This window comes from Psychrobacter urativorans (assembly GCF_904846675.1).
Classification (GTDB): Bacteria; Pseudomonadota; Gammaproteobacteria; order Pseudomonadales; family Moraxellaceae; genus Psychrobacter; species Psychrobacter urativorans_B.
The window spans coordinates 1-47,197 of the sequence record NZ_CAJHBT010000022.1 but is presented as its reverse complement, the minus strand read 5'-3'; the positions used below and the strand labels follow the sequence as shown (position 1 = coordinate 47,197).

Genomic DNA, 47,197 nt, shown 5'->3' with positions numbered 1-47,197 from the left:
CTTTGACTCTTTGACTCTTTGACTCTTTGACTCTTTGACTCTTTGACTCTTTGACTCTTTGACTCTTTGACTCTTTGACTCTTTGACTCAAATTTTTTAAGCCATAACACAAAAGCACGCAACTTGAAATAACACGAGCTTTCAAATAACTGGCTTTTGAACAATAAGTATTTAAATAAAAATAGGAATGATTATGACTACTAATAATACAGACTCTAACGCTTACAGTAATTTCGATTTGCAATATATCGCTGGTGAGTGGCAAAAGGGTGAAGACGATAGTGTCAATACTAATACCAATCCTTATAATGGTGATACGCTCGTAGAGATTAAACAAGCTACAAAAACGCAGCTTGATGAGGCTTATCAGGCCGCAACGGTAGCGCAGGCTGAGTGGGCACAAAAAACGCCAGCAGAGCGTGCTGGTGTACTATATAAAGTAGTCGATATCTTCGATCAGCGTCAAGATGAAATTGTTGACTGGTTGATTAAAGAGTCAGGCAGTACCCGCATTAAGGCGATGGTAGAATTCGGTAGTGCGCGTGCGATTACACTTGAGTCGGCAACGTTTCCTAGTCGCGTCCATGGTGAAATTCGTCCCTCTAATACCCCTGGTAAAGAAAACTTCATTTATCGTGAGCCGATGGGTGTGATTGCGGTCATCAGTCCATGGAACTTTCCGCTACATTTGACTCAGCGTTCTATCGCGCCAGCTTTAGCGCTTGGTAATGCGGTCGTACTTAAGCCCGCTAGTGATACACCGATTACTGGTGGTCTATTACTGGCAAAAATATTTGAAGAGGCGGGCCTACCAAAAGGATTGCTAAGTGTGGTTATTGGTGCCGGTAGTGATATAGGGGATGCCATCGTTACTCATGATATACCTTCACTGGTATCCTTCACCGGCTCGACTGCTGTAGGTAAGCATATTGGTGAGTTGGCCAACGGCGGCGATTGTGTCAAGCAAGTGGCATTAGAGCTGGGTGGTAACAGTCCGTTTGTCGTGTTAAAAGATGCCGATATTGAGCAAGCGGTAAAAGCGGCGGCCTTTGGTAAGTTTTTACACCAAGGTCAGATTTGCATCGCTATCAATCGAATCATTGTTGAAGATGACATTTATGATGATTTTGTAGAGCGTTTCCTTGACCACGTTAAGACTTTAAACGTAGGTGATCCCAATAAGCAGGACACGGCGGTCGGTCCCATTATTAATAAAAAACAACTCAAGTCGCTAAAAGACAAAATCGCTACCGCGCAAGAAGAGGGTGCGAAAATTATTTTAAGTGGGGATATTAAAGGTCAATTAGTACCACCGCATATCTTCACGGAAGTAACGCGCGATATGGAATTGGCACGCGACGAGGTATTTGGACCCTTGGTCGGTATTATTCGCGCCAAAGATGAAGAGGATGCCTTGACGATTGCCAATGACACTATGTATGGACTGTCTAGTGCGGTATTCACTAAAGATATGGAAAAAGGTCTACGCTTTGCTCGGGGCATCAGAGCTGGCATGACTCATATTAATGACATTACTGTGAATGATGATAGTAACGCTCCCTTTGGCGGGGAGAAAAATTCCGGTATCGGTCGCTTCAATGGCGAGTGGGTACTTGAAGAGTTCACGACCGTGCATTGGATTTCAGTACAGCATACGCCGCGTGACTATCCTTTCTAAGTTCTGACTTTTCTAAACTCTGCCCTTTCTAAATTCTGATGTGTTGATTGTAATACTAATAAAAAAAGACTGCCGTGAAGGCAGTCTTTTTTTATTTATAGAAGAGATATTGTGCTAATTTCTGGTGTTTCTGAAGGACGCTATTATTTAAGGTGAAAGCCTAACATATCCTGTATTTCATCGATGGTCATATGCTTGACGAGCGCTTGATCTTCTACCGACAAGCGGTTGGTGTGCTCCTTTATCATAGTATGAATACTGCGAGCGACTTCAGATGTCGTAGCATAATACATTTGCGGTTCTTCTTTCGTAAGTTTCATCAAAAATCTATCGATGATTCTACGCTTTTGAATTGAAGCGTGTTCTTCAGTCATGGCATTCTCCTAAGTGTAAAACCATTTAAGCAGTCAGAGTGACGAGAGTCAATGCTCGTGGCTAGAAAGAGCATGATAAATGTCAGGGTCTAATGTTTAACCCGCTCTATACAGTATGTGATATTTTAGAGCGTCACCGTTGAACTTAATCGTTAATTGAGTGCGTTACCACTCTATATCAAGTTAGACAGGCCTACATAATGAACATATGGTTGCCCAAGCTCTCATTCTCAACTCGTCAGATTGGCTTAGATTACCTGATCTTTTTTACTGCAGTATTCTTAGTCATCACGGCCAACCTTAGATTTTTTCAGCAAGTTCTAAGTATCTATGACTTAACAAGTAATCTAGGATTCATCATCTCATTAACCGGTATGGTGCTCGGCCTGTTGTGGTTGATCCTACAGCTGCTCTGCTACCGTATCAGCTACCGTTTTGTCTTAATGTTCATAGTGATAATAGCAGCAATGTGTGCTTATTTTACCGATGCTTACGGCACAATTTTCGATCGTAACATGCTGTTAAATGGCATGCAAACTGACGAGGCAGAGGCACTTGACCTATTAGCACCGGCTTTTATCATTAGAGTTTTACTATTAGGCGTGTTGCCCGCGTTGTTGATTTTTAAAGCACGAGTGCCACGTTTGTCGTGGAAAAAGGCGACTCAACATAAAGCGGTGACGCTCCTCATGGCTGTCGCGTTAATCGCCATCAGTGTGCTGCCTTTCGGGGATCAATATGCCAGCTTTTTTCGACAGCACAAGCAAGTCCGCTACTACACCAATCCGATTATTCCTATATATTCGGCGTTTAAGCTGGTAAAAGTTTATTATGACGACATGACACGGCCGACATCGATGATTACGCATGCGACTGATGCCAAGAGGATAATTACTACAAGTATCTCACCCCCGACTAAACCTAAGTTAATGGTGCTTGTGGTTGGTGAGACGGTGCGTGGTGACCATATCAGTTTGAATGATTATCCACGCGACACCATGCCGCTACTGGGCAAACAAGAAAATATTTATAGTTTTAAAGACGCGACAGCTTGTGGTACGTCTACCGCCTATTCAGTGCCTTGTATGTTCAGCTATCTCGATCAAAAAGATTATGACGTTGATGAGGCACAGTATCATGAAAACGTGCTTGACACGCTAAGCCGACTTGGCGTAAAGGTCATCTGGCGTGATAATAATTCTAGCTCAAAAGGGGTTGCAGATAGAGTTACTTATGAAGACTTTGAAACGGCAACGCTGAACCCCATCTGTGATGAAGAATGCCGAGATATTGGCATGTTAAATGGCTTTGATAAGATAGTGACGGCATCAGGAAAACCGCGAGATACTTTGCTTGTTTTACATCAGATGGGCAATCACGGACCCGCTTACTATAAGCGCTATCCAAAAGAGTTTGAGGTGTTTAAACCCGTTTGTATGAGTAATGAGTTATCCGAGTGTGACCCAAGTAGCCTAATTAATGGTTATGATAATGCCATTCGCTATACTGACTTCTTTTTGAATGCCACGATTGAAAAACTCAAGCAATATCAGAACTCCTATGATGTCGCGATGATATATATGAGCGATCACGGGGAGAGTTTGGGTGAAAACAATATCTATCTACACGGCCTGCCTTATCAGATTGCTCCTAAAGCCCAAAAACATGTGCCTCTGATCGTCTGGTTTCCTGAAAATAACGATATTGATTCTGATAGCCTACACTCTTTGGTGATAAAGCCAGTCTCACATGACGTTATCACTCCGTCCTTGCTGGGATTTTATGGCATTCACACCCAAGAAACTGCTGATAAGATGACGTTGTTTAAACCGTAATAGCGATACTATTTTAACGTTAAAGCTTAGTAAATATAGACTATCAATAATTCACGCTGATAGTGACTATGTCGGAATAATTGCCAGGCTTGAAGTCGGCGCTGGGCACAGTGACATAGACAGTATGGCTTTTAGGTGCACCGCTACCCGTTCCCGCTACCCCGTTACCTACGTTGTCAGAAGTGGCAGTATTGCCCCATATCGTTCCACCAACGCCTGAAGTGGAACGCAATTGATAGGGGACTCCGTAGCTATCGCTGGGGGTTTCTGTCATAACGCCTTCACCATCCGCATTGTCGTTAGAAGGGGATAAGCCGATATTATAAAGCGCGTCATTGGTACAGGTTACATTGATGACACTATTGTAACCGGTGATATTGGTCAGATTTGCCGGCTGGCTTCCCAAGTCGATATTAGAGGCAGAATTGATTAAACAGCTTGAGACGACGGTGGCTTGAACAGTAAACGGGAATTGAATTGCTTCTTGATCACCGTTTCTGTAATTCAAGCGCGCGGTATTGTCGGTAGCGCTGTCATACTTTAACGTAATATAGCTGTTATTGACGTGAACTCCCTCTGTGGCGTAAGCGTTATGGTATCCAAATAACAATGTGGTTTTGATGACTACGCTACGGGTAATCATTTCGCTTGGAGAAATAAGGAATGGGTCAGGGTGGTATTCAGAGCCACTACCATTACCATTGCCCCAAAGCGCACCGTTCGGCAATGTCATGGTGAATGCTAATTTGGAGCTATTGGGCCCAGACATATAATGCGGGTTAAGAGTAGCACTGTCGCCACCATCAATCCCGAGATGGACTGACGCATAAGCTGGCGATGTGCCGTTATTAGTGCAGCTGTAGTTTAAGTTGCCTGTAATGGCTTTATTATCGGCGTTGACGGGAGTAATAGCATTATTAATGTTTACAGTGCCACTATTCATGCTTGCGGTGCAGGTAATATCAGCCTGCGCGCTATTTACCGGGGACCACAACACCACTGGCAGCAAAAACAGGCCATAACGCCATTGAAACAGCTTTACTTTAAATGGTTTCATTATTTCTGTACCTTCTGACAGATGAGCGGACCGATGAGCGGAATTTCATCACCTTGCTTGGAATAATCAAAGCTAACCGTGCAAATATCATCAGAAGGGGTAGTCACTTCCAGCACATTTTTCTCATCCAGCGTGTCCAAATATACCTCACCATCAAAACCGACGACTGTCGACGGCGCTTCTTTGTTCGTGAGCAACTGTACCTGACTGCCCAGCTCTATTGGTTGGTTGTCACTGTCTGTTAGTATAATAGAAGCAGAGCGCACGGGTGTGATACCAAAGGCGACTAATATACCAGCGCGGTCAGTAGGCGTGGCTTCAATATTTACCTTATCAATACGGAGGTCAGCGGGCAACTGCATAGGGTCAATGCCAATCTTGTTGTCTTGGTAAGCGTTCAGCGGTGACACTAGCAACAGGCCACGGCTATTGGTCGTACCAATAGGACTATTTTGCAGTAGCACGGGCACATTGGCGATACCGCCTGTGGAGACCACGGCAAAACCGCTATTGATTTGGCGGGCAGCAAAGATCCCTCCGCCCATTTTGACTAGCGCGCCTGTGGCGCTGGCATAGGTAGCGTAGTTACCATCGTTGCCACTGATGCCAGCTTGTGCTTGACCGTAGCGACCGAGGTAACTTAATTCCGCAAGTCCACCTGTGCTGTTCCTGCTATTCGCGTAATTACTTGAGCTATCTGCGCTATTATCCAAACTATGCCGCGCTTGCGCCCGCCAGCCAATGCCGCCCGCACTCGGAGCGGATCGCGACACATCCGCTACAAGGACGTTGCGCTCGTTGGTGTGCTGAACACTACTGTTAACTGAGGTATTACCGCTCAGTGATAGGGAGGCGCCAAGAGAGACAGTATTATTAGCAGAGTTATTAATATCGTGATTATAATTAGCGTTTAGGCGCAGACGCCGACCAAAAGATTTAGACCAATAGGCATTGGCAAACTGTGTGGTCTCCTGCTGCCCAAGTGCCACTTGATTATAACTCACACCAAAACTGCCCAGAGATTGAGTACTGTAACCTGTTGATATCTGCTCACTTCGGCGGGCGGGGGCTGATCCGTACTGCGAGCCCACATCACGGTAGTCACCGTTAGTACCCAGGGCACTGAGACCAATATTGAAGCGTCTGTTATTCCATGAATAGCTGGTGCTGTATTGCATGCCGCCTTGACCTTGGCTCTCGCTACCCGCTAGTGATGCGAACAAGATACCGCCTGCACTGCCGAGCAGCCACGTACCACCGACCCCCGCATTACTGAGGCCATTGGTTACCTCGGCGTGGGTTTCTGCGGTAAAGCGGTCACTCACCCCATAACGCCAAGTGCCACTGGCGGCAATGTTGCTGCCGTAATCAAAAGAATGAATGCCATAGTTTTCACGCACCGTGCCAAGCTCTACCGACCAGTCAGAAAGTCCCGGTTGCAGCAAACGATGAGCATCGTATAAAGAGAAATTAAGCGTCGTACTTTGGCCTAGTGCATCGGTCACCACCAGCTGGGCAGTGCCCGCGCCACTGAAGCTGGGAGCCGTATTGAGCTCGAATGGGCCGGCTGGTACATCACCGCTGTATTGCTTAAGGCCATTCACATAGAGCTCTACCGCTGAAGGTAGGGTGGCAGAGCCAAAAAATGCTGGTAATGGGGTGGTCGACATATAAGGTTGCAGGTCAAAATTGGTGCCAATTTGCAGCCCGCCTAAACGTGTAGGCCGTGTCCATGACAGCGCGCCTGTGAGGATGTCGCCTGCACGAACGGTGATCAGTTTATCGGGGAATGACTTGCTCCAGCTGGTATCTAAACGTACGGTACGACCTTCCCAGTCACTGCTGTTATTGTCGCTGTCAGCAAGGCGGTTGGCGGTGGTTAGGGCAGTGGAGCTTACTACGCCAAGGGCATTGAACGCGCGCAGTTCGGTATAAGCACTCAGATTTTTGGCGCTATTCTGAGTTTGGGTGCCATAGAGGTTGTAATTTAATAACATACCGGGCGATGCGTTGGGTTGCGGGCGCTTGTTAGTGCGAGTATTAAGGACGGTGGCGTCCAAACTGAGCATGCTAAGAGGAGCAATAAGACTAACGGTTTGCTGCCGTGCGTCATAATTGATCTTGAGGTCGGGCAGGCTAGTGAGTGGTATTGGTTCTATAAGGTTGGGCGGTACTATAAAGCCAAGCTGTTGCAGGATGGTAGCACTTGCCCAGAGTTGATCGTCACGGAAGGTGAAGTGAACCAAGCCTGCACTGGCGCCATTTAGGGTGACGTCCAGATACAAGTCAAGGCCAGCTTCATCATCGTCAGAGTTGTAGCTGTTCAGGTCGAGCCGAGCCAATCCATCATCGGCACTGCTCGTAGAATTAACAATTGGAGAAGCAGCATCTGTAGCAGTACTGTTTGTAAGAACTCTGTTTGTAGGAGCAATGTCATTCAGTTCCACCGCATGGCTGACGGATACCGCCACACACTGCAGCAAAAATGCTTTAGCGAGTGGACGTGTCCATCGTGACATTCGGTGTCGTCTGAGTGCCATTAAGCATAACCTTGAATTTACCACCTGCCGTTAGTGTAGAGGGCGGTATTTTCAGCGTCCAGTTCATGGTAGCACCAGGTAACACATAACCTAGCAAACCCTGATTAAGATCCGTACTATTGCCAGCCGTATCCGTAAAGCTCAACCCAGCCAATTGGGCATGACCATTACCAGTATTACTGACACGTAATTTTATCTGCTTGCCGTCTGGTTGCAGATGCGTACTCCACTGCAATTGTGGACTGGTTTTGCCCACCCCAACAGGCTGCACAAATACCGGTAAAGAATAACTCAACGCAAATTGTAATCCCGTCTTTTGAGTAGCAGATTTGATTGGCAGCTCATTGACCAAAATCCGGTAAGCATCTTCTACAGCGCCGGTGCCTTGCGGCGGAGCCTTAGCACGAATGATTCGGATGAGTTGTTTTTCACCCGCTTTCAGCTCAATCATCGGCGGACTGGCTAGCAATCCCCGTGACGGGGTAAGCTGATCGCCTTTTTCATCCTGCAACCACTGATACACGCGCACTTGCGCGTGTATCGGATTGTCACCGGCGTTACTGAGCGTCAGGCCACTGGCATTCTCTCGAGCTTGTAAGCTTAAAGAAATGGGCGAGACCTGAAGGCCACTTGCCACTGCCAAACTAGACGACAGTAGCAAGCTAGAAATAACAGCCGGCCTTACGATATGGCGTAACCAGAAACTTAACATGAGTATTAGTAAGTGACTGAAGCAGTGATGGTGTCCGAATACGTATCTTCCTTAACATCGGTGATGCCCGTTATTGTGGCAAACACAGAGTGTGTGATAGGAGTAGCTACGCCTTCTCCTGTGCCAGCAACACCATTACCAACCGTGCCAAGTTCTCCAGTACTTCCCCAAACGGTATCGCCTGCTACCGTGGAGTTCAATTGATAAGTAATAGAGTCTTCGTTGTCTCCAGTTCCGATCATGACGCCTTCACCAGTAGTACTATCTGGGTTACCAAGCGTTGTTAGATTGATGACATAAGGCGCGCCATTAGAGCACTGTACTGAGATATCTCCAGCAGATTTTTGATTTGAAATCGACCCATCTTCCAATGCAGTACCGGCAGCAATGTCTGAAAAACTAATAGCAGCAGCAGCAGCGTCTATGGAGCAAACTGAGGTAATCGTCGTTGAGATGCCAAATTCGGATGATTGTGTGCCAGCAGCATTCGCACTAGAAATAGCGGTGAAACCACCAACAGTAAGTAGCGCAGCGGTAAGTAGGGTTTTGTTAAATGTCATGGTCATTCTCCAGTGATTGTGAATCTCTTAGTGTTTCGGTGACGGAAAGCGTAGTAATCAACTAAATAATGTAAACTATGTTTAATGTTTGTTAATTTATTCTAACATGACATGCATACAATTGCACGTTGAATGTATGAATATCGTAATATTTTTAGCACGTTATTTTTAGTTAGGTGACTCAAGCTTATACAACTACAAAAGAGTGATCACTCTCAGCGTTGACGTATGCTGTCAATTCCGTAGACATCGCCTTGTAATATTCTAACCAAGCCATTATCGTTGCGGCACATACTGGCCTTATGTAAGCTTTTATTAAGTTAAAAAGCGTTGAGCCTCCTTCAGACCGCTAAGCTTATGATAAAATTCTCGACAGCGTTTTGTGTCATTAATGGATTTGACTCCTAATGTTCAGTATCTATCTGAATTGAATTGTCATCTCATGTCATTGAGTAAGACACGCATAAAGAGTTGCGCTACCTTAAACAGCACGATAAAGCACGCGTAGCGATAAAAGATATTATTGAAATGCCGAATGATTATGCAGATAGAATCATTCGTAGTATTGCGAAGAACAAAGGTAGGAGTAACAAACTTCTAAGTTATTATTACTTTTTGCATTTGATTTAAAGAGTGTACCTAAACAGAAGACAGTAAAAATCCAGTGTTAGACGCTGAATTTAAACGGCTAACACTGGATTAATGACACTATGACACTATGACACTATGACACTTATTAGTTGAATGACTAATTAGCTTTCTAGTTGGTTGATCATACCTTGATATTTGTCTTTCTTATCAATAATCTTACTGCGTTCTGCTTCTGCATTATCGACCAATTCTTTAGAGTCTTCTACTTTCTTATCGAAGGCTTCTAGTTCAGCGTCTATACCGTCTAAAAGCTTACTAAGTATCATAGAAGCCGCTTTTTCAGAAACTTCATGCGTCATGTTAGATGCTTCAGACTTAAACTCGTCTTTAAGCTTAGACGCCCATTGATAGATATTACCTATAGCCAAACCATACTTATCTTCTTTATCGGACTTATCTTCTTTATCGGACTTATCTTCTTTATCGGACTTATCTTCTTTATCGGACTTATCTTCTTTATTAGACTTATCTTCTTTATTAGACTTATCTTCTTTATTAGACTTATCTTCTTTATTAGACTTATCTTCTTTATCAGACTTATCTTCTTCAGATATCACTTCGTCGTTTTTTGTAACCTCTATAGACGTTACAGTATCATTTTTAGGGGATTCTACTGACTCATTTTCTATGTTGTTGTTATTAGAAGAATTATTTGACATGATTTATGGCCCTCTTTTTAATGTTATGTAAAAGATGTTGACACTTTATACTAAGCGAGTGTGCTTTTTTAGTCAACATATCAATATAGATATACACCTCAAAACCTCGGTCTATCAAAATATACAGGATATCCCATTATAGCGTCTACCCTTGTATAAACAGAATCCAAATTTTTTTATATATTTCACGAAATTTTGAACCCGTGAAGGCTGTAGGATATATGAGGTATCACTGATACTATATAGGAAGTAATAGGCTTTTGCTTTTTTAACATCAAAATTAAACATTGTTTTACATTAATTGATACAAAAATCTAAGTTGGATGACTGTTTACATCTAATATGAGGTGAATCGACTCGATTATATTGGAGATTGTTTTATTGGAGTCGGGCCGCTAAACATGACGGGATTAAACTTTTATAATACAGCGATTCAAACTCGAATGGCGGCACATAATCGATTGCACTGTGCAGACGCTTTTTATTGAACCAATCCGCCTAATTAAGGGTTAAAAGTCAGGGGTTGTAAGCGGGGCATCATTTAGACCCTGCCACTTATCTTTTAAACAATGAATCACTTCATTTTTATATAGTCCATCGACCGTTTCGGCTAGTGCATTATCGTATGATTTGCACACGCTGTAGTGACACTTGCTATCCTGCCATATATCAGGGATCTCACTAAGCAAATAGTCGTCATGCGGACAACGCTTTGAGCGCCTTAATAGCTAAACACATTGTATATTGTATAACATTCATTTAAAATAAATCTTTAAGACAAGACTGATGATATCGATTATAAGAAGCCTGCCATGCAATCTATCTCCTTACCCAGCAAGCCGCCAACCTCGCCGCATCCCATTCTTAACTTGAGCTTTCGCATATTTTTCAGTGCGGCAGCTGTATTTGCTATTGTAGTGATGACACTGTGGGCGTTTGTGTTTACGGGCCATACTAATATCGACGCGCAAACCCTGAATCCGCTGTATTGGCATGGTCATGAGATGGTTTATGGCTATGCATTAGCAGTGGTGGCGGGGTTCTTACTCACGGCAGTGAAGACATGGACAGGGGTGATGATGCCGCACGGCTATAAGCTGCTGGGTATCTTTGCTTGTTGGCTGCTGGCGCGTCTTGGTTGGGTCGGGTTTGGTTTAGGTATTAGTTTTGGATTCGGTCAGGGAGCTTGGTTACTATATGCGGCAGCAGTGTTTGATTTGTTGTTTATTGGATCAATGGCGTTTGTTGTTTTTCGGGCGGTGCTACAGGTCAAGCAATATCAGCAGATGGGTATTTTAGCGAAGCTTGCGCTGCTGACTGTCGGTAATGCATTGTGCTATTGGGGTATTATTAGTGCGAATATGAGCCTCACTAAGATTGGCATGTATTTGGGGTTTTATTTAATTATTGGTTTGATATTAACCATCGGCCGACGCGTCGTACCGTTTTTTATTGAGCGTGGTCTCAGTACGACTGGTGCAGAAACTATTACGGTGCGAAATAGTAAAGTGCAAGATATCGCCAGCTTACTGTTTTTCTTAGCATTTTTTATCGTTGATTTATTTTATCCTAATAAGTATTTGCTGACCATTACCGCGCTTGGCGTAGCGGTGGTTAATATTGTCCGTTTGATGGGTTGGTATCATCGCGGCATTTGGCAAAAGCCACTGTTATGGTCACTGTTCGTAGCATTTTTGGGAATGTGTCTGAGCTTTGTGTTGTACGCGCTGCAACCGTGGTTGGGTTATAACCATAGTATTGCGGTACATGGGTTGTCGATTGCGGGTGTTGGAATGATGACGTTAGCGATGATGGCGCGCGTATCGCTTGGTCATACCGGACGAAGTATTCATACGCCTCCTAAAACTGTCAATATCATGTTCGGATTGATGGTATTGGTATTTGTCAGCCGTGTGCTGTTGCCATTGGTTGATATCAGTCATTATCTATTGTGGATTATGATTGCTCAAGGGGCGTGGATAGCTTGCTTCGTGCTATTTTGCATCAGTTATTTGCGTATCCTAGCAAGCCCCAGACCAGATGGTTTATTTGGTTAATTGATTGTTTATAGATTTTATTTTTAAGAATATAAGAGATAGGAATACGGTAATATGCGATTAACCAACTATAGCGATTATGCGCTGCGCTCCTTGATTTATCTGGCGGTCAAGCCTGAGCCGCAAACGCTTGCCAATATCAGCGACATTGCGCGAAGCTACAATATTTCTAAAAGTCATTTAACGAAAATTATTCATCAGCTGGGTCAACTTGGTTATATAGATAGTGTCCGTGGTAAAAATGGTGGTATTCGGCTGGCACGTGCGCCAAAAGATATTAATTTAGGCGTATTGATTAAGCAAATTGAGCCGGATTTTAATTTGGTAGAATGTTTTGTTACTCAGCCCTCAAATAGCGCTGGCATCAATGATGATGACAATTATAAAGAAGCAAAGTCGCCAAGATTGCCATTGACCCTTATTGATGAGTCAGCAGTAACAGAAAATAATGCTCAATCGGGCTGCGTTATCAGTCCGGTATGCCAACTAAAAGGCATATTTTTTGAAGCAATCACCGCTTTTATTAACGTACTTGAAGGTTATACGCTGGCAGATATTATCAATAATGAGGCGGAGCTTGCAGGGTTGTTGTCGCAAACTTAATCAGCACTACAAAAAAGGCTACCATCTTGGTAGCCTTTTTTATGATATGTTTGAAGGATTACGCTTTTTCAAGCTTAGGACGGGCTTTATCAATAGCAGCCACTAACGCTTTCTCGAAGCCGCCGACCTCAAATTTAACTAAGCCTGAATGCGCCGCACAAAAGTTACGAGTATCACGCCATTGATGGGCAAGCTCTGTCGCCCAGTCGCAATAGATTTTACCGGCATCAGGCTCATCTTTTAGCGCTTGCTTGGTCGTGGGGTGTAGCATCACTTCAGGTAGCACCGCTTTCAGGATTTTTGTGGGCGGACTCATGAAAGTATCATCAACGTGCACGCTTTGGCTGGCAAGATGGCGTACTAATAGCGAGCCTGCATGAACCTTCTCATTAGGTGAGATGTAATAAATACCTTTCGATATAGAGAACTCAAGCTCAGGATAGCGCTGAGTTACCGCATCACTTTCAACCCGATCATCGGCCCATTCTACTTCGGGTACTTTTTCAGGATGGCGCTCGCTGCCGTAAAAGATCGCTTCTGGAAAGTCTTTTGCCATTTGCGCACAATGAATGGTATGGAAGGGATGGACGTTCAATACCGCTTCCACATCTTTACCGTCATTGGTCAACGCCATGACTTGCTTGCGTATCTCGTCAGTGAGCGTATAGCTGTCCAAAAAGATAAAGCGTCCCGACTCTAACTGTACTAGCGAGCATTGAGTGCCAACATTGATGACGCCGCCTAGGTGAAACGACCCTTGTATATTCCAAAAACCTGCGCCTAAATCATAGATTTTATCTGCCATTTGTAATACTCCTTAATAGGTAAAGTATTGAATGCTGCTTAAGTTAAATAATTACTATTAACACTATTACAGCTATTAGGAATATTCAAGCGCAGGACGAGCGGCATCAACGGTAGCCAATAATGCTTTCTCAAATTCACCCATTTCAAACTTAACCAAACCTGAATGTGCCACGCAGAAGTTACTGGTATCACGCCATTTGTGAGCAAGCCCTGCTACCCAGTCGCAATAGGTCTTGCCAGCATTAGGCTCATCTTTAAGAGCTTGTTTGGTGGTCATTTGGAAGTTTATTTTGAGTTGCACCATATTAACCAGTTTTGAAGGTGGCATCTCAAAAGTATCGTCAACATGTAAGCTGCGGCTGGCAGGATGGTAAACCAGTAGCGAGCCGGTATGGACGCTCTCTTCAGGGGCGATATAATACATACCTTCAGGTACGGCAAATTCAAGCTCAGGATAACGCTGGGCTACCGTATCGCTTTCTACCAAGTCGTCGCTCCATTGTACTTCTGGTACTTGTTTACGATGCCGCTCACTACCATAAAAAGTTGCTTGCGGGAAGTCTTTGGCCATCTGCGCACATTGTACGGTATGGTAGGGATGGACGTTTAGTACCGCTTCTACGTCTTTACCATCATTGGTTAACGCCATGACCTGTTCGCGAATGTCACCTGTTAAAGCATAGCTGTCCAAAAAGATAAAGCGTCCAGATTCCAGTTTTATAAGTGAACACTGACCGCCCATATCCGTTACGCCGTCTTTGAGAAACGAGCCTCGGACATTCCAAAAGCCTGCGCCTAAATCATAAATTTTATCCGTCATCGTTTTATTTTTCATAGATTTTCATCCTTAATAGATGCATTGAATCGTGCTTGAATTAAATATTTCTTAAATTAGGTAGTATTTGAAATTAGATAGGATTTGAGTTGAATAGTAATTGAAATGGCCGTAATAATCGTTATATAGAAATTTAGGATTATATTTTTGCGTCTGTATTCACCAATTATGTTCCGTAGGACCATTCAAGTCTGTTAGAGAATAGATGGTATATAGTCAGCTTTCATTGCTTCTTGTTAAGGACGTATGACTATTTATACGTCTTGTTATGACGCTATCAATCATCGCACTGGCAAGGCAAGCTGCGAATAGAATCCTAAAGGTATTCACAAGATGGTATTAAAAAAGGCCGCTATTTAATATTAGCGGCCTTACTTTTATGAATTAAAAATCTTTGTATGCAACACTTTACTCCTGAGTTTATTTCTCAATGTGCTACCATAATGTGCTTGTTATTATGAATATCAAACGAACATAATCAGCGGCGTTTATCGCGCTGTTCCTATCACCCACGCTTAGAAAAACTGCGTTTAACATAGTCAGCATCCTCGTGAATTATTCTATAAGCCAGACCCAAAATTCAGCTTCACCGCCTTTATCGCCACAATTCAGTTCGCCGTCATGGATTCTAAAATTAACCATCGGCATGATTGGGATGTTTGCTTTTTTACAGGTGTATTCTGTCCAAGCGGTATTACCCGTATTAATGGTAGATTTTGCCGCAACCGAAGTGCAAGCTGGTATGATCGTTGGGGCAACGGTAATGGCAATTGCCATCATGTCACCATTTTTGGGTATGCTTTCTGATGCGGTTGGGCGCAAGTCCTTTATTGTTGGTGCACTATTATTCTTAGCGATACCTACGGCACTAATTGCCCAAAGTCCTAGTATTGGCTGGATGGGGTTTTGGCGATTTATGCAAGGCTTATCCGTGCCCGGTATTACGGTGGTGACTATTGCTTATATTGGTGAGGAGTTCGAAGGTCGCGATCTCACTGAGCTGATGTCATTTTATGTTTCAGGCTCGGTGCTTGGCGGCTTTATGGGGCGCTTTTTACTCGGACATTTACATGAATTTATTGGCTGGCGGCAGGGCTATTATGTGATGGCAGCGATGACCCTGATAGGGGCATTGTGGGTGGGTAAAATGTTACCGTCGTCTCGTCATTTTGAGGCCAACCCAAACTTTCGCTCAGCGATACAGACGCTTGGCGAGCATTTGACCAATCGTTATGTGGTGACAGCCTGTTTGCTTGGCGCATGTGTGCTGTTTTCGTTAGTGGGCTGCTTTACTTTTATTAATTTGCATCTTGCCAAAGCGCCTTATGAGCTTAGCACTGGACAGCTTGCCAATATCTTTGCGGTTTATCTGATTGGGGTGGTGATTACGCCATTATCGACTAAACTGCTACGCCGTTTTGGGTCGGCGCGGACGGTTCGAGTCGCCGTGATAATATCAATGGTCGGGGTCTTATTAACCCAGGTGACGCCACTTTGGGGCATTATTGTTGGACTTGCTATCATGTCATCAGGCGTCTTTATCACCCAAGCGGCAACCATCAGTTATATCGCGGTCAATGTTAAAAAGGGACGCTCACTGGCTTCCGGTTTGTATTATATGGGCTATTACGCAGGCGGTACGGTTGGCGCATGGCTATGCGGGCTGGCCTATGCACGCGGGGAGTGGACAATGACTGTGTGGCTATTATTATTCGTGCAAGTCTTAGCATTGATAGTTGCTAGTGTGGGTATGGTTAAGACCAAAGCCCGTGCTGCTTAATATAGCTTGGCCTATATAGCGTTCACCTAGCACAATATAATAAGAAGGTGAACCCTCATATTCGAACGCCTCGTATTACTGAGCTTACTTGCGCACGCTTTACATAGAGCTGGTTTTTTCTTACTATCATAGGTATCTTCATTAGCGTAGCAAAAGTTATTAATTAAAATTATTTTAAAAGTCATCATTTGCTAGTGCTCATCTATAATTCACAAGGAAGTCAAAACTATGTCAAACGCTTATCCCAGTGCGCCGTCCGCCTATGAGTTTCCACTACTGATTAAACAATTACTGAACCGTGCTAAGACCGTATCCTTAGATCAAGAAATTGTCTACGCGGATAAAAAACGCTTAACTTATGCAGAACTGTTTACCCGTATCAACCGCTTAGCCAATGTCTTAGCAAATCTCAACCTTGCTGCTGGAGACGTAGTGGCGGTAATGGATTGGGACAGTCATCGCTATCTTGAATCCTATTTTGCCGTACCGATGTCGCAATATATCTTACAGACCGTTAATGTTCGCTTGTCACCGGACAAGGTTCTGTACACTATCAATCATGCCAAGCCAAAAGTGTTGATGCTTAACTCTGAGTTTGCAGAACTAGTGAAGAATTACCAATTTGAGAACTCCAGCATTGAGCACATTATTTGGCTCGATGATAATGACATGACAGTTGAAGGCGTATTTGGTGACAATCAAAGCCGAGTAGTCGGCGAGTACGAAGCGTTATTAGACAGCGCTGATAGTAGTTTTGATTTTCCTGATTTTGATGAAAATACTATTGCGACTACTTTTTATACCTCAGGGACGACTGGCGATCCAAAAGGTGTGTTCTTTAGTCATCGCCAATTGGTGCTCCACAGTTTAGCAGAAGCGGCCTCCCTTGGTATGCTGCCTAACAAGCAAGGTGTCAGCTACGGCGATGTTTATATGCCGATGACACCGATGTTCCATGTACATGCGTGGGGCTTTCCGTTTACCGCAACCATGACTGGTCTCAAGCAGGTATATCCTGGCCGTTATGCGCCCGATACTTTGCTTGATTTAATTATCAATGAGAAGGTCAGTATTACTCACTGTGTACCGACGATTTTGCAAATGGTACTCAAAGAAGCGCAAGACCGTAATGCTAGCTTTAATGGGCTAAAAATGATTATCGGTGGCTCAAGTTTAAACGAGGGCTTGGCAAAAGCGGCACTGGCACAAGATATCGAAGTCTATACTGGTTATGGCATGTCAGAGACCGCGCCGCTAATTAGTTTGACCGACTTTAGTGTCGATGAACCTGAAATGACCGAAGAAGAAGACATCAGCCGTCGCTGTATGACCGGTAAGCCAGTATTGATGGTCGATGCTCAAATCTGGAGTGAAAACAATCAATCAATGGATACCGGTAAAGACAACACAGGTGAGCTGGTGCTGCGCGCACCGTGGTTGACTCAAAGCTACCTAAAAAATCACGATGCCGGTATTGAGCTGTGGGAACATGGCTATATGCATACCCAAGATATTGCCTATATGCGTCCCGATGGTTATATTAACATTACCGATCGTCTCAAAGACGTGATCAAGTCTGGTGGTGAGTGGATATCGTCACTTGAGATTGAGACTATTTTATCCTTACATCCTGCGGTATCTGATGTGGCAGTGATTGGTATTCGTGATAAGCAATGGGGCGAGCGTCCGCTAGCGTTAGTGGCACTCAAGCCTGACTGCCAAGATACCAGTGCTGAGGACATTAAAGCAATTGCTAAACAAGCGGTAAGTAAGGGTATTATTCCTAAGTATGGCGTACCAAGTGAGTTTAAGTTCGTTGATGAGTTACCTAAAACCTCAGTTGGCAAACATGATAAAAAAGTCATGCGAGAAATGTATGGCAATCAAACTGAAGTATAATCTCCTAATTTCTTAAGGCGTTGAAAGTTGTCATTTTCAATCGCAAATAGAACCTAGTGGTTGACCTTTATTCTTAGCTCTGTTACATTTTAAACCGATACATTATGTATCGGTTTTTTGGTTCTGGCATGGAAGGCCTATGAATCTTGACCCCATTTCGTTTACGCTAAGGATAGCTATTATGAACGAGCAAACTGCTAATCAAACTTCTCAAGTTACAACTCCTACTCAGCAACCCCCTACCTTTTCTGAGATATATCAGTCTTCAATTACTCAGCCGCAAGAGTTTTGGGCGCAGCAAGCCAAGCGAATCTATTGGCATAAAGAACCTGAACAAATCCTTGATGATAGCAATCTACCGTTTGCTAAATGGTTCGTCGGTGGTGAGACCAATCTTTGTTATAACTGTGTTGACCGGTATTTACCTGAGCGCGCTGAACAAGATGCTTTTATTTGGCTATCCTCAGAGGTCAATCAGGAGTTAATAGCAACCTTCCCAGCAGTGGTTGATGCCTTTAATGATTTGGGTAATAACGTTGAGTTTTATACTGATTATACCAAGCGCCGTCTGACCTATAATGATTTATATAAAGAGGTTAACTATTTCGCAGACGTGCTCCAGCGCAACGGTATTAGGCATGGTGATCGGGTCGTCATTTATATGCCCATGATTTTAGAGGCGACTTATGCGATGCTAGCCTGTGCACGTATTGGCGCGATTCATTCGGTCGTATTTGGGGGCTTTGCGGCGCACAATCTAGCGATTCGTATGGATGATGCCGAGGCAAAAATGATCATCACCGTTGATGCGGGTCTGCGCGGCGGCAAGGTGATTAATTATAAAAGTCTGGTCAATCAAGGAATAGAGCAAGCCACGGTTAAACCTGAGCATGTACTGGTTGTGGATCGCGGGATTCTACCCTTTAAACCACAACCATTAGATGTTGACTATGCTACTGAGCGTAGCATCAGCCGCAATGCCAATGCTATCGTTGAGCCAGTATGGATTGAATCTAATGAACCCTCTTATCTTCTTTATACATCAGGCACGACAGGTACACCAAAAGGGGTTCAGCGCGATACGGGCGGTCATGCCGTAGCGTTGGCAACTTCGATGGATTATATTTATGATGGGCAGGCAGGTGAGACTTTTTGGGCGATATCGGATATTGGCTGGGCGGTAGGGCACTCTTATATGGTGTATGCGCCATTATTAGCAGGTATGACCAGTGTAGTATATGAAGGGTTGCCGCACCGTCCGAACCCAGGTATTTGGTGGCGCATCGTTGAGGCCAATAAGGTCAATATCTTATTCACTGCACCAACTGGCGTGCGTATGCTTAAGAAGCAGGATGAGACGTGGATGACACGCTATGATGTCTCCAGCGTCAAGTCATTCTTTTTAGCCGGCGAGCCGCTTGATGAGTCAACGGCCCAGTGGCTTAAGCAGCATTTGGGTGTGCCAATTTTAGACCATTATTGGCAAACAGAGTCCGGCTGGCCCATTCTAAGTAATACGCCAAAATTCAATCATAAGCCGCATAAACAAGGCTCTCCCGGTTATCCGATGTATGGCTATGATGCTCATGTAATTAATGAAGAGACGGGAGAGCCTTGCGCGGCTGGTGAAAAGGGCTTGCTTGCCATTCGTGCACCATTACCACCGGGATGCTTGACGACCGTTTGGCGTAACGACGAGCGTTTTATTAGCAGTTACTATAGCTTATTTGATGGTAAGCAGTATTCTACCTCAGATTATGCGGTCGTTGATGAAGATGGCTACTTCCATATTCTTGGACGCACTGATGATGTGATTAATGTCGCCGGTCATAGGCTGGGAACTCAAGAGATTGAAGAAGCCATCAGCACCCATCCAGAGATGGCAGAATGTGCGGTTGTGGGTATCCATGATGAGCTAAAAGGTGAGTTACCTATCGCATTTTGTGTGTTAAGAGATCAAGCGCTGGTTGCTACGACCGAAAATCGCTTTCGCCTTGAGCAGCAGATTATTGGTGCGGTGGTGAAGTCACTTGGCGGTATTGCGCGCCCAGCGGCAGTATATTTTCCACCAGCCTTACCAAAGACGCGTTCGGGTAAAATTCTACGCCGTGCTATTCGTGCTCTGGCAGAAGGCAGGCCAACGGGTGATATGTCGACCCTTGATAACCCAGCTGCGATTGATGCCGTGAAACAGGCGATGAAAGATTACTAATACGAAGTATTTATTTAATAGTTGATAATCAATAATCAATAATCAATAATCAATAATCAATTAATTAATTAATCTCTAAGCTCATAGATTGTTGTGAGGTTTCACCTTTTTTCTAATTTTGATGCGCGCTAGCTATCAATACTAATAGCTAGCGCTAACAAGACTGTAAGAAAACACTTGACCCTAAAATTAGATTATTGTTATAGTCGATAACGATACGAAATAAATCATTTTATATAAAGACACCATCTAGCTAGCAAAGTAGCTTCATGGCAGTCACGCAGACAAGATAAGGATATCTTATGCACCACGTCCAACAGCTTATCAACGGTCAATTCATCAAATCAAACACCAGCGAGTGGATTGATATCACCGATCCGGCGACCCAAGAAGTCATCGCAAAAGTGCCGCAAACCACTGACGACGAGATTAATCAAGCCGTCGCTGCCGCTCAAGCCGCCTTTCAGACCTGGCGAAAAACACCTATTACTACTCGTGCACGTATATTTTTAAGGTATCAAGCCCTGATACGCGAGCATATGGATGAGCTTGCAGAAATCTTAACGGCCGAGCAAGGTAAAACCATTGCTGATGCACGTGGTGATGTATTTCGCGGCCTAGAAGTGGTCGAGCATGCTGCTGGTATTGCCAACTTACAGATTGGCGACTATGTCGAAAACGTCGCATCTGGCGTTGATACCTATAGCGTTTGGCAGCCACTTGGTGTCTGCGCTGGTATTACGCCGTTTAACTTCCCAGCGATGATTCCACTATGGATGTTCCCGATGGCAATTGCCACGGGTAACACTTTTATTCTCAAACCTTCTGAACAGGACCCAATGGTCACGATGCGCTTGGTTGAGCTGGCTGTAGAAGCTGGCGTCCCTGAAGGCGTACTTAACGTCGTCCATGGCGGCAAAGCGACGGTCGATGCCATCTGTGACCATCCGGATATTAAAGCGGTATCTTTTGTTGGCTCTACCAAAGTCGGTCAGCACGTATACGAGCGTGCCAGTCAATCTGGTAAACGCGCGCAATGTATGATGGGTGCAAAAAACCATGCCGTTATCCTACCTGATGCTAATAAAGAGCAAACGCTCAATCAATTGGCAGGAGCAGCATTTGGTGCCGCCGGTCAACGCTGTATGGCGTTGTCGGTTGTGGTGTTAGTTGGCGAAGCAGGAGAGTGGGTCGATGATATCAAGGCAAAAGCAACAGGATTAGTCGTTTCTGCTGGTAAGAATGACAAAGATTTAGGACCACTAATCTCTCCTGCTGCCAAAGCGCGTGTTGAGCATTTGATTGGTACTGGCGAGGAAGAAGGTGCAAGCTTAATTCTAGATGGTCGCGGTATTGAGGTCAAAGGTTTTGAAAAAGGTAACTTCGTTGGACCGACTATCTTTGATAACGTCACTAGTGATATGCAAATTTATCAGCAAGAAATATTTGGGCCAGTATTATGTATTATGCGTGCTGACAGCTTGGACGATGCCATAGAACTGCTTAATGCCAATCCAAACGGTAACGGCACTGCTATCTTTACCCAATCAGGGGCAGCCGCACATAAATTCCAACAAGATATTATGGTCGGTCAAATTGGGATTAACTTACCTATTCCAGTGCCACTACCGATGTTCTCTTTCTCAGGTTCACGAGCTAGTAAACTTGGTGCTCTCGGTCCTTATGGTAAGCAAGCCGTACAGTTCTATACCCAAACCAAGACCGTTACTGCACGCTGGTTCGATGATGAGGCGAGCCGTGGTGTCAATACCACCATCTCAATGTAGATATTAATTCATTATATTTGCCCGCAACCCCATATGCACAAGGATGAGCTCATGAATTTCTCATTAACGGACGATCAAGTTGCCTTTAGGCAAAGTGCCAGACAATTTTCACAAAAGGAGCTAAAACCATACGCTGCTGAGTGGGATCGGGAGTCTCACTTCCCAGTCGATGTGATTAAAAAATCAGGCGAGCTTGGATTTTTGGGCTTGTATGCCAATCCTGAGTATGACGGACTGGGACTGCCGCGTTTGGATTCGGCTATTGTCTTTGAAGAATTGGCTTGGGGTGATACCTCAGTGGCCTCTTATATGAGCATTCATAATATGGTGACATGGATGATTGGCGAGTATGGTAGCGCGTCATTATGCCAGCAATATGTGTCTAAGATGGTCAGTGGTGAATGGCTGGGAAGCTACTGTTTAACTGAACCTAATGCTGGCTCTGATGCGGCATCGTTACGTACCAAAGCCGATAAACAAGGCGACTATTATGTGCTAAACGGCGAAAAAAGCTTTATTTCAGGCGCCGGTGAGACCGATGTATTGGTTGTTATGGCACGTACTGGTGGTACTGGGCCCAAAGGGGTCTCTGCGTTAGTAGTAGATGCGCATAGTGAAGGCATCGAATACGGCAAAAACGAACATAAAATGGGCTGGAAAGCGCAACCTACACGCACTATTAGCTTTAAAGACGTTAAAATTCCTGTCGGAAACCTGCTAGGTCAGGAAGGACAGGGCTTTAGTATTGCCATGAAAGGCCTCGATGGTGGCCGTATTAATATCGGCATTTGCGCGGTAGGTACCGCTCAGTCTGCTCTTGAAACTGCGATCAGTTATGTCAAGGATCGCAGTCAGTTTGGGAACCAGCTTGCAAACTTTCAGTCGGTACAATTTAAGCTGGCTGACATGCTCACTCAGACGGTAGCTGCGCGGCAAATGTTGTATTTAGCCGCCAGTAAAGTCGATAAAAACGACCCACAAGCGTCGGTATATTGCGCAATGGCCAAGCGCCTATCGACCGATCTTTGTTTTGATGTGGCGAACGAAGCGTTACAGCTGCATGGCGGTTATGGCTATCTAAGTGAGTATCCACTTGAGCGTCATGTTCGTGATTTGCGTGTCCATCAAATATTAGAAGGTACTAACGAGATCATGCGCGTTATTATCTCGCGCCAGTTGCTACAGGATGATGGACTAAGTCAATTGCGCTAGTACAGGCAAACCTACTCATGAAATTATTAATATGAGAATAAATAGAAAAACAAAGGATAATCTATGACGGACTATACGAATCTGCAGCTATCAATTGATGGCCATATCGCCACGCTGACGCTACAAAATCCACCAGCACATACGTGGACGATGGACAGTCTGCAAGCACTAAAGCAGCTGATAACTGATTTGAATGCTAATGCTGGTGTTTATGCATTAATCATTCATGGTGATGGCGAAAAATTCTTTTCAGCGGGTGCTGATTTAAATAATTTTTCGGATGGTGATGAATGCCGTGCATTCAGTATGGCGGTCGCCTTTGGTGAGGCATTCGAAGCATTATCAGCCTATCGCGGAGTCAGCATCGCGGTAATTAATGGCTATGCGATGGGCGGCGGACTTGAATGTGCGCTAGCTTGTGATATTCGCATCGCTGAAGATCATGCACAGATGGCACTACCCGAAACTGGTGTCGGCCTATTGCCTTGCGCGGGTGGTACGCAAAACTTATCTTGGTTAGTTGGTGAGGGTTGGGCGAAGCGCATGATATTGTGCGGTGAGCGTATCGATGCAGCAACAGCGCTACGTATTGGCCTAGTCGAAGAAGTTGTCGATAAAGGGGAAGGACTACAAGCTGCGCAAGCATTAGCTGCAAAAGCTGCCCAGCAATCACCAGTGGCTGTTAGCTATTCTAAGCAATTGATTCAGTCTGCTCGGCATACCCCGCCTGCGCAGAATCTTATTTGTGAGCGCGAAGCTTTTGTTAAGCTGTTTGACACTAATGATCAACGTGAAGGTGTTCAAGCATTTTTAGAAAAGCGGTCGCCCAATTGGCAAAATAAATAGCACTGATTATAATAGTATTTTATCTTCTATAATATCCATAGGTCACCTTTATGACAGCAACAGAACATATTAATCAGCAAGCAACAGTAGCGGACTCCCCTGTATTATTTGATACGGAGCCAACTGATTGTGGTCATCTCATTGGCGTTATGACTTTAAATACGCCAAAGTCTCTCAATGCACTAAGTGTTGAGATGTGTCAGTTGTTATCACACCAGCTTGAGCAGTGGCAAATCGATGATCAAGTAGTCGCCATATTGTTAAAAGGTGCTGGTGATAAGGCGTTTTGTGCTGGTGGCGATATTCGTAAGCTTTATGACAGTATGTCGGAAACTGCGCCGCTACCCAATCCTTATGCGACCGAGTTTTTTAGTCATGAGTATCGCTTATACCGGCAAATGCATTTTTATACTAAGCCCTTAATACTTTGGGGCGACGGCATTATTATGGGCGGCGGTATGGGCATGATGGCGGGATGTAGTCATCGTTTGGTTACGGAGCGCACACGTTTTGCAATGCCTGAGGTGACGATTGGATTATTTCCTGATGCGTCTGGCAGTTGGTTCTTGCAACGTATGCCGGCTAAAACGGGTCTGTTCTTAGGGATGACTGGCGCGCAGTGTAATGGTAATGATGCCTTACTAACCAATCTTGCAGAATACGCGGTAGACAGCAGTGATTATAACGGCATTATGCAGCGCTTAACCCAAATCAATTGGCAATCAGTTGGTGATAAAAACCATGTAGATAGTGCGTATAGCATTACCAGTCGTGCCCTGGCCGCGCACCCAGTAGCCGAACTGCCCGATAGCAAACTGGCTTCCTATTGGCATTCTATACAGCAGTTGATGAATAGCGGCGGCTTAGCAGATATTGATGCATTATTAAGGGATGATGAGGCGTTAATGCAGCTGGATGCTGATTTTGCACAGGACAAGTGGACACAACGCGCCATTGCAACTTATCGACATGGTTGTCCTGTTACTGCAGCCTTGACCTATGCGCTTTATAACCAAGTCGCCGAGCTGTCATTAGAGCAGGTTTTATATTTAGAAACCAATGTGGCGGTACATTGTGCGGCCAATCCTGATTTCAAAGAAGGCGTACGAGCGCTTCTGATTGATAAAGACAGAAGTCCGCAATGGTCACGTTCATTAGCAGACTGCTTGACGAGAGAGGGACGTGACTATATTAATCAGCACTTTGTCAATCCCTATCCAGCAGGCGAACATCCCTTGAACGATTGGCTGAGCGATGAAGCTCTAGGCACTCAGCAGGTACGCTAACACTTTGTAATTATAAGCTTAGCTTTCAATAAACATTTTAAAAATTTCAATATCATTAAGTAGCTTAATATCGTCTGTAATAGTTATTAACTGTAATACGCACTAAACAATCATCAAGGAGTGATGGCATGACTGCAATGGAATCGGCAAAAAATATCGATAACAACGATCATAAAAATGGGAGCACAGATAAACCTAATATCGCTTTTATCGGCCTTGGTAATATGGGCGCGCCAATGGCAGAAAACCTGTTAAAAGCAGGTCATAAGCTATGGGTGTACGATTTATCTGAATCAACGACCCAGCGCTTACAGAGAGCAGGCGCTAGCGTTGCCGATAGTCCTAAAGCTGCGGCGTCCAATGCGAAGATTGTCATAAGCATGCTGCCCGCCAGCAAGCACGTGCGTTCTGTCTATCTAGGGGATGTTAATGAGGATGGCGATAATATAGATAATGGTCTATTGTCCGAATTATCAAAAGATACGCTGGTAATTGACAGTAGTACTATTGCGGCTGTGGATGCTCGTGCCATCGCAAAGGTAGCGATAGCGCATGGTATCGAGTTCCTAGATGCGCCAGTTTCAGGTGGTACGGGAGGCGCGATAGCGGGTAGCCTTACCTTCATCGTTGGTGGCAGCGCTGAGGCATTTGCTAGAGCTGAACCGATACTGGCTGTAATGGGCAAGAACATCTTCCACGCAGGTGAGCATGGGGCCGGACAAGTTGCTAAGATCTGTAATAACATGCTGCTAGGTATCTTGATGGCAGGGACGGCAGAGGCCATTAACTTGGGTGTCAAGAACGGTCTTGATCCGAAAGTGCTATCAGATATCATGTTACAAAGCTCAGGGCGCAACTGGACGCTTGAGGTCTATAACCCTTATCCGCAGGTGATGGATAATGTACCATCAAGTAATGGTTACCAAGGTGGCTTTATGAGTAAGCTGATGAAAAAGGATCTCAATCTCGCACTGCAAACGGCTCAAAATAGCAATGTTGAGACCCCGATGGGTTCCAAAGCTACTGAGCTATATAATGAACACACAATAGAGCATGCTGATAAAGACTTCTCGAGTATTATGGCACGCCATGATAGCTCGGTGCTGTCTTCATAATTGAGTATTCCTTTTTAAGCGATAATAGATTTGATAGAGTTGGTATTTGAACGAAAGCTATCTTTTATAAGGTCGCTTTTAAATAGAAGGACATATCTTAAAAAATAAGTGTCAATAAAAAGTCCGTTTACGCTAACGAAGGATATTGCTAGCGTAAATGGACTTTTGCATTTATTAGTTTTTTTAGCTTTGTAGCTCATACACCAGTGTTTGAATATCTTGCGCCGCTGTCTGCAATCGCGGTACATGAGTCAATAGCTCCTCCAAAGATATCCTAATTGTGGGGGCATGCACATATAACGATGCCAAATAACGTGATTTTTTATCCACTATTGGCACGGCAACGGTCACCATCTCCGAGATAAACTCCTCGTTATCAATGCCTATTCCGGTCTTGGCGATACTATCAAGCTCAGCATTGAGCGTATCGATATCAACAATGGTGTTGGTAGTAAACTTACTGAGTGCCAAACTGTGTAGCATTTTACGGCGACTGGGCTTAGGCAGTTGACTCAGGTACAACTTTCCAGTCCCGGTACACCACATTGGCGAGTTTGCGCCTACAGGCAGATGAATCTGTAGCGGCAGCGATGTCTGAACGCGATTGGTATAAGTCATATTCATCTGGTAAGGAATGGCGATACCGCAAGACTCTTTAATATCATCAACCAGTCTCTGCAACACCACTTGGCGCTCATTAAAAAAGTGGCGTTGCTGCCAGAGCTCAACGCTCAGATTGCGCACACGCTTACCAGGGATCATACCGCCGCCAATATCAACCGCCACAAAGCCTTCATCGACCAAATGTTGAATCAGACGATGAATCGTTGGTTTTGGAATATCTAGCGCTTGTGATAACTCAAGGGGAGAGATAGGTTTAGGCGCATAAGACACCGCTTCTATAATCTCTAGCACACGGGTAATGGATGATACTTTAGGCATAGTTAAGGCTCAATAACAATAAAAAATAGGGAATAAAGACAGTAGCGAGGAGCTACTAAAAGTAATACAAAAGTAAAAAATGATAGAATATAAGGGCGAAGGTCAAGTAAAGGTATAATTAAAAACTAATGAGTAGTTTAGCCTAATGCGCTATTTGGGTAAATTTTAGGCTCTTTAGGTAAATATTAGATAATCTAAAATAGTTTTAGGCATACCAAAATGGCCTCTAAGCATCACTGTCTATTTGTAATACTAAACCACATATAATAGCAAATATAGACACATTATCTAACGAAAGGCAATAAATGGTAATAATAAGCTATATAATTGCTACTGACTAACCCTCGTAATTAAGCTACCATAGCTATACACATTTGTGATGTGATTTAGGTGAGGATTAATTTTGGTAACTTTATTTTAATAATATCGTAACGGTTTCTATTAGAAAGTTGCTAGATCGTTCAAGTTGCTTTATCATTACTTCGTTGTTAAGTTGCTATCGAGTTACTTTAGGACTAAAGTGTAACCACAGATCGCGGTTTTATAGTTTCATGTAGCAATTATTACAGTATCTATGCAATCTTTACATAATGGCAATAAAAAGCGCGACATTAGGGGTGACTTTTTGAGCCAAAATTGTTTTAATCTGCCCAAGAAAATGATTGTTTAAAAAATGCTAAATAATCATCTTTCGTGGGCCAGGTATTTCATCCTTTAGGAGAGTAATCATGAAATTTATCAAATTAACTGCAATCTCTGCAGCTGTTTTGGCATCTAGTGCGGCGCTAGCAGCTCAGCCTGTTGTCGTAGTTGACGATGCAGCTGTTTATGAAGCTGAGCCAGTTGCCTATACAACTGCTCCCGCTTATCAGTACAATGAAGACGCTGGTGTTGTCCGTAACACTACCGGTGCAGTTTTTGGTGGTACTAAGACTTTCTTTAATACTGTCACTCATCCAGCAGCCATCAGTGCTGAAGTTGGTTCACTTGGTTATGGTGCTAACATCGGTTGGGCACTTAACGACAAAACTGAACTACAAGCTGGTTGGGCAGGTGGTGACGTTTCTGAACTTTTTGGCGGTGACTTTGATGCTGCCGGCGTAAACTACGACGTTGACACTGATTTCAGTAACCCGTACTTAGGTGTACAACTACGTCCTGCAGCCAACTGGTTCACTATGGGCGCGGGTATCATCGTTCCTGATAACGATATTGACGTAAAGGCTAATGCTGAAGGCCAAGGTTACTATAAAATTGATGGCAAAAAATACTACACCGGCGGTTATACTGGCGTAGTTGATTCTGAATATGGTGGCCAAAACGTAGGTAACTTAGAAGGTTCAATAGAACATCGTAACAAACTAGCGCCTTACGCTACTATTGGTTTCCGTCCTAATATTACCAATAACTTTGGTGTGTTCGGTGAAATTGGTGCGGCTTACCTAGGCAAGACTGATGCCACTATTGATAGTGTAGTTAATACTAATCTGTCAGCTGAAGACCAAGCTACTAGAACAGAAGCTGCTAATAAAGCAGAGAGAGATCTAGAAGATAAAGATTGGTTAGAGTGGTTACCAATTGTTAAACTTGGTGCAACTTACCGCTTCTAATAACTATTCACGGTAATTTATAATTACTGTAAGTAGTTAAGTTAAAAAAAACGGCCTTCAGGTCGTTTTTTTGTTTTACAGTTTATATATAGAATATTTCTAGCTGTGAGAAACAGACTTAAAAAACGATAATGGTTTGCTGGTAAGGTAAGATAGCTACTTGATAACCAAAGTTATTGTTATCGATAACAATAACGGTTGTGCGGTTTTCGTCCAAACTAGCTTTGTATAAGCTATCGTTGTTTAGATTGGCTTTGTTTAAATCTATTTTCTGCAAGATACCAAGAAGATAAGGAGTAACAGCCACATAATTTATTCCTAACCCTTGCGCGAGTTTGTATTGATGGATTTTAATAAAACTCTCTTTGATTTGCCATAACCATTTAGCAGTAATAAAACGTTGCTCTAAAGATAACTCCGCTAGCATAGTGATTTCAGCGGGATGGTAAAAACGCTGCACAACCTGCCAAGCAATGTCTTGAGTCTCAATATCTATGCCGACAGGGTGGCGGTCGCTAATAACGACGGTGACCTTGGTTGCTGAGTGACTAAAGCAGACATAACGTTGGCTATCTGCAAGTCGATAAGGAAATTGAGTGTCATCTAAAGTATCAGTAATATTTAGCTTATTAAGCAAGGTCCTCAATAATAAACGTACGCCACGGCGCTGCCGCTGACGTTTATTATAGGCAATAGCAGGTGCTGATAGACTGCTTTCAGGTTTATAATGCTGCCAGAGCATCTCATAGAGCTTAGTAGAGTGAGTCAATGGACCAATAGAAATAGGCGTTAGAGGCTGACCTAAACCAGACCATAAGTTTGGTAGGCATGGTGAAATAAATTGAGCAGTAGCGCACCAAGTGGTGGGGTCAAGTTGGGTATAACAGATATGACGTAGTATTAAAGTTGGCATAAGGAATCAAGGTGGCAGCTGTAGAGGAATGGGCTGTAATGCAGTAATTAAGAGAATCTGGAGTCAAAATTATCTAGGTTGCTCTATATAAAATAATGACAAGATTATAAAAAAGCCCAGCAATATTAAATTACTGGGCTTAATATATCACTACAAATTAACCGTATTTAATGGCGGTTAGCAAACAGCTATTAATAAGACAGTTCAGCTCGACGATTTTGCGCGTAGGCTTCTTCAGTCGTTCCAGCAGCAACAGGACGTTCTTCACCGTAGCTGATGACACGAATATTATTCGCGGCTACGCCTTGGGCAGCAAGATAGTTACTGACAGACTGCGCACGGCGCTCGCCTAGGGCTATATTGTATTCACGGCTACCACGCTCATCAGTATGACCGGCTACAAGTACGCTGGCTGCTGGGTTTGAGCTTAACAGGCTGGCGTGCTGGTTCAGCATATTAGCCGATTGGGAGGTAATCTCGCTACTATCGAAATCAAAATAGACGACGGCTTGCAAGTTGTCCGCATCTGAGATGATAGCGTCTGAGTTATCTACGATGACCGCACCGGTATAGCCGGTTTGACTACTTGGAATACCAAGAGGGGCAACGACAACTTCAGAGGTAGCCCGCTTGGTGGCACAACCGGTGGTGAGCGCTACAGCACTAGATAGCACCGCAAGGGCAGCAATTTTAGCAAAACGGTTTTTTGCTGACGTGTTAGACAAAGCGATATTAATTGACATGATGAGCTCCTAAATTTTTGATCAAGTTTGTTTTTTTAAACTGCTTATAATAAAACCTAGGCAATTGCTGCCCATAGTAGAATCAATGTTACGTTATGTAAATAGCATTACTGTAAATGATGCCAAAGTTAGTTATTTATTGCAATATACATTTGGCAATCTGGAGAAGGTTTTGTCAGTCTAATAAATGATAGCCATAAGATTAGGGTTGTAAAATCGGCCGTTTTGTTAAGCGTTTACCCTTGAAATCCTGACCCTCACACCAATGTAATTATAAGGTTAATCATAGTCAACTTTATAGCTATTTATTCGATACTCTCGAGTTAATCCCAAACCAATCACGATTTTTACTAACCTCTAGTTTTATCACTATCTAATAATAGGACTATTCATGTCTACCGCTGAAAGCGCTACTCAAATAATCAACCCTGAAATGGCGGATGTGCCACCACATGCACCGAGTGAAATTAATAGTAAAATTAATTTAAAAGACTATAAGAAGCCAAGCTTTGATGTAGAGACAGTTGATTTAGATATTAAGCTGTTTGCGGATTATGCATTGGTTGATAGCAAATTGGTGATGAATCGTCAGGCGGCGGGTGATTTGGTACTGAATGGCGAAGATATCGAGTTGATGACCATCATGATTGATGATGAACCCCTTGCGTCTGAGCGTTACGAGCAAGCAGATGGCAAGCTGACTATTACCGATGCGCCTGATAATGTAACCTTGCAACTACAAGTGCGTATTTATCCGCAAGCCAACACCGCCCTTGAAGGCTTATATATGGCAGGCAGTGGTAGCGATACTATGTTTGTCACTCAATGCGAGCCTGAGGGCTTTCGTAAAATTACCTTTTATCCCGATCGTCCTGACGTGTTGGCAATATTTACCACACGTTTGGAAGCGGATAAACGTTATCCGACGCTATTGGCCAATGGTAATTTAGTCGAACAAGGTGACGTTACTGATGCGCCAGATCGTCATTATGCCATTTGGCATGATCCGACTAATAAACCCAGCTATCTGTTTGCCTGTGTGGTTGCTGATTTAGATGTGCTCACTGATCATCATACTACTTCTGAGGGTCGTGACGTAACGCTTGAGCTATATGCTAAGTCTACCGATATTGACAAATGTCAGGTCGGTATGCAGGCGCTCAAAGATGCTATGGTTTGGGATGAGGTCAATTACGGTCGCGCCTATGATTTAGATCGCTATATGATAGTCGCCGTTAGCCAATTTAATATGGGCGCAATGGAAAACAAAGGCCTTAATATTTTTAATACCGCCTGCGTATTATCCAGTCCTGAGACCACCACCGATGCACGCAGCTTTAATGTCAAAGCAGTTATTGCCCATGAGTATTTCCATAATTGGACGGGCAACCGTATCACTTGCCGCGATTGGTTTCAGTTGTGCTTAAAAGAAGGTCTGACCGTCTTTCGTGACCAGTCATTTTCTGCGGATCAGCAATCCAGTGCGGTTCAGCGTATCGACGATGTGGCAACGTTGCGTGCGCATCAGTTTGCCGAAGATGCAGGCCCATTGGCACATCCAGTACGGCCTGAGAGCTTTGTTGAGATTAATAACTTTTATACCACCACTATCTATGAGAAAGGCGCAGAAATCGTGCGTATGCTTGCCAATACTTTAGGGCCAGATAATTTTCGTAAAGGCACGGATGAATACTTCCGTCGTTATGATGGGCAAGCTGTGACCGTTGAAGATTTCTTATCGGCGCTGAGCATCACTGATAGCAAGATTGAAGACTTTATCGATTGGTATCGTCAGCCAGGTACGCCAGTGCTGTCTGGACATCAGCAATATGATGAGAAGATGCAAACGCTGACCATTACTTTGAGTCAACAGACACGCCACGTTGCAGGCTTTGATGCACCAAAACCACTGCCTATTCCGGTAGCGACCGCGTTATTTGATAAAGCAACTGGCGCGATTATCGCTGAGCGTATGCTGATGTTGGATCAAGCGCAGCAAACCTTTAGCTTTGAGAATGTTAGCAGCGAGCCGGTGGTGTCATTGCTACGTGACTTTAGTGCGCCGGTACAGCTTAATTATGATTATCAAGATGAAGATTTGGCTTTTTTATTGACTCATGAAACCAATGGCTTTAACCGCTGGCAAGTGACGCAAATGCTGGTCAATCGTATTTTGCTACAAGGGCATGATCCTAAAGTATATTTGCAGGCACTGGCGAAAACGTTACCACAATTAATGGCTACTGATGCCATGTTGGCGGCACGTTTATTAGATATTCCATCAGCGCAAGAGTTAGCTTCGGCCATTCATAAAAACTATGATCCGGTATTGATTAAAGAGCAGCGTGACAGCTTATACAGCCAAGTTGCCGAGTCGCTAAAAGATCAGTGGACAGTTCTCTATAATCAGTTACCACTGGAGGCATATTCAGACAGCCCTGAAGCACTTGGCAAGCGTGCATTGCGTAATGTCGTATTAGATATGGCATTGACCGCAGGCGTTAGTGAAGCCTCTAAGTGGGCACAGCAGCAGTACGATAACGCCAGCTGTATGACGGAACGTTTTGGTGCGCTAAAAGCGATGGTCAATCATCAAGTGACAGGAAGTGATGATTATCTAGCAGATTTCTATCAGCGTTTTCAAGACAATGACTTAGTGATTGATTTATGGTTTAGTGTGCAAGCGTCCGCTGATCATGTTACTACCACTGATATCCAAACGTTACTCGAACGTGATGATTTTGATTGGAACACACCTAACCGCATTCGCTCAGTGATTAGCGCTTTTACTACTCAGCCTACCGTACTCTGGACGCCAGAGGGGTTAGATATTTATATCGATGTTATTAAAAAGCTAGATGAGTCCAATCCAGTGGTAGCGTCGCGCTTATTACAAGTATTGGCACGTTGGTATACCTTGGTTGAGCCGCGCCGACAAATGGCGCAGGATCATTTAAAAGCTTTGCAACAGCAGGTATCTTCTAAACATGTGCTCGAGAGCTTGGACAGCGTATTGGGTGCGATGGGAGAGTAGTTTCTGCAACTGGGTTTGCTGATACTTTAAGTACTAAGCTTTTAAAGCTACTCAAGTTTCCAAAATGTTAGCTTATCAAGTATAAAAAAGCCCATCTATAAATAGGTGGGCTTTTTCGTGTCGAACTTTCAATAAAACTTATAACTAATTAACTAATGACAGTAGCGATTAACGATTAGGTAGAACATCTTTTACCATGTCACGTAGATTATGTAGGGCCGTAACCGTACTTTCCCAGTCAAGGCAACCATCAGTGATAGACACGCCGTATTCTAATGCATCCAAATCAGCGGTCAGTTTCTGACTACCACCTTTTAGATGGCTCTCTATCATCATACCAATGATAGATTTATTACCATTTTGGATTTGCTCAGCGACGTTTTGGATAACCATTGGCTGCAAGTAGGGATCTTTACCCGAGTTGGCATGGCTGGAGTCGATCATAATCTTGCTGCTGGTTTTGCCTTTAGCCAGTGCGTTTTCAACTTGCTCGACAGCCGTTTCATCATAGTTAGGTTTACCGTTACCACCGCGCAATACCACGTGGGCGTAAGGGTTGCCTTTGGACTTGATGATAGATACTTTACCATCTGAGGAAAGCCCTAGAAAGCTATGACCGGCTTTTACCGCTTGCATGGCGTTGACAGCGACGGTCATGCCACCATCGGTACCGTTCTTGAATCCTACCGGACAGGATAAGCCTGAGCTCATCTCGCGATGCGTCTGGCTTTCGGTAGTACGCGCACCAATCGCTGACCAGCTGATCAAGTCTTGCATGTACTGCGGAGTGTTCGGATCAAGTGCTTCGGTCGCGCACGGTAAGCCTTTTTCATTTAAGTCGATCAATAACTTACGGGCAGTACGCAAACCTTTTTCGATATCAAAGCTATCGTCCATATCGGGGTCATTGATCATGCCTTTCCAGCCTACAGTCGTACGCGGCTTTTCAAAATAGACGCGCATCACTACAAAGATGGTATCTTCGATCTCTTTTGCCAATACTGCCAAACGGTCAGCATATTCATGAGCCGCTTTAATGTCATGAATCGAGCAAGGGCCAATGACCACAAACAGACGCTTGTCTTTACCATCCAAGATATCTTGGATGGTATGGCGACCTTTTAAGACGGTTTGATAAGCCGGCTCTGTCAGGGGTAGCTCAGTTTTTAGCTCAGCGGGAGTAATCAAAGGGATGAATTGTTCAATATTCACGTCATCAATGTCTGCGTTATGAGTAGTTGGTGTTGTCATGATTATACGCCGTCTAGCCAATTTATAGGGATATTCATTATGCGGTGTAAAGCTCCAGTTGACAAGGCCAGTCGGCCAGTTAATTGACTGATAACTGGAATGTTGAAACCAAAAATTTGTTATACTTGTTTGTTATCTAGGTGTTTAATAGATTTTTTACTCCTATTTTGGCTTAATTATAAGCTTATCAAAGACAACTGATAACGGCACTATTGAGTGATTTAAGCTAAGCGAGTTAAGCGATTATTGGTCGCGCTATAATGCTGTCATTTGGCAATTTGTATCGGCGTCACGTATGATGGCGACTTATAAATAGCGGCTCGTGCTGTATTTTTACGTTGCCCGTTATGCCTTGTTAATATCGAGAGCTTGTTATGATAGATCCTGCTACGCTTCCCACATCTGCTACGTCTTTTAAACACAGTGACTTAACGAGCACTTCTGCTACAAGCTCAACAGAGACGAATGACGAGATGGCAAAATCACCCATGTCACCATTGGTGATTGGTATTGTTGCAGGCGAGGTGTCCGGTGATGGCCTGGGTGCTGACTTTATGCAGCAGATGAATAATCTGCGTGATGATATCGTCTGGGTGGGTGTCGGCGGTATAAAAATGGCCGCGCAAGGATTGCAAACTATTTTTCCTTTATCGCGCTTGGCGGTGATGGGCTTGGTAGAGGTATTATCACAACTGCCAGATTTGCTAAAAGCGCGCCGTGAGCTGCTTACGGCCTTTAGTTCAGCCGATATTGATTGGTTTATTGGTATTGATGCCCCCGACTTTAATTTACGAGTTGCTAAAAAGCTGAAACCCCAAGGCGTGTTTTGTGTGCAGTATGTCAGTCCATCAATTTGGGCGTGGCGGGAGTCGCGTATTCATGGTATCAAGGCGGCTACTAACTTAGTGCTGTGCTTGTTTCCCTTTGAGCTGCCAGTATATGAGCGTTATGATCATCCAGCGATATGTGTTGGACATCCGCTACTAAGAACTATCAATCAAGAGTTGTTAGACACGCCGACCCATCAGTTGCGCAGTGAATTGGTCTGGGATGATGGCAGTTTGCAACAGTTTTTCGTAGAGCGTTTTGAGACAGTCAGCCAGCTTATTTGTGTGATGCCAGGGTCACGCCGTGGCGAGATTACTGCTATTTTGCCATTGATGCTTGACGGTATCCAAAAGTTATTATTGCTCGACCCCAAGTTATGTTTCATCGTACCAACGGTTGATCAAAATCATCAATATATTGTACAAGAGGTGATTGATAAGCGCTCAGAACAACTTCGTGCTGCTATTGCTGTAGTTTATGACGAAAGCCAGCCCGCTTTTAGCCAACAAGCGATGGCGGCGTCAGATGTTGTCATGCTAGCATCGGGCACTGCAACCCTTGAAGCTATGCTGCTTGAGCGTCCGATGGTGGTGATTTATCAGCTGAATCAGCTAACCTATGAGATTGCTAAGCGCTTGGTAAAAGTATCTTATGTGGCCCTACCTAATATCCTAGCGGGCAAAGCGATTGTTCCTGAGCTGATCCAAGAGCAAGCTAATGGCGATAGTATCTGCCGTACAGTGATAAAGTTATTACAACCACGCGCTTATAATGAGCAGTTAAACGCGCTTATTGAGAATAAGAAAACATTACAGCAGCAAAGCAACCATAATCCTGCTAATAGCGTGATTGAGCAATGGTATGCTCAAAATTATCGTTAGTAAGCCCCAGTGAATAAGACAGTTAAAGCTATGAGCATTGAGACTTGTCCAAACAATCATATTATCGCTATTAACATCGACATTGAACATATTGATGTTAAAGGTCAGTATATTAGCTTAGCCGCGCCGATTCACCTGAACGGTCAGCTAAATATTGCTAAGTTATTGGCTGAGTATGCGATGGAACCAGCGCAAGACCTTGAGATGTCTTCTGAGCTGCTGACGCTACAAATTGGTGTGGATGAGGCAGGGCGCGGGCCATTATTAGGTAGCGTCAATGTGGCTGCTGCAATATTGCCAAAAATGTGGTCAGGTCTGATCGAGAATAAGCTCCTACAAGATACAAAGCTGTCCATCTTAACTGACTCCAAACAGCTGAGTGAAAAAAAGCGCGATATTCTTTATCCCTTAGTTCAGCAATATGCTCTAGCGTATATTGTTGCTGATATTCCAGCGGCCGTGATCGATCAAGTAAACATCCTACAAGCGACCATGCTGGGTATGCGTTTATGTACCGAAGAATTATTGGTGGCGTTAGTAAGTCAGATAAACTCAATAGCGGATCATCCGTCTTGTGAGCTACAGGCTGAATTGCTGTTCGATGGTAATCGCTGTCCTGAGCTAGATTATGCCAAGCTTGCAAAAATAGGTATGGTTTCCTCAGCTATCGACTGCCAAGCGTGGGTAAAAGGGGATGCGCGTCATACCAGTATTGCCGCTGCTAGTATTTTAGCGAAAGTCAGTCGTGACGAAACCATGTATCAGCTGCATGCTCAATATCCACAATACGGTATTGCCAATCATAAAGGCTATCCAACAAAAGCGCATATGCAGGCTATCGATATTCATGGCGTCTTGCCTGAGCATCGTCGTAGCTTCGGACCGGTCAGACGAGCGCTTGAGAATTAATAGCCACTTCTTACAGTTTTTACCACTTTCAAAATTCTTATTTACCATTCTCAGCTCAGCCTCATTATCTTATAGGATAAGCGATGACATTCAATACGTTGGCGAAAAGCCTTACTGTGATACCTGTGATACTTTTTTCAACGGTGTTTTTAAGTGCTTGCGACGCAAGCACAGATAGTGAGTCAAATAACTCAACGGATGCTGATACGGTCCAGCCTAACGAGTCTAATGAGACGTTAATTGTACAGCCAGAGACTGCAGACGTACCAATTGCGCCAACAAAGACAGTTGTTAAGCCGTCAGCACTTGAAACTGATATTGAGACCGAAGTGGGTATTAACACGGTTGAGAATAAAAACTATGAATCGGCGGGGCGAGAAGCTTCTAATTTAATTAGCCGTAAGCGCAGTCAATGTGGACTAAGCGAGGTCACGCAAAATGACGCCCTGACTAAAATTGCTACCCAACATGCGCAGTATATTCAGTATGCATTCTCCAAATCAGCACCAACGCTATTCAATGTACATTATGAAAATGAGATTGCAGATATTAAAGAATGGACAGGAACGAATAATCCTTTTTTTAGTGGCCTGAGCATGAAAGAACGTCTGCTGGCAGCCAAACATCCTCGCAACTATATTGTCGTTGAAAACATCTCTCATACGACCTATTTTAATTCGGCAGGTAAAGTCGTATCCCCTGAACTTGCGGCACAAGGCATGGTCAAGTCTCTATTAGCCGCGCCTTACCATCTGAGCTCATTAATGATGCCAAGTCTTGCTAAAGCCGGCTCAAGTGTGGTGGCCTATACTCCTTATGGCAAAGATGCCAATACCTACCAAAGCTATGTCTTAGTGAATAATTCAGCAGCTATCCAAGAGACCGAAAACAGCAACTTTAAAGGCATATTTACTTACCCTTGTGATGGGGTGACTGACACCAATACTGCGCTATATAATGAGTCGCCAAACCCCGTCGAAGGCACAGGTCGCGATTTAAGTACTGACCCTATCGGTCAGCCTGTCTATATCAGCATACCAACCGCCAACACCATTAGCGTCAGTAATATTACGTTCCACGATATTGAGCGTAATATAGAGTTACCGACTGACTTGCTCGATTATCGTGACGACCCTCATAAAGAAACCGCGTATGCATTACTAAAAAACGAAGCCTTTATTTTGCCTCTTACGGATGCATTGAAAAGCTGTGAGACTGGCCGTAGAAAAAGCAAAAACTGCGGACTTTATGGCAATAGTAAATACAAAGTCAGCTTCGATGTTTTAGTAGATGGCAAAGCCTCTGAGAGAAAACAATTTACCTTTACCACCGGCAATGTTAATTAAAAAAGCATTTGGTTAAGAAGCCTTTAATTAAAAAGTGGTAATTAATAGATAGAGAGTAACTCTACTTCAAAGCTTATTAAAAGATTTAAAATGACGAGTTCGGTTGCTGTAAAAATGCCAATTCTTCAGCGGTTGAGGTTCGATTTAGCGCTGCATTACGGTGTGGATAACGACCAAACTGTTCAATAATTGCTTGATGTTGATAGGCAAAGTCCAGCGTATTTAAATCGTTTAATTGTTCAAACAGCGACAAATAGCGTGCATGAATCACCGCTGATTCGGAATGCATTATCGGCATAATAATAAACTGACGCCATTGCCACGGTAAAGTGCTAAATCTAGGCTGATGAACGGCTTCTTGAGCAAGCACCAGTGCCATACTATCTTGCGCAAAAGCAGAGTCTTGTCCACGACAGAGATTACGTGAAAACTGATCTAACACGATAATCTCCGCTAAACGTCCGGCTAAGTCAGTAGTTGAATTATCACTATTTGTATCAAGAGCTGCCTGTCCCTCGGTACGACGCCAAAGTGAGCATTCACCTGCAATGGCAGCCCGCCATATCTCGCCAAACTTATCAGCGATTTGCTTATCAAACTTGTCATCTGCTACAAACCAATACGGCTCGTTATCTTTATCGAACCAGAAGTCTAATACAGCGCGAGCATCAGAATGAAGTTGGGGCAGATCAAGCTGGGTTGGATCAGACTGTTCTAGGGATGTAGAGTAATCGGTTGAGAGAGACATAATCTATTCTAATGATGAGGGATTTGTACTACTATAACGCAATTATTTAGTCGCGTCATAACACTGCCAAGCATTATCTATAATCCGTAGGTTTTCGCATGTTTCTATAACACTGCTACGACGGTTATGCTCCTTAACAAACGCTACTATTAGGTTGTCTATTATGAACTCATCATCTACTGTACGACCAATAAATATGCCTACCCCTTATTATAATATGATTTTTTAGGAATTATGAATTGTTCAATTTTGCCCATGAATAAAGAATTCTATCCTTGTGGGATATCGGGTGATGATTTATCTCTAGTCAATAAGCTAATGAGTATTAGAAGTACTTTAGGGAAAAACGTTCAAGTAGAGGAGATGAATAAAGAATTATTCGAGGATGACGTTTTCAATGAATTCTCTATACGATTATCAAGTGTAATCAAAGAGTCAGGTGACAATGAGCTTATTATTATACCGTGTGGTTATGTTGCGACAAATTTCGTCAATAGGTTTAAAGAGAATTATGATAAAGAATTAGTTGTTTTGAATAGTCTTCCTCATCCTACAGCAGAAGACTGGCATGAAAAAATTAAAGGTCTTACTATAAGCGCTAAAATCTCTAAAGAAATGTTTCCTTAGATGCATTGCTTTCCAATCTCTACCTTACACTAAATCTAAATTACTAAACTCATCACCAACTTACAAACAGCGTCCGTGGCTTTCAGCTAATGGACTTTTTATAGCTAACATAAGTTTTTTAGGTAGCATGTTATGATACTGCTCGCCACCTATTTTCTCAAAAATACAACGACATATAAAAGTGCGTTCGCTTATTGAATATGAGTTGAATGCAAGGAATAAACCCATGACTAATGACCCATCAAGCGACAAATCGTCCAAGGATACGCAGCAAAACACGGAAATGCCAAATGAGCAGACCGGGAAGCCGCAACCCCCATTTGAGCGCAGTCAATTTGGCGGTACGCAACGTCCGCCTAAGCATCATCTTGACGACAATGTACCTATATCACGCAGCGACCTTAAAAAAGGGGCGCAAGAGCTATCTAAGAACAGTACCGCTCATATTAATTGGAGTGTGTTAATCATTTCATCGTTAGTGATTATCGCCTTCTCCCTATGGGCTATTTTTATGCCCGATGGCGCCCGCATGACGATGAAAATGGTTGTTGACTGGATATCAATAAACCTCGGTTGGTATTACGTGATTACGATGGCATTGATCATTGGTTTTGTAGTGTGGGTGGCATTTTCTAAAGAAGGTAATATTCGCCTTGGTCCTGATGATTCGCGCCCGCAGTATAAGTTGGGTACTTGGGTGGCAATGCTATTCGCAGCTGGGGTTGGTATTGACTTGCTGTTCTTCTCGGTGACTGGCCCTGTCGTACAGTATTTGACGCCGCCCGCAGGTGAGGGCTCAAGCGCCGATGCTATGCAAAATGCAGTCGTTTGGACGATGTTCCATTATGGTATCGCTGGCTGGTCGGTATATGCGTTACTTGGCATGGCTATGGGCTACTTTGCCTATCGCTGGGATATGCCGTTGTCGATCCGAGCCGCTCTCTATCCCTTATTAGGAAAACGCGTCACAGGCCCTGTCGGTCATGGCATCAGTATCATCGCGTTAGTCGGCACCGTATTTGGTGTCGCGACGACGATGGGTATCGGGGTGGTACTCCTGAACGTTGGCTTCTCCAAGATTTTTGGTTTTGAGGAAGGGCTGACGCTACAGATTGCGCTGGTGGTGGGTGCTGTCATCCTGACCATCGCGGCAACCACCTCAGGCGTCGACCGGGGTATTCGCTGGATATCTGAGCTGAACTTGTGGAGTGCAGTGGCGATGATGGCCTATATTCTCATCGCTGGACAAACCGCATTTTTGTTAAATGCGTTGGTCGAAAACTTAGGGCAATTCTTTGTAACCTTACCTGCCCGCATGTTCAAGACTTTCGCTTATGTGCCTGGCAGTAGTGAATGGATGGGTGGTTGGACGCTCTTCTTTTGGGCATTTTGGCTGGCTTGGGGGCCATTTGTTGGTGTCTTCCTTGCCCGTATTTCCCGTGGGCGTACGCTACGTGAGTTTGTCATTGCCGCGATTACCGTTCCCGTCTTTTGTGACTTTATTATTGTTTCCTTCTTCGGTAACTCCGCGCTTTATGAAGTATTACAAGGCAATACTGCCTTTGCTGAACTGGCGGTTCAAAGCCCTGAGCGCGGTTGGTATGCACTGTTGGAAATGTTCCCCGGTGCGACTTTCTTAATTGGTCTAGCCACCTTCTCAGGATTGCTATTTTATATTACCAGTGCCAACTCAGGCGCGATGGTCATGTCGAATTTCTCTGCCTCGATTCCAGATCCATCGAAAGATGGGCCTAAGTGGCTGCGTATCTTTTGGGCAGTATTGACGGCGGTACTGACCATCTCGATGTTGCTAGCAGGCGGCGTGATTACCATGGAATATGCGACGCTTATCTTTGCCTTACCGGTGACGATTATTGCTTACCTAGTGATGTTCTCATTTTATAAGGCGCTACGTATTGAGCGAGCCGAACGTGAAGGCACGGTGTTGCGTCGTCCTTCTATTGCACCAAGTGGCGGTCATATACCCGATCGCTCATGGACGCAGCGCTTGGGACAAATGCTCACCTATCCGTCAAAGCGCGAGTCCATAAGGTTCCTTGAGCGCACTGTACGCCCAGCGCTTGACGATGTCGCCAATGAGTTCCGCCGTCAAGGTTACGATGTCGAGCGGATCAACGCCGACCACAATCGCAATGCGGCTAATGCTAGCTCTAATAAAGGTATTTTAGAAGCATCGGGGCCGTTGCTGCGATTGTCGACGGCTGCCATGGATGACTTTTATTATCAGGTCTCTATGGTTGAGACTCCGTCGCCTACCTTTAGTGGCAAAATGGCGGCTGATACCGATGTCTACTATCGACTTGAAGTGACCACGCAGACAGGTTCGGGCGGTTATGATTTGACGGGGTTAACCAAGCAGCAAGTCATTGATGATGTGCTTGAGCAATATGAAGCTTATTTAACCTTTTTGACTACTCCTACGGAGAGTGATGCTGAGTTAACGCTGGCAACTCCGATAGCAGGTAAGGATTAATAAGGTTGTATAGATAATGAGGAGCCAGTTCCGCCATTATCTACTCAGCTAGGCGGGGCTAAATAGCCGTGTTGCAGCGTGAGTTATTTAGATTTTTAAGTTGTGTTTTTGATTATAGTTATATGTTCCACCTGCTTTCAACATATAAGGCTTTGGATAGTGTTTTCCACTCCAATAACGTGTATATTATCTAGTAATTATATTTTTAAAGGTTTCGGAGCCATCAACTCCGAATGTCGCTTGATAAGCGGCTAAAGGGCGACTTCTTATTTAGAGCAGTAGCTCGAAATTTGGGCTGGTTGTACCAGCAGAAATCGTCCGAACGGGTAAGCTTATACTAGTCAAAGTAAGCCCAACCGCGTGGCAACGCGGTATATAAATGCGAATCTTTAATGATTCAACCGGTTGAGTCGTTTTGATGGATGCAAAAACCATGAAAATTTCAACCAACATAGAGATAAAGGTAAACGTAGCAGCAATAATTACTGCCATAAGTGGACTTGTGCTTACGGTTGCTATGATTTATTTCAATCTTTGAAAAGTCCTATGGTGTCAGCGGCAGTTGGCATCATAGGCATCAAATATATAGTTGGAATATAAGCATGAAAAATACTTGGTGGGAACAAGCGAGAAGATACAGCCATATAGGTATGTCATCAAACAATAACTTTGTTTATGCAATGCAATATTATACATCGTTTGAAATACTGTATGACTCAAACGTTCCTGTAGATACTATCGCTCTACCTTTACTTTATTCAATGCGTCATTATCTCGAACTTATTCTAAAATATAACATTGAGTATTTTCATGAGTTTTCAGGGTCGAAGAGCATGGTTGGTAAGCCAGTACATACGCTAAGCTCATTAGCTAATGCATTTAAAGAACATTGGCTGCTCACAAAGAAAAAATTTAATATTAAAATTGATGACACAAATTTATTGTCTAGTTTATCAAAACTGATTGATAAGTTAAGTGAGGTAGATAGCTATGCCGTTAGTTTTCGATATTCTCACAACAACAATAAGGACAAAAACTTTAGTTGGATGGATACTATTAATATATACGAATTGAAAGTACTACTTGATGATGTAAGATTGCTGTTAAATCATGCGATAGATATTTTTGAAGATGAAACTGGATTAATGCATGGCGAGGTTACTAAACAGCAATTGTTACAGAAATTACTTATTAAATAGCTTTAGCAAGCATAGAGTATTTAGCGTTATAGCAAAATTTACGTCCTAATAAATATTTTACTCAGCTTTTTATTTATTACATCAACTCAAATCTTCCCACGCACATTACTCAAGTAAATTAAATATAATGCACCAGCGAGTAGGGCGATAGCCGCCATTCGCTTATAGTCTAGCGTTAGTTGCGTATTGCCAAACAAGCCAAAATGGTCAACTAACAGCCCCGTGATGATTTGTCCGGCGATGACAGCAACGATGGTTGCCGCCGTACCAATACGTGGCACTCCAATCACGATAGCCACCATGGAGAAAGCGCCAAACAGCGCGCCTGCTAATTGCCATGTCGGCACACTAAACATGGTAGCTGTCTGCGGCGGCTCAAAAAACACCACCAATATCAATAAAATAACAGCAGCAACAACGTTGGCCAGCCAAGCGGTAGTCACGACATCGGTACGGATGCTGAGCGCACCATTGATGGAAGACTGCGCCGCGATGGCCATACCGCCTAGCAGTAATAATGGAAACACGAGGGTCAATAGCATAACAACTTTCCTAATAAACTGTCTTAATAAATCAGCCAAAGGGCAATCAAAATCAGCAATAATGCCAACACCCGATAGACATCAATGGCGCGGCGCTTGCTACCCAAAATACCAAAATGATCAATGGCAAGACTGGCGGTGATTTGACCGCATAAAATGCCTACCATAGTTGTGCCAACGCCTACTAAAGGTGTGGTAATAGTGAGCACTATAGTATAAATAAAACCAACGAGGCCACCAGTCAATAGCCAGCGTGGCTGCTTAGGTAGCGTGGATAGATAGTTGCGTTTACCTGCGACTCTCAGTGTTATCATCGCCAGACTAAAGACGATAATACCAATCAGAAATATGGATAAAGACGCCGATAGTCGACCAATGCTCTCTCCTAATGGTCCCAAAAATGCTGCTTCTAGCGCTAGCGCCATGCCTCCCAATACTACGAATAACAACATTCCGATTTGCTTCATAGCTATCCTTCTGGTTTTCCTTTAGATTTTAAAGCCCACATTGTATGGTTATGCTTACGTGTAAGCAACTGTATAGGTTAACAAAGAAATATTGCTTAATTAGGTTTTGTAATGAGATTCAGAGAGCTACGACATCTATTTTCTTACGACGAACGACTGTTATATATTTTCTCAATTAAGCAAATATATTTGATGACTTCTGCTATAGTTAATTAAGAGTTGAGACAATTCATCTGAGTCCAACATTACTATCAAGAATGTCGCTATTAAGAATATCACTATCAAGGATGATAGTAGCGTGTCATTGAATTGATACTATTTATCAGCAGGGAGCTATTTAAGTATGGAATTTGATTATGTTATCGTTGGCGGCGGGTCTGCAGGCTGCGTTTTGGCAGCACGCTTGTCAGAAGATCGCAATATTAATGTCTGTCTACTAGAATTCGGCGGCGACGGCAAAAGTCTCGCGGTGCGTCTTCCTGCAGCCGTCATTATGATGATGCGTGATAAACCGATTAAAATAAATAACTGGTGCTTTAACACTGTACCGCAAACCCACCTCAACAATCGCCTCGGCTATCAGCCTCGTGGACAGTGTCTGGGCGGCTCATCAGCTATTAATGCGATGATCTATACTCGTGGAAGTGCAAAAGATTATGACCGCTGGGTCGATCAGGGTTGTGATGGCTGGGGGTATGAGCAGTTATTGCCTTATTTTAAAAAATCAGAAAACAACAGTCGCGGCGCAGATGACTATCACGGAGATAGCGGACCTTTGCATGTCACTGAACTGATCAGTCCCCGTCCTATCTCTAGTGTTTTTGTTGATGCATGCGTCGCCAATGGGCTTGATCGTAATGACGACTTTAATGGTGCCAAGCAAGACGGTGCAGCTCTGTATCAAGTCAGCCACTTTCATGGTGACAAACAAGGGCAACGTTGCTCAGTGGCTGCCGCCTATCTACATCCTGTGGAAGATCGCTCCAATCTCACTATTGTTACGGATGCAAAGGTGTCACGTGTCTTAATAGAGAATAAACGCGCAACCAGCGTGATCTACCATAAGCACGAAGAAGAATACACTATCAAAGCCCGTTCAGAAGTTGTCTTATGTGCGGGGACGTTTGGCTCACCTAAGATATTGATGCTCTCAGGTATTGGTCCTAAAGCACACTTGCAAGAACATGGCATTGAGGTTGTCTATGATTCGCCGAATGTGGGTGAAAACTTGCAGGATCACCTTGACGTGGTCTTTGATTACGAGGTGAATACCAAGGATGTGTTCGGAGTTGGCTTTACTGCAGCCGGTAATTTGATCAAAGCTTCGAACGAGTGGAGAAAAGACGGTACAGGATTGCTGACAACCAACTTTGCTGAAGCCGGAGCTTTTTTTAGTGCTAAGGAAGAAGCCTTAAAAGATTGGCCAGATACCCAGCTACACTTTGTGATCTCTCGGGTCATTAATCACGGACGTGAGCTTAAATGGGGCTATGCCATCTCCATTCACAGTTGTTACCTGCGACCTGAAAGTCGAGGTACGGTCAAACTGTCATCTACTGACCCAAGCGCGCCACCACTAATTGATCCTAACTATTTGTCGCATCCAAAAGATGTTGACTATATGCTGGCAGGTGCAGAGCGCACCCGCGCGATTATGCAAGAAGCACCCATTGCAAAGTATATTACCAAGGACTATGCGGCACCTTATATTGAAAAGGACGGTTTATTGGGTTATATACGCAATAAGTCGGACACCATCTATCATCCAATAGGCACGTGTCGTATGGGTTCAGATAGTCTGTCGGTCGTTGACTTAGATCTTAAAGTCAGAGGCGTTGATGGATTGCGGGTGGTCGATGCCTCGATTATACCCACGCTAAACAGTGCCAATACCAATGCCCCAACCATCGCTATTGCTGAAAAAATTGCCGACCAGATTAAGGCTGAGCATGTTGCTTCTGCGTGATATTTTTTTAAAAATAGCTTAATGTTTAAAATATAGACTTAAGAAAGGCTTTCCAGTATTTCTTTGTAGAGTTGGAAAGTTTTTTGATTTAATCGTTTTCTTAGGCTTGATAACTACTAGGGTCTGTATAGAATTCAAATCAGCGGCAGCCAAATAAAGACACAGGCTAGAATCACAGCAGCTTCATAACTG

Annotated in this window: 37 protein-coding genes and 1 pseudogene; 21 read left to right on the top strand and 17 right to left on the bottom strand. The window is 43.8% G+C overall.

What is annotated here, in order from left to right; all coding sequences use genetic code 11:
- Positions 1-193: 193 nt before the first annotated feature.
- Entirely contained in the window at positions 194-1,678 is a 1,485-nt protein-coding gene (locus JMY06_RS09980; protein WP_201618132.1) for an aldehyde dehydrogenase family protein, read from the top strand.
- A gap of 143 nt (positions 1,679-1,821) precedes the next feature.
- On the opposite strand, the gene JMY06_RS09975 is transcribed toward JMY06_RS09980, so the two are convergent.
- Positions 1,822-2,052: a hypothetical protein gene (locus JMY06_RS09975; RefSeq protein WP_201618131.1), complete on the bottom strand. Its 231-nt coding sequence runs from the start codon at positions 2,050-2,052 to the stop codon at positions 1,822-1,824.
- Positions 2,053-2,252: 200 nt separating this feature from the next.
- Between JMY06_RS09975 and JMY06_RS09970 the strand changes: the two genes are divergently transcribed.
- On the top strand, positions 2,253-3,887 hold the full coding sequence (locus tag JMY06_RS09970; protein ID WP_201618130.1) for a phosphoethanolamine transferase: 1,635 nt from the start codon (positions 2,253-2,255) through the stop codon (positions 3,885-3,887).
- Positions 3,888-3,930: 43 nt separating this feature from the next.
- On the opposite strand, the gene JMY06_RS09965 is transcribed toward JMY06_RS09970, so the two are convergent.
- From JMY06_RS09965 to JMY06_RS09940, 6 genes and pseudogenes are all read right to left on the bottom strand, one after another.
- On the bottom strand, positions 3,931-4,944 hold the full coding sequence (locus tag JMY06_RS09965; RefSeq protein WP_201618129.1) for a spore coat U domain-containing protein: 1,014 nt from the start codon (positions 4,942-4,944) through the stop codon (positions 3,931-3,933).
- On the bottom strand, positions 4,944-7,463 hold the full coding sequence (locus tag JMY06_RS09960) for a fimbria/pilus outer membrane usher protein (protein ID WP_227672280.1): 2,520 nt from the start codon (positions 7,461-7,463) through the stop codon (positions 4,944-4,946). The genes JMY06_RS09965 and JMY06_RS09960 overlap by 1 nt, the downstream gene beginning before the upstream one ends.
- Entirely contained in the window at positions 7,435-8,145 is a 711-nt protein-coding gene (locus JMY06_RS09955; RefSeq protein WP_227672279.1) for a molecular chaperone, read from the bottom strand. Before JMY06_RS09955 ends, JMY06_RS09960 begins: the two co-directional genes overlap by 29 nt.
- A gap of 56 nt (positions 8,146-8,201) precedes the next feature.
- A complete protein-coding gene (locus JMY06_RS09950) occupies positions 8,202-8,756 on the bottom strand; it encodes a spore coat protein U domain-containing protein (protein ID WP_201618126.1) in 555 nt (184 codons plus the stop codon).
- Between the two features lie 752 nt (positions 8,757-9,508).
- Positions 9,509-10,066 (bottom strand): hypothetical protein, encoded by a 558-nt coding sequence (locus JMY06_RS09945; protein ID WP_201618125.1) that lies wholly within the window; start codon positions 10,064-10,066, stop codon positions 9,509-9,511.
- 378 nt (positions 10,067-10,444) lie between these two features.
- A pseudogene (locus JMY06_RS09940) lies at positions 10,445-10,695 on the bottom strand (IS3 family transposase); the annotation flags it as partial.
- Positions 10,696-10,878: 183 nt separating this feature from the next.
- Between JMY06_RS09940 and JMY06_RS09935 the strand changes: the two are divergent.
- Positions 10,879-12,123 carry an NnrS family protein gene (locus tag JMY06_RS09935; protein WP_201618124.1) on the top strand — a complete coding sequence of 415 codons (1,245 nt, stop codon included), beginning with the start codon at positions 10,879-10,881 and terminating at the stop codon, positions 12,121-12,123.
- Between the two features lie 54 nt (positions 12,124-12,177).
- On the top strand, positions 12,178-12,726 hold the full coding sequence (locus JMY06_RS09930) for an Rrf2 family transcriptional regulator (RefSeq protein WP_201618123.1): 549 nt from the start codon (positions 12,178-12,180) through the stop codon (positions 12,724-12,726).
- 58 nt (positions 12,727-12,784) lie between these two features.
- Here the strand turns inward: JMY06_RS09930 and JMY06_RS09925 are convergent, their stop codons facing one another.
- Both JMY06_RS09925 and JMY06_RS09920 read right to left on the bottom strand, forming a co-directional pair.
- On the bottom strand, positions 12,785-13,531 hold the full coding sequence (locus JMY06_RS09925) for a hypothetical protein (protein WP_201618122.1): 747 nt from the start codon (positions 13,529-13,531) through the stop codon (positions 12,785-12,787).
- A 75-nt stretch (positions 13,532-13,606) separates the two neighbouring features.
- The gene (locus tag JMY06_RS09920; RefSeq protein ID WP_201618136.1) at positions 13,607-14,353 is read right to left on the bottom strand and encodes a hypothetical protein; all 747 of its coding nucleotides are present in this window, start codon (positions 14,351-14,353) and stop codon (positions 13,607-13,609) included.
- 661 nt (positions 14,354-15,014) lie between these two features.
- On the opposite strand from JMY06_RS09920, the gene JMY06_RS09915 reads away from it, so the two are divergent.
- The 8 genes from JMY06_RS09915 to mmsB all read left to right on the top strand — a co-directional run bounded on the left by JMY06_RS09915 (position 15,015) and on the right by mmsB (position 26,505).
- Positions 15,015-16,148 carry an MFS transporter gene (locus JMY06_RS09915; protein ID WP_201618135.1) on the top strand — a complete coding sequence of 378 codons (1,134 nt, stop codon included), beginning with the start codon at positions 15,015-15,017 and terminating at the stop codon, positions 16,146-16,148.
- A 228-nt stretch (positions 16,149-16,376) separates the two neighbouring features.
- The gene (locus tag JMY06_RS09910; protein WP_201525927.1) at positions 16,377-18,047 is read left to right on the top strand and encodes a fatty acid--CoA ligase; all 1,671 of its coding nucleotides are present in this window, start codon (positions 16,377-16,379) and stop codon (positions 18,045-18,047) included.
- Positions 18,048-18,228: 181 nt separating this feature from the next.
- Entirely contained in the window at positions 18,229-20,259 is a 2,031-nt protein-coding gene (locus tag JMY06_RS09905) for a propionate--CoA ligase (RefSeq protein ID WP_201618121.1), read from the top strand.
- A gap of 302 nt (positions 20,260-20,561) precedes the next feature.
- On the top strand, positions 20,562-22,046 hold the full coding sequence (locus JMY06_RS09900; RefSeq protein ID WP_201618120.1) for a CoA-acylating methylmalonate-semialdehyde dehydrogenase: 1,485 nt from the start codon (positions 20,562-20,564) through the stop codon (positions 22,044-22,046).
- A 51-nt stretch (positions 22,047-22,097) separates the two neighbouring features.
- Positions 22,098-23,258 (top strand): acyl-CoA dehydrogenase family protein, encoded by a 1,161-nt coding sequence (locus JMY06_RS09895; RefSeq protein ID WP_201618119.1) that lies wholly within the window; start codon positions 22,098-22,100, stop codon positions 23,256-23,258.
- A gap of 63 nt (positions 23,259-23,321) precedes the next feature.
- On the top strand, positions 23,322-24,104 hold the full coding sequence (locus tag JMY06_RS09890) for an enoyl-CoA hydratase (RefSeq protein ID WP_201618118.1): 783 nt from the start codon (positions 23,322-23,324) through the stop codon (positions 24,102-24,104).
- A gap of 50 nt (positions 24,105-24,154) precedes the next feature.
- Positions 24,155-25,390 carry an enoyl-CoA hydratase/isomerase family protein gene (locus tag JMY06_RS09885; protein ID WP_201618117.1) on the top strand — a complete coding sequence of 412 codons (1,236 nt, stop codon included), beginning with the start codon at positions 24,155-24,157 and terminating at the stop codon, positions 25,388-25,390.
- Between the two features lie 137 nt (positions 25,391-25,527).
- Positions 25,528-26,505, top strand: a complete 978-nt coding sequence (mmsB, locus tag JMY06_RS09880) for a 3-hydroxyisobutyrate dehydrogenase (protein WP_201618134.1) — start codon at positions 25,528-25,530, stop codon at positions 26,503-26,505.
- 183 nt (positions 26,506-26,688) lie between these two features.
- Here mmsB and JMY06_RS09875 read toward each other — a convergent pair whose 3' ends face one another.
- A complete protein-coding gene (locus JMY06_RS09875; RefSeq protein WP_201525934.1) occupies positions 26,689-27,447 on the bottom strand; it encodes an IclR family transcriptional regulator in 759 nt (252 codons plus the stop codon).
- A 728-nt stretch (positions 27,448-28,175) separates the two neighbouring features.
- On the opposite strand from JMY06_RS09875, the gene JMY06_RS09870 reads away from it, so the two are divergent.
- The gene (locus JMY06_RS09870) at positions 28,176-29,057 is read left to right on the top strand and encodes a hypothetical protein (RefSeq protein ID WP_201618116.1); all 882 of its coding nucleotides are present in this window, start codon (positions 28,176-28,178) and stop codon (positions 29,055-29,057) included.
- Between the two features lie 118 nt (positions 29,058-29,175).
- Here the strand turns inward: JMY06_RS09870 and JMY06_RS09865 are convergent, their stop codons facing one another.
- On the bottom strand, positions 29,176-29,970 hold the full coding sequence (locus JMY06_RS09865) for a 4'-phosphopantetheinyl transferase family protein (protein ID WP_201618115.1): 795 nt from the start codon (positions 29,968-29,970) through the stop codon (positions 29,176-29,178).
- 191 nt (positions 29,971-30,161) lie between these two features.
- Positions 30,162-30,713, bottom strand: coding sequence for a peptidoglycan-associated lipoprotein Pal (pal, locus tag JMY06_RS09860; protein WP_201618114.1), 552 nt, complete (start codon positions 30,711-30,713; stop codon positions 30,162-30,164).
- A 391-nt stretch (positions 30,714-31,104) separates the two neighbouring features.
- Between pal and pepN the strand changes: the two genes are divergently transcribed.
- Entirely contained in the window at positions 31,105-33,747 is a 2,643-nt protein-coding gene (gene pepN / locus JMY06_RS09855; protein WP_201618113.1) for an aminopeptidase N, read from the top strand.
- Positions 33,748-33,915: 168 nt separating this feature from the next.
- Here the strand turns inward: pepN and JMY06_RS09850 are convergent, their stop codons facing one another.
- A complete protein-coding gene (locus tag JMY06_RS09850) occupies positions 33,916-34,998 on the bottom strand; it encodes a 3-deoxy-7-phosphoheptulonate synthase (protein WP_201525945.1) in 1,083 nt (360 codons plus the stop codon).
- 473 nt (positions 34,999-35,471) lie between these two features.
- Between JMY06_RS09850 and lpxB the strand changes: the two genes are divergently transcribed.
- The 3 genes from lpxB (at position 35,472) to JMY06_RS09835 (ending at position 38,962) form a co-directional block, all read left to right on the top strand.
- Positions 35,472-36,707, top strand: a complete 1,236-nt coding sequence (gene lpxB / locus JMY06_RS09845) for a lipid-A-disaccharide synthase (RefSeq protein ID WP_201618133.1) — start codon at positions 35,472-35,474, stop codon at positions 36,705-36,707.
- 30 nt (positions 36,708-36,737) lie between these two features.
- Positions 36,738-37,616 carry a ribonuclease HII gene (locus tag JMY06_RS09840; RefSeq protein WP_201618112.1) on the top strand — a complete coding sequence of 293 codons (879 nt, stop codon included), beginning with the start codon at positions 36,738-36,740 and terminating at the stop codon, positions 37,614-37,616.
- Between the two features lie 83 nt (positions 37,617-37,699).
- Entirely contained in the window at positions 37,700-38,962 is a 1,263-nt protein-coding gene (locus JMY06_RS09835) for a CAP domain-containing protein (RefSeq protein WP_201618111.1), read from the top strand.
- Positions 38,963-39,047: 85 nt separating this feature from the next.
- Here JMY06_RS09835 and JMY06_RS09830 read toward each other — a convergent pair whose 3' ends face one another.
- Positions 39,048-39,710, bottom strand: a complete 663-nt coding sequence (locus JMY06_RS09830; protein WP_201618110.1) for a DUF924 family protein — start codon at positions 39,708-39,710, stop codon at positions 39,048-39,050.
- 234 nt (positions 39,711-39,944) lie between these two features.
- Here JMY06_RS09830 and JMY06_RS09825 point away from each other — a divergent pair, with 234 nt between their 5' ends.
- Positions 39,945-40,337: a hypothetical protein gene (locus JMY06_RS09825; RefSeq protein WP_201618109.1), complete on the top strand. Its 393-nt coding sequence runs from the start codon at positions 39,945-39,947 to the stop codon at positions 40,335-40,337.
- 226 nt (positions 40,338-40,563) lie between these two features.
- Complete coding sequence (gene betT / locus JMY06_RS09820; RefSeq protein ID WP_227672278.1) at positions 40,564-42,831, top strand: choline BCCT transporter BetT; 2,268 nt, start codon at positions 40,564-40,566, stop codon at positions 42,829-42,831.
- Positions 42,832-43,101: 270 nt separating this feature from the next.
- On the opposite strand, the gene JMY06_RS09815 is transcribed toward betT, so the two are convergent.
- Complete coding sequence (locus tag JMY06_RS09815; RefSeq protein WP_201618108.1) at positions 43,102-43,323, bottom strand: hypothetical protein; 222 nt, start codon at positions 43,321-43,323, stop codon at positions 43,102-43,104.
- A 110-nt stretch (positions 43,324-43,433) separates the two neighbouring features.
- Between JMY06_RS09815 and JMY06_RS09810 the strand changes: the two genes are divergently transcribed.
- Complete coding sequence (locus JMY06_RS09810) at positions 43,434-44,030, top strand: hypothetical protein (RefSeq protein WP_201618107.1); 597 nt, start codon at positions 43,434-43,436, stop codon at positions 44,028-44,030.
- Positions 44,031-44,116: 86 nt separating this feature from the next.
- Here the strand turns inward: JMY06_RS09810 and JMY06_RS09805 are convergent, their stop codons facing one another.
- Together JMY06_RS09805 and JMY06_RS09800 are read right to left on the bottom strand one after the other, a co-directional pair.
- A complete protein-coding gene (locus JMY06_RS09805) occupies positions 44,117-44,572 on the bottom strand; it encodes a DMT family transporter (protein ID WP_201618106.1) in 456 nt (151 codons plus the stop codon).
- Positions 44,573-44,595: 23 nt separating this feature from the next.
- Entirely contained in the window at positions 44,596-45,039 is a 444-nt protein-coding gene (locus JMY06_RS09800; RefSeq protein WP_201618105.1) for a DMT family transporter, read from the bottom strand.
- 343 nt (positions 45,040-45,382) lie between these two features.
- Between JMY06_RS09800 and JMY06_RS09795 the strand changes: the two genes are divergently transcribed.
- Positions 45,383-47,005 carry a GMC family oxidoreductase gene (locus JMY06_RS09795; protein ID WP_201618104.1) on the top strand — a complete coding sequence of 541 codons (1,623 nt, stop codon included), beginning with the start codon at positions 45,383-45,385 and terminating at the stop codon, positions 47,003-47,005.
- The last annotated feature ends 192 nt before the right edge of the window (positions 47,006-47,197 follow it).

Bases quoted from the DNA above. Each gene is read 5' to 3' on its own strand.
- JMY06_RS09980 (WP_201618132.1), top strand. From the start codon at position 194: ATGACTACTAATAATACAGACTCTAACGCTTACAGTAATTTCGATTTG.
- JMY06_RS09975 (WP_201618131.1), bottom strand. From the start codon at position 2,052: ATGACTGAAGAACACGCTTCAATTCAAAAGCGTAGAATCATCGATAGA.
- JMY06_RS09970 (WP_201618130.1), top strand. From the start codon at position 2,253: ATGAACATATGGTTGCCCAAGCTCTCATTCTCAACTCGTCAGATTGGC.
- JMY06_RS09965 (WP_201618129.1), bottom strand. From the start codon at position 4,944: ATGAAACCATTTAAAGTAAAGCTGTTTCAATGGCGTTATGGCCTGTTT.
- JMY06_RS09960 (WP_227672280.1), bottom strand. From the start codon at position 7,463: ATGTCACGATGGACACGTCCACTCGCTAAAGCATTTTTGCTGCAGTGT.
- JMY06_RS09950 (WP_201618126.1), bottom strand. From the start codon at position 8,756: ATGACATTTAACAAAACCCTACTTACCGCTGCGCTACTTACTGTTGGT.
- JMY06_RS09945 (WP_201618125.1), bottom strand. From the start codon at position 10,066: ATGTCAAATAATTCTTCTAATAACAACAACATAGAAAATGAGTCAGTA.
- JMY06_RS09935 (WP_201618124.1), top strand. From the start codon at position 10,879: ATGCAATCTATCTCCTTACCCAGCAAGCCGCCAACCTCGCCGCATCCC.
- JMY06_RS09930 (WP_201618123.1), top strand. From the start codon at position 12,178: ATGCGATTAACCAACTATAGCGATTATGCGCTGCGCTCCTTGATTTAT.
- JMY06_RS09925 (WP_201618122.1), bottom strand. From the start codon at position 13,531: ATGGCAGATAAAATCTATGATTTAGGCGCAGGTTTTTGGAATATACAA.
- JMY06_RS09920 (WP_201618136.1), bottom strand. From the start codon at position 14,353: ATGACGGATAAAATTTATGATTTAGGCGCAGGCTTTTGGAATGTCCGA.
- JMY06_RS09915 (WP_201618135.1), top strand. From the start codon at position 15,015: ATGATTGGGATGTTTGCTTTTTTACAGGTGTATTCTGTCCAAGCGGTA.
- JMY06_RS09910 (WP_201525927.1), top strand. From the start codon at position 16,377: ATGTCAAACGCTTATCCCAGTGCGCCGTCCGCCTATGAGTTTCCACTA.
- JMY06_RS09905 (WP_201618121.1), top strand. From the start codon at position 18,229: ATGAACGAGCAAACTGCTAATCAAACTTCTCAAGTTACAACTCCTACT.
- JMY06_RS09900 (WP_201618120.1), top strand. From the start codon at position 20,562: ATGCACCACGTCCAACAGCTTATCAACGGTCAATTCATCAAATCAAAC.
- JMY06_RS09895 (WP_201618119.1), top strand. From the start codon at position 22,098: ATGAATTTCTCATTAACGGACGATCAAGTTGCCTTTAGGCAAAGTGCC.
- JMY06_RS09890 (WP_201618118.1), top strand. From the start codon at position 23,322: ATGACGGACTATACGAATCTGCAGCTATCAATTGATGGCCATATCGCC.
- JMY06_RS09885 (WP_201618117.1), top strand. From the start codon at position 24,155: ATGACAGCAACAGAACATATTAATCAGCAAGCAACAGTAGCGGACTCC.
- mmsB (WP_201618134.1), top strand. From the start codon at position 25,528: ATGGAATCGGCAAAAAATATCGATAACAACGATCATAAAAATGGGAGC.
- JMY06_RS09875 (WP_201525934.1), bottom strand. From the start codon at position 27,447: ATGCCTAAAGTATCATCCATTACCCGTGTGCTAGAGATTATAGAAGCG.
- JMY06_RS09870 (WP_201618116.1), top strand. From the start codon at position 28,176: ATGAAATTTATCAAATTAACTGCAATCTCTGCAGCTGTTTTGGCATCT.
- JMY06_RS09865 (WP_201618115.1), bottom strand. From the start codon at position 29,970: ATGCCAACTTTAATACTACGTCATATCTGTTATACCCAACTTGACCCC.
- pal (WP_201618114.1), bottom strand. From the start codon at position 30,713: ATGTCAATTAATATCGCTTTGTCTAACACGTCAGCAAAAAACCGTTTT.
- pepN (WP_201618113.1), top strand. From the start codon at position 31,105: ATGTCTACCGCTGAAAGCGCTACTCAAATAATCAACCCTGAAATGGCG.
- JMY06_RS09850 (WP_201525945.1), bottom strand. From the start codon at position 34,998: ATGACAACACCAACTACTCATAACGCAGACATTGATGACGTGAATATT.
- lpxB (WP_201618133.1), top strand. From the start codon at position 35,472: ATGGCAAAATCACCCATGTCACCATTGGTGATTGGTATTGTTGCAGGC.
- JMY06_RS09840 (WP_201618112.1), top strand. From the start codon at position 36,738: ATGAGCATTGAGACTTGTCCAAACAATCATATTATCGCTATTAACATC.
- JMY06_RS09835 (WP_201618111.1), top strand. From the start codon at position 37,700: ATGACATTCAATACGTTGGCGAAAAGCCTTACTGTGATACCTGTGATA.
- JMY06_RS09830 (WP_201618110.1), bottom strand. From the start codon at position 39,710: ATGTCTCTCTCAACCGATTACTCTACATCCCTAGAACAGTCTGATCCA.
- JMY06_RS09825 (WP_201618109.1), top strand. From the start codon at position 39,945: ATGAATTGTTCAATTTTGCCCATGAATAAAGAATTCTATCCTTGTGGG.
- betT (WP_227672278.1), top strand. From the start codon at position 40,564: ATGACTAATGACCCATCAAGCGACAAATCGTCCAAGGATACGCAGCAA.
- JMY06_RS09815 (WP_201618108.1), bottom strand. From the start codon at position 43,323: ATGGCAGTAATTATTGCTGCTACGTTTACCTTTATCTCTATGTTGGTT.
- JMY06_RS09810 (WP_201618107.1), top strand. From the start codon at position 43,434: ATGAAAAATACTTGGTGGGAACAAGCGAGAAGATACAGCCATATAGGT.
- JMY06_RS09805 (WP_201618106.1), bottom strand. From the start codon at position 44,572: ATGCTATTGACCCTCGTGTTTCCATTATTACTGCTAGGCGGTATGGCC.
- JMY06_RS09800 (WP_201618105.1), bottom strand. From the start codon at position 45,039: ATGAAGCAAATCGGAATGTTGTTATTCGTAGTATTGGGAGGCATGGCG.
- JMY06_RS09795 (WP_201618104.1), top strand. From the start codon at position 45,383: ATGGAATTTGATTATGTTATCGTTGGCGGCGGGTCTGCAGGCTGCGTT.